The sequence below is a fragment of the Saccharothrix deserti genome, from assembly GCF_009769385.1.
GTDB lineage: Bacteria > Actinomycetota > Actinomycetes > Mycobacteriales > Pseudonocardiaceae > Actinosynnema > Actinosynnema deserti.
The window spans coordinates 1-56,204 of record NZ_VKAB01000022.1 but is presented as its reverse complement, the minus strand read 5'-3'; the positions used below and the strand labels follow the sequence as shown (position 1 = coordinate 56,204).

Here is a 56,204-nt window from a genome sequence, read left to right as displayed (position 1 = left end):
CCACGACCGGGTCGCGATCCAGCAGCACGGGGGCGCGCGGCAGCGTGAACCGCTGTCCCGGCACGCCCGCCGCCTCGCCCAGCCTCACCTCGGACTCGGTCTCGGCGTGCTCGGCGACGGTCGTGCCGCCGATCGTGAAGGCCCCCGCCTCGCGCACGGTCGGCGACTCGCGGTAGAACGGCTGGTCCGGCTCGGGTTCGGTGACGCGGCAGCGCAGCCAGCCCGCGCGGTGGCCCGCCACCGCGGACGCGGTGTGCCCGGCGGGCACGTGCAGCACCACCTCGCCGGGCCGGTTGAGCCCGCCGGTGGTGTCCTCGTCGGTGCCGCACGGCACCCAGTCCTGACCGTCCCACGCCTCCCACACCAGCGGCGGCTGCCGCGGGTCGACGCCGATGCCCTCCACCCGGCTGTCCAGCCGCAGCACGACCACGCACCGCGGCACGGCTGCGGACAGCCCGAACAGCGTGGCGTCACCGGGTGCCGGCGCGGCCTGGAAGCACGGCACGTCGCGGCCTGCCTCCAGGTCGCGGGTGCGGTCGGCGTGCTCGCCGGACGCGGTCCGCGTGACCAGGCGTTCCAGCGAGCACGGCACCACGGCCAGCTCGTCGGTGGTGGCGAACACGACCGGCTCGCCCAGCTCGGCGCGTTCGGTGGCGACCTCGGTGCCGACGGGCAGCAGCACGGTCTGCGCCTGCGGCGCGGACAGCCAGAACGTCACGTCCGCCCGGGCCGCGGCCGGCGGGAACAACGTGATGCCCAGCAGGTCGAGGAACGCCAGGTGGTTGCGGTCGGGCACCCGGTTGAGCCGGTAGACGAGCTGGTCGACCATGTGCGCGAACGTCTCGATGAGCGTGACGCCGGGGTCGGACACGTTGTGGTCCGTCCACTCCGGACAGCTCTGCTGGACGTACCGCTTGGCCTCGTCCACGAGCTGCTGGAAACGCCGGTCGTCGAGGTTCGGTGCGGACAGCGCCATCAGTCCGCGCTCCCTTCGGTGGGGATCGTGTAGAAGGGGAAGACCAGGTTGCGCTGGTCGTTGGTGGTGCGGATCGTGTAGCGCACGTCGATGTAGACCGTGCCCACGTCGACCGAGTCGAACGCGACGACCACGTCGTCCACGTCGACGCGCGGCTCCCACCGCTCCAACGCCGCCCGCACCTCGCGGACGATGTGGCCCGCCGTGGCGCCGTCCGCCGAGGCGAACACGTGCTCGTGGATGCCGCAGCCGAACTCCGGCCGCATCGGGCGCTCACCGGGCGCGGTGCCGAGCACCAGCCGGATCGCCTCGGCGATCTCCTGCTCGCGCTCCACCATGCCGATGCCGCCGGTGGGGCCGACCCGCAGCGGGAACGCCCAGCCACGACCGATGAAGTTCACCGTCAGGCTCCTATCCGGACGGTCAGCGCGCCGACGATGACGTTGGCCTGGCAAGTGGTGCGGTCACCGACGCGGGCCGCGGGCAGGCCGCCGATCAGCACCGGGGGCCCGGCCGAACCCGGTCCGGCCAGCACGACGTTCGTCGGCCCCATGGCCGCGTGGGGCGGCACTACGCACACGTGCGTGCTGCCGACGACGGCGGCCGGCCGGCCCTCGATGAACACGGAGGACACCAGGGCCGCGGCCGGTGGTGGCGGCGGACCGACGGCGCCACCGTGGGACGTCTGGTCACCGAGCCGGACGGCGGGTGGCATGTCGACCTCTCTTCACGGTCAGGGGTTCAGGGTGCGAGCGGTGGGTTGATGTGCACTTGGGCGCCCTTCAGCACGGCGCGGAGCCCGCCGTCGACCGTGGTCGACTTGACGCCCTTGACCGACACGTCGGTGCCCTTGACCGACACGGTGGCCCCGTTGACGCTCACCGAGCGGCCGTTGAGCACCAGGTCGCCGTTCATGGCGTCGACCGTGATGCCGCGGTTGGTGAGCGTGATCGAGCCGAGCGCCCGACCGCCGCCCGGACCGCGGACCTGGATGTCCACCTGGCCGGTCTTCTCGTCGAGCGTGATGTCGAGCCGCTTGTCACCGGTGGTGAGCCGCACCCCGGCGGCGGTCATGCCGTCGAGCAGGTCGAGCCGGTTGCCGCCGCGCGACACCAGCGACCTGCGGTTGACCCGGCCGCTCTTGCGGTCCACCAGCGGCACGGCGTGCGGCGTCGGCTGGTCCACCCCGTTGTAGAGGCCGCCCAGCACGTACGGCCGGTCCAGACTGCCCTGCTCGAAGCCGACGAGCACCTCGTCGTTGACCTCGGGGCTGAACACGCCGCCGCCGCGCACACCTCCCGGCTGCACCGTGCGGACCCAGTCGGTGACGTAGTTGTCGTCCAGCCACGGGAACTTCAGCCGAACCCACCCGCGCTCGCCGCCGACCTCCTTGATGTCGGTGACGATCGCGGTCGCCAGGCCCGGCATCCGGCCCGTGCGCGGTGGCGCGCCGCCGCCGTTGGTCAGGCCGGCCAGCGAGCGGTCCGGCGACGTGCTGACCGTGACGATGCTGCGGTAGCCCTCCGACGGCTCCAGCACGTGCCGCACCGACGTGGCCGTGTACCGGCCGCTGAACGCGTCACCGACGCCGCTCAGGGTGACCGGCACGCCCGCCCGCAACTTCGGCTCGCCGTCGGCGACCGCCTCGATCTCGGCGAAACCGGCGCTGGCCGCCGCCGCCATCGACCGCGCCACCACGGCCGTCTCCGCCTGCGTGGCGTACGGCATGTCCGCCACCAGCGTCCGCGCGCCCGCCCGGAACGCCTTGCCGATCACCGTCGGCGACATGCCCGGCGTCACGGTCGTGCTGACGACGGCGGGCTCCACGGCTACCAGCGCCTTCTTCGTGGCCACGTCCCAGCCGCGCACCTCGACGCCGCTCACCTGGTCGACGCTCGACAGCGAGGCGCGCACCGACCGCAGGTTGTCGCGGTGGTGCAGCACCAGCGGGCTCACGTCCGCCGACGTGCCCACGGGCGGCGCGCCGGCCGCGGGGCGGGGCTTGACCAGCTCCAACGTGCCCTGGTCGTCCACCTGCACGACCACGCCGTGCTCCTGGGCGATCAGTTGCAGGAACTCCCAGTCGGAGATCGCGGGCTGGCTGATCTGCGCGTAGGTCACCGGCGCCACGTCGACCCGGCCCACGGTCAGCCCGGCGCCCTTCGCCACCCGCCGCACCACCTGGGCCGCGGTCGTGTTGCGGAACGCCATGACCTTCCGGCCCCGGAACAGCCGGTGCGCCTTGTTCATCGCCCGGATCACGGTGAACGTGCCGGTCGAGTCCGCGTCCGCCTCCACCGCGGTCACCTCGCCCGCGAACAGCAGTTCCTGGGCGTTGCCCAGCACGCTCGACACAGATACCCGGATCGGCGTGCCGATCGTGATGACGGCGTCCGCGAGCAGGTCGAAGTTGTCGTCGTGGTAGGTCAGCACAGCGGCGTCGGGCAGGCCGACGTTCTCGTCCACCACGCAGCTCACCAGCCGCGCGTCCCACGCCTTCGTCAGCGAACCGGCCTGCACCACGGGTTGGGCGGCGAACGCCCGGCCGACGTTGCTCATCGCACCTCCTCCACCGCGGGCACCAGTAGTTCCACGCCCGGCACCAGCACCATCGGGTCGTCGATGTCGTTGGCCTCGGCGATCACCCGCCACGCCGTCGCGTCGCCGTACTCGCGCCACGCCAGCTCCGGCAGGCTGTCCCCGGCCACCACGCGGTGCGTGCGACGGGCCTCGCGCGACCCGGACGTCGGGTTCTGGCCGGGTGTGTCGGACCCGGCCTCCTCGATCGACAACGCGCACCGGGCGCGCAGCGGCTTGCCGTCCACGTCGAACAGCGAGTAGTCCACCGACAGGTTCGACAGCACGCCGTCGAACGAGGTCGTCTTCGCCGTGCCCCACTCGAACCGCACCCACGGGCTCGCGGGCTTCTTCTTCGCCAGGCTCTTCTTCGTGGGCACGCAGGCCAGGAGCAGCTGTTCGACCCGGTTCTCCACCGAGTTGTCGTGCGTCGCGGTGGCGTCGAGGAACACCTCGACCGACAGCGTGCGCGGCCCGCTGCCGACGAACTCCGGCACCGCCGTCTGACCCGCCATCCGCGACGGCTTCCGCCGCCACTCGGTGTTCTTGGTCAGGCTGAGCGAGTTCGGGTTGAACTGGAACTTGACGCTGGCGAGCCGACCGCCCGGTTTCGCGCCCACCTTCGCGGGCGGCTCCATGATCACCAGCTGGGCGCGCGTGAGGCTCGCGCCTGCCTTGCCTGCCACGACGTGCTCCTCTCAGGACGCCTGGATGCCCTCGTGGGCGAACTCGATCGTCTCCACGGCGGCCTGCGAGGTGGCCGGGTCGAACGACGGGCCCTGCCACCGGACCGGGACGATGCCCTGCACCTGCCAGCTCGCGATCGTCGTCCCGTCCGGGGTGAGCGCGACGATCTCGCCGTCCTTGCGCTCGACCCGGTTGACGACGTCGTTGAGCCACTTGACGACCTTCGCCGTGTCGCTCGTGACCGGCCGCGTCATCGTGATGTTCGACCACGTGATGCGGGACGGCAGCTGCCACGTGAAGCCGTTGTTGCCGCCCTCGGCGAACTGCTCGACCTCCATCTGCGCGCCCATGCCCTCACAGGTGTGGAACGCGCCGAGGTCGTCGCCGGCGATGGCGAGCCGGAAGAAGACGCTGGTGGCGAAGATGGTGTCGGACATCGGACTCTTCCTGGTTCGGCTGGTGTTTCCCTGGTCAGCGGCGGCGGTCGTGGAGCCGTCCGGCCCGCTCCCGCCCGTGCCGCACCTCGGCTCGGAGCAACCTGCTGACGGGGTCGATCAGCGAGCGGGCGAGCTGGTCGAGGTCGGCGCGGGACGGCGCGTGGTGCGGCTTCTCGTCGTCGGTCTCGTGCTCGGTGTTCGTGGTGGGTTTCGTGGTCTTGGTGGTCTTCGCGGGGGATGGCGGCCTGCTGACGAGTTGCGGTTCGCTCGGTTTGGCGGGCGTCCGCTGCACGGTCGGCAGGCGTGGTTTCGCCGGTGTGGTGGGGATGGGCGGTGACGCGACCACGACCGGTGGGTACGCGGGTGCGACCGGCGGGCCGGCGGTGCTGGTGGTGTCCGGCGCCCTGTGGGTGGTCGGCCACGGACGCGGTGGTGCTGGGCGGACCGGGGATCGTTGACGGGCGCGCTGGACTTGGGGTTCGGGGGTCCAGCGCACGGGGACCACCTTGCGTTCCGGCTCCGTCCGCACCGGGGGTGCTGACGTTTCGATCGCGCTGCGGAGGACCAGGGGGCGGTCGGCGATCAGTGGTGCGGTGCGGATGGGGGTGGGTTTCGCGGTGGAGCGCTGGACGTTCCGGTGGGAGGTGGTCGAGGGTCGGGTTGGTGCCAACCTGGCGACGGGAACCACGTCGCGGCGGGGTGATGGTCCTCGGTGGCTGTCGTCCGGCCGCCGGCCCTGCTGGGGTGAGGCCGCCGGGGTGACCGGTGCGGCGTCGGGCTGGGGTCGGACCACCGGCGGGGTGTCCGTGGTGGCGGTCTGGACGGGTGTGGGGAACCTCGGTCCGGTGGGATCGAGGGCCGCCGTGGGTGGGATCTCCGGGATCGGCGCGCCGATCCCGATCACCGGGCGGACCGTCGGCGTCTCGTTCCGTGCCGTCTTGCGCTGCACCACCGGGATCGGGGACGGGTCGGCTTGCCGGTGGGTGGCCGCCGGGGTCTGGGGGAGCGGGTTGCCCTGCGCCCTCTGGACGACTGGCGGCGTCGGTGGCGGGGTGGATGGGGCGCTCGGCGTCGGCCGGACCACCGGTGCCGGAGGATTGGTGGGTGCCCGCTGCACCTCCGGTGGGGCAGCGTGCGTCGGGGTGGCCGGGTCGCTGGGATTGCTGCGGGCCCGCTGGACGACTGGCGACGCCTGCGTCGGTGTGGCGGGGCCGTTGGCCGTTGGCCGGACCACGGGCGTCGGGGTGCTGGGACTGTCGGGCTTCCGCTGGACTACTGGCTGGGGCGCCTGTGCCGGGGCGGCCGGGGTGCTGTGCGTCGGCTGGGTGGCGGGATTGCCGCGCGGCTTCCGGGTTTCCGACGACGGGGTGGTGTGCGCCTTCTCGGCCGGGGGTGCCGGGGTGGCGGTGTCGGCCTGAGCCCGCTGGACGGCCGGCGGCACCTGTGCCGGGTTGGCAGGGGCGTGGTGCGATGGCTGCACCACTGCCGGCGGGGTCGAGGGATTTCCGGGTGCCCGCCGGACCACTGGTGCCGGAGTGTCGGGGTTGGTGGGTTTCCGCTGGACCGCTGGAGAAGCCGCTTGGGTCGGGACGGCGGGATCGTCGTGAGGCTTCCGGGTCGCTGGTGGCGGGGTCCGCCGCGCCGAGGTGACCGGATCGGTGCCGCCACGCGTGACCGTGGGGGTGGGCGAGTCGGTCTTCGTCCACTGGGCCCGTTGCACAACCGGTCCGGCGGCCAGAGGCGCGTTGTCCGAAGCCACCACCGCACTGGGCGGTAGCTCGGTCAACGGCTCGCCCAGCAACGGCGCGTCGGTCCGCGCTCCCGGCTTCGCCGACCGCTGCACGGTCGGAGCGGCACCACCCACCGACGTGCTGCCCGCTGGTGTGCTGCCCGCTGGTGTGGCGGATGGCTTGGGGCCACCGGCCACACCCCGCGCCACCGGCACGGGGCGTGGCGGCGCGATGTGACGCCGGGCGACGGTCAGCGGTCTTCCGAGCGGACGCAGGGCCACCGGACCGACCGAGGACCGCTCCGACGACCCCGAGGACTCGGACGGCCCCGGCTGCTCCGCCGTCCCCGACGGTTCGGGTTGCCCAGTCGATTCCGATGGTTTTGGCGCCTTCGGTGGCTGCGGCAGCCGTGACGGCTGTGACCGCTGTGACGGCTTCACCGAGGTCGGTGGCTTGAGCGGTTGTGACGGCTCCGGCGTGGCATCCGGTCCCGTCGTGTTCCCGTACCGGAGCGCGACGGTGAGCGAATCGCCGCCGTGCGCCTCGCCCGGGAACCCGGTGGGACGGGCCAGACCGTGGATCACACCGCCGGGTGCGTTCGCGGTCACGGAGTGGCCCAGGGTCGTGCCGAACGTGTGGTCCTGCCACGACGCGAGGCCGTTGCGGAAGCGCACGCCGTCGCTGACCGGCATCGCCGCGCGCTGGATCACGCCCTCCATCGGCGGTGCCGCGCGCCAGTCGCCGCTCGGGGCGGGGCGGGGCGCGGTCGTCGTCGGTGGTGCCGGTGGTGCCGGTGGTGCCGGCTTGTTTCGGCGGAAACGGGACCAGAAACCCATGGGTCACCCCCCTTCGTTCACCCTCGTGTTGATGCGCGCGATCTCCCGCACCCAGCGCAGGCGCTCGTGGTGCTCCATGTCGAGGATCTCCTCGCGCGGCCAGTGGAAGTGGTAGGCCACGTACGCGACCTCTTCGTGCAGCCGGTCGGCCGCGTACGTCACGATTCCCCCAGGCGACCACCCGCCAGGTCCACCTCGAACGCGCCGCCGCACGACGGGCACGTCACGCCGGCCCTGGTGTGGCCCTCGCTGTTGATCCGCCGGTAGAAGTCCTGGAGGAACGCGATGTCGGTGGCGAACATGCGTTCCACGACGCCGACGTTCACCTCCTCGACGTCCCCCAGCTCGGTGATCACGGTGCTGAGCAGCAGCACGCTGAGGTAGCCGGGGTTCTCCTTGACCCGCAGGTCGATCTGCGGGCGGAGTTCGTCGCGTGCCGTGGCCAGGCGCATCCGGCCGTGCCGGTGCACCACGCCGTCCGCGTCGACGTACCCGCGCGGCAGCTCGAACTCGAACTCGGTGTGGCCCGCGGACTCGCGAGGGGCCTCGGCCACCCGTTTCGTCGGCTCGGCCAGCTCGTCCAGCGAGTCGAGGCCGATCACCCGGCGGCGCATCAGTCCTCCAGGGTGATGTCTTCGAAGGTGATGGTCACCTTCTCGGTGGCCGCGCTGGACTCGCCCGCCTTGAGCGACGGGCCCTCCCACCGGCTGACCCAGCCGTTGACCAGGTTCAGCCGCCGCTCGGTCTCGCCCTTGCTGTTCATGATCTCGATGGTGATGTTCTGCCGAGCGGACTCCACGTCACCCTTGTTCAGGGTTTCCTTGAGCCACTTGGTGAACTCCTTGCTCTTGTCCATGCCCCGGGTGACGGTGATCTCGCCGCCCTTGCGCGCGCCGGGCTGCTTGCGCAGCAACGGCTTGCCCTGCGGGGTCACCTGGGAGATCTCCACCACGTCCTCTTCGACGGTCACCCCGCTGACCTCCTGGAGCGATTCGACGACGTACGCGCCGAGCTGGAGGCCGAAGATGTGGGTGGAGAGGGCGTCGCCTTCTGCCATGGCTGTTGCCGCCTTTCAGCGATCAGGTGATCGGGTCGTCGGTGGAACGGGTGGTCACTCGCTGACGAGGCTGGTGTTGTCGGAGAACTGGGACAGCCGGAAGACGACGAACTCGGCGGGCTTGACCGGCGCTACGCCGATCTCGCACACGACCTGGCCGAGGTCGATCGACTCGGGCGTGTTGTTGTCCCGGTCGCACTTGACGTAGAACGCCTCGGCCGGCGTGCGGCCGAACAGCGCCCCCTGACGCCACTGCTCGGTGAGGAACGCGGTGATGTTGCGGCGGATGCCCGCCCACAGCCGGTCGTCGTTCGGCTCGAACACCACCCACTGGGTGCCGATGAGGATCGACTCCTCCAGGAAGTTGAACAGCCGCCGCACGTTCAGGTACCGCCACGCCGGGTCGGACGACAGGGTGCGGGCGCCCCAGATCCGGATGCCGCGACCGGGGAACGCGCGCAGGCAGTTCACGCCGACCGGGTTGAGCAGGTCCTGCTCGCTCTTGCTCAGCGCCGTCTCCAGGTCCACCGCGCCGCGGATGACCTCGTTGGCGGGGGCCTTGTGCACGCCGCGCTCGGCGTCGCTGCGGCCCCACACGCCGGCGATGTGCCCGGACGGCGGCACGAGCGCGTTGCGGCCGGTGGCCGGGTCGAACACCTTGATCCACGGGTAGTACAGGGTGGCGTAGCGGGAGTCGTGGTTGGCCTCTTCCATCCGCCACGTCCGCACGCGCTGCGGCGACAGCCCGGGCGGCGCGTCGAGCACGGCGACCCGGTCACCCATCCGCTCGCAGTGCGAGATCGCCGCTTGCTGCACGGTCTTGACGCCTTCGAGGTCGATCAGACCGCGCTGGTAGGCGCTCATCAGGTCGGGCATCGCGACCATGGTGATCTCGTCGACGTTCTCCAGGCCGCCGAAACCGGTCCGGGCCTCCGGGTCGCCCACGTACTCCTGCGGGTCGACCTTCGCGGGGCCGGCGGCGACCGGGGCGGGCAGGCCGACGGACTGCTTGTCGGGGCGGGTCAGCGCGGTGCCGGGCGCCTCGGTGACGTGGATCAGCTTCGAGCGTTCCGTCACGTGCGTGACGACGTAGTTCTTGAGGTTGCGGCGGGTCGAGACGTCGTAGGTCTCCACGACCCGGTCGCCCTGCCGGACGAGCAGCCGGAAGCGGTCGTCCGGCGGGTTCTCCCCTTCGGCGTCGGTGACCTCGACGGTGACGCCCGCACCGGCCGAGGGCAGCGCGGCGATCCGCAGGCCGCCCAGCGCGGCGGGTTCGGGCGCGACCGGCTCGGTCGTCTGCGCCGCGCCGCCCACGCGGACCACGTACGCCGAGCCGCCGCCGTTGGCGAAGTAGCCGTAGACGGCGTGCGGGAGGTAGGCGCCCTCGGTGAAGCCGCCGAAGTGCTGTACGTACTGGTTCCAGTTGGCCACCAGGGTCGGCTGGTGGAAGGGACCCTGCTCGGCGAAGCCCACGAAGGCGGCCACCGCGGTGCCGACACCCTCGATCGGACGTGCACCGGTCTGGACCTCCTCCACGTACACGCCGGGGGAGAGGTACTGCGGCATGGTCGCTCCTTGTCTTTGGCGCTTCTTCCGCTCTGGCCTCACCAGCCTGCTGTGGATCACGGCCCGGGAGGCAGGGCCGGTGGGCTCGGGCGGGGGCAGAGCCTTTGCCTCAACGGGCATCGCGGCCGGCCGGTCGGTGGGCACGCCGAAGCGCCCCGGCACCAGTGGTACCGGGGTGGGTTGTCGGCGGTCGGGCTCGTGCCAGGTCCTTGGCGATGCTGAGGCCCATGCGCCGGTACAGCTCGGCCAGCACGCGTTTGTACGCCTCGTCCGGGGTGAGGGGCGGCTGGCCGGCGGTCAGGAGGCGGGGGTTGATGAAGTCCGCCCTGCCCTGTTTGGTCCTCGGCGTCGCGGGCAGCGTGAACGAGAGCGGTCCGCCGCCGCCTCGCGCCTGGGCGTCGCGGACCGGTGGGGCACCGCCGTGGTGCATGTAGGCACCACCGCCGTAGTTGCTGTCCCTGCCGAAGTTGACACCTGAGCTGAGGACGCCGACCGCCGCGCCGCCGGCCTCGGGCGGGTCGTGTGCATCTCATCCTCTCGTGCGTTGACCGGTCGACTGGTCACGGCTGCGCCGCGAGCCACGGCCCGAACTCGTTCTCCAGCACGAGCCGGCCGAGCTTGCGGTACTCCTGTCGGATCGCCGCGACGATGTCGGACATGGCCACCGGGCGGTCCGCGGCGGCGGCCAGGTAGGCGGCGGTCACGGCGCACGCGCGGATGGAACCGCCGGCGAGGTCGAACCGCTCCGCGCAGAACGCCAGGTCGAGGTCGCCGGACCGGGGGACGGCGTCGCCGAGACAGCGGTCCCACAACGCGTGGCGCTGCTCGGCGTCCGGCACCGGGAAGTCCGCGATCACGTCGATCCGCCGCGTGAACGCGTCGTCCACATTGGACCGCAGGTTGGTGGTCAGCACGGCGATGCCGTCGAACGACTCGATGCGCTGCAACAGGTAGGCCGACTCCGTGTTCGCGTGCTTGTCGTGCGAGTCCTTGACCTCGGACCGCTTGCCGAACACCGCGTCCGCCTCGTCGAACAGCAGCACACCGTGCACGCCCGCCGCCTCGGTGAAGATCCGCTCCAGGTTCTTCTCCGTCTCGCCGATGTACTTGTCCACCACCGACGACAGGTCCACCACGTACAGGTCCATGCCGATCTCGGCGGCGACCACCTCGGCCGACATCGTCTTGCCGGTGCCCGACTCGCCCGCGAACAACGCCACCACGCCACGTCCCCGGCCGCCGCCGGGCCGCATCCGCCACTGCCCGAGCACGCGTTCCCGGTGCCGCGCCCGCATGACGAGTTCGTCGAGCTGCTTGCGGGTGGGGCCGGGCAGGACGAGGTCGTCCCGGCCGACGGCGGGGCTGATGCGCCGCGCCAACTTCTCCAGCCCGGCCCCGTTCTGCGCCCGCACACCGGCCCGGACGTGCGCGAGACCCGCCGGGCGGTCCTCCAGCACGGCCAGCCGCGTCGCGACCGCCACGGCACGCGTCACCTCGTCGGTGCCCAGCCGGTACCCGGCCAGGTCGGCCAGGAGCGCGCGGTCGACTTCGGCGCCGGTGGCGTCGGTCAACGCCTCCGCCCACCGCCGCGCCCGCTCGTCGGGGCCGGGCGCGGGTACCTCCACCGACACCACCGGGCGCGCCGACCAGTGCGGGTCCCAGTGCCGCCTGCCGTGCAGGAACAACGGCACGTCGCTGACCAGCGCCGTGAGGTCGCGCACCAGGCCGACGCGTTCGGGCACCAGCGGCTCCAGCGGTCCCACCACGAGACCCGCCCCGCGCAGGCGTGCCTCACGGACCGCTGCCGCGAGCGGTGGTTCGGCGCTGCCCGCCAACGCCGCCACGTCCAGCACCACGGCGTCGTGCCCGGCGGCGGCCAGCGCGTCACCGGCCACCCGCCCTCCGTCGCCGTCACGGTCACGCAGGTGCACCAGGGACAACCCGGCGCGCAGCGCACCGCCGAGCCGTTGGGCGAGTTCCGACTCCGGCGCACGCCCCACCGGCACGACGTGGGCCGTGCCGCGGAGCGCCGCGTCCGGCTCGTCGTCGCCGAGCAGGTGCCCGATCACCCGGTCCGGCACCCGCAGCACCCGGGACAGCGCGGGCAGCCCGCCGTCCACGACCTCGACCAGCCCACCGGCCACCAGCGGCGCGGCCGGGGCGAACCGGAACCGGGCCGGGTCCGCCGCGGGCAGCCCGCACAGCTCCAGCGCCATACCGACGGTGGGCCGGCGGCGGGTGACGTCGTCGTTGAGGTAGGCGTAGAGCCGCTCGAACCGGGGGTCGACGTCCGGGGCCATCGCCACCAGCAGGAACTCGACGTCCACGGGGTCCAGGTCGAACCGCCGCGCCAGCCCGAGCAGCCGCGGGCCGGGGTCGGGGACCATCGCGGCGAGCGGCGCGAGGTCCGGTTCGGTGTCGGGCGGCGCGAGGGGCCGTCCCGGCTCGTCCAGGATGCGCCACACCGTGTCGGCGGTCAGGTAGAGGCCGCGGTGCGGGTCGTCCGGCTCGGGGTCGTGCTCGGCGCGCTGCGACACCGCCCGGCGCACCCGCCACTCGACGCCGGCGAGCCTCGCCCACAGGTACGCCAGGTCCGGCGCGTGCGCCTCGGTCGACACGGCGGTCATCGGATCGGCCCGCCGCGCCGGCGTCGGTCCTCGGGCAGCGGCCGGGTCCGGGGCGCCGAGAACCCGCCGGAACCACCGTCGGCACCGTCGTAACGCAGCCTGCGTCCACCCTCGGTGGGGCCGATCAGGACCAGGCCGTCGGCGGCCGGGTCGGCCGGGGTGACCGGGCCGACGACCGGCGCGGTGACCACGACGTTGATCGCGGGCCGCAGTTCGCCGCCGAGCGCCGACCACACGTCGGTCGCCGCCCGACCCTCCGACACCGAACCGCCCGACTCGACGCCGACGGTCAGGCCCACCTCGGCCAGCGACCCGGTCAGCCACGCCGACCGCAGCCGGTTCGCCGCCGCCAGGCACGCCAGGGCCTGCGACAGCAGCCGGTGCTCGTCCTGTGACCGGTTCGTCCACGCAGTGACCAGGTACGACAGTCGGAACCAGCGCGGCGGGCGCCGGTGGCCGACCAGCTCGTCGTCGTCCCGCACCGACACCGAGCCGGACGAACGCCGGGTCAGGTCCTCGCGGATGTCGTACAGGAACACGTTGACCGTCGGGGCGTTGCGCCGCGCCACCCACTCCGTGGTGGGCGGGTCGAACGCCAGCTCACCCCCACCGCCGGGCACGCCGCCGGCCGCGAGCAGCCTGCGCAACCCCTCGTCCACCTCGTGGATCACCGGGCACCTCCGGGTTCGTCTCGGGTCACCTGCGCCGGACCACGTCGGGCGGCCCGATCGAACCGGGCACGACGAGGAACGGCGTGGTGGCTGACTGGAAACCGGGTCCGCTCGCGGTGATCGTGCGCGGACCCGTCGCGTCCTTGGCGAGGATCAGCAGCTGGGCGGTGAACCCGCCGTCCGGGCGCGGCAGCGTGGCCGCGGCGGACGCGGTGATGCCGGGCGACCAGGACAGCCGGACCGGCACGCCGGGCGGGAAGTCGACCCCGCGCACGGACGTGACGAACCCGGGCTCGCCGATCGGCGGCACGGCCACGATCCGGGGCAGCAGCACCCGCATCGGCGCGGTGGCGACGTTGTCGGCCGGGTTCACGTCGGTGCCGGTGGTGCGCAGGGCGCCGCGCACGGTGGCCTGCAACGGCGCGTCCGGCGCCAGCACGACCTGCACCACCTGTGACGCGCCTGCGGGCAGGTCCGGCAGCGCGCAGCCGGTGTTCGCGCACCCCGGCGGCAGCGCCGCCACGGGCACTCGCGCGGGCAGCTCGAAGTCCAGCCGCAGACCGGTGGCCAGGCCACCGGAACCGTTGCGGACCGTGTACGTCACGGTCGCGCGACCGCCCACATAGGACGGATCGGGCTGCACGACGACGGTCACCGACGGCCCGGCCAGGGGCGGCGGCGCGGGAGCGGGCGGAGGTGGCGGCGGCGCGTCCGTCACCGGGTCGCGCACCGGCACGGCGGTCGTCGCCGCGTTGTCCGACGGCAGCACGTCCAGCACCGCGCCCGCGACCGACCACGTCACCTGGCGACGCCCGGCCACCAAACCGACCAGGTCGACCGTGATCACGGCGGTGTCGCCGGGGGCGAGCACGCCGAGGTCGCAGCGCAGGTCGTCCACGTCGCACGTGCCGCGATCCGGGCGCAACGCGTCCAACCGGACCCCTTCCGGCACGGCGACGGTCAGCGACGTTCCGGGCGACGCCGCCGGGCCGCGGTTGGTGACCTCGACCTCCAGCGTGGTCGTCGCGCCGGCGTCCGCGTCGGGCACGTCGTCGGGCGCCGTGACGGTGAGGTCGACCGACTGCTGCCAGGACGGTTCCTTCTGCCGTCCGGGCAGGGGCGAGGTGATCCGCCGGACCGCGCCCGTGGCGAGGGCCACGACGACCAGCTCCTCGGGCGACCGGACGTCACCCGTGCGGCGTGCGGTCAGCACGACCCGCTCGCCGTCCGGGGAGAACGCCACGTCCCGGGGCTGGAACGGGCCGTCGGGCGACCCGGTCAACGGCTCCGAGCACGTGTCGCGGCCGGCGGGCAACAACACCCGGCAGTCGCCGTCCTCCAACGACACCAGCAGAATGCCGTCGCTCTCCCGGTTGAACGCCAGCGTGCGGCCGTCCGGGCTGAACACCGAGCTGTCGTCGGTGACCTCGCAGTCGAACCCGCAGACCGCCGCGGACACGTCCCGCTGCTCGTCCAGCGCGTCCGCGCGGGCCGTCCACACGTGGTTGTCGCGGATCTCGGCGGTGGGGCCGTCGAACACGCGGCCCCTGGTGAACGCGAGGGTGCGGCCGTCCGGCGACCACGCGGGCTGGGTGTCCTCCTGGTCGGCGACCTCGGCCGGCGGCACGAGCCGTCCCGTCACCGCGCCCGTCGCGACGTCGACCACGACCACGCGGCTCGGACCGCCGTTCGGCCGGACCCCGCCGGGCGAGCGGCGGGCGAAGGCCAGCGACCGGCCGTCCGGCGACCAGGACGCGTCGAACTCCCAGTCCGACGCCTGCCGGTCCGCCACCTCCAACCGGCGCGGGTCGCCGCCGTCGGCGTCGGCCAGCCAGATCCGCTGCGCCCGCGTGTCGCCGACGTCCTCGAACCGGCTGAACGCGATCGTGCGGCCGTCGGGGGAGTAGGACTGCCGCTGCGTCCACGGGTCGAACCCGGGCCGCGGCCGGAACAGCAGGTTCGGGTCGTCCACGCTCTGCGGGTCCTCCCGCAGCACGGGCACGCCGAGGTCGCGCGGGTCCGACCCGTCCGGGCGCACGTCCTGGAGGGTGGCCGTGAACCGGGTCGGCGCGCTGGTCCGGGCCACCACGAGGTGCCCGCCGCGCGCGTCGACCAGCCACGCCGGCGAGCCGACCGTGCGGTCCTCGGCCAGCAGCAGGCCGGGCGGCGCGGTGACCGGAAGATCGGGCGACGTGTCGACCCGGTGCACCTTCTCCACGTTCGGGTCCGCCGGGCACGAGCACACCTGGTCGAAGCTGAGGAACAGCAGGCCCGCGCCGTCCGGCAGCCACGCGGGCGACCGACCGGCCCACGCGGCCTGGTCACCGCCCAGCAGGGGTGCGCCCACGTCCCCGCCGTCGAGCACGCGGAGCTGCCGTCCGTCGGCGCCGCGGTCGAGCGTGTAGGCGATGCGGTCGTCGCGCGGGTTCCACGCCGGTTCCACGGCCGCGCCGGCGGGTTCGTCGGTGATCCGGGTGACCGGACCGCCCGCGACCGCCCGCCGGTACAGCTCGCCGTCGCCGTCGCGGTCCGAGGAGAACGCGATGCGCGCGCCGTCGGGCGAGAACGTCGGCGAGGTCTCGTCGTCCGGGGTGTCGGTCAGCCGGCGCAGGCCCGTGCCGTCGGCGCTGACCAGCCACAGGTCGCGCTGCCCTCCTTCGGCGGAGTCGAACACCACGGACCGGCCGTCCGACGACAGCTCCGGGTTGCCCGCGTCACGGCCCTCGGTGAGCCGGCGCACCGACCCGTCCGCCGCGCGCAGGTACACCTGGGGCGTCGGCGCGTCGCGCATGCTCGTGAACACCACCTGGTCACCGCGTGCGGACACGTGGTCGTCGTGGTGCGCCGGTCCCGCGCCCAGCAACGGGTCACTGGCGCGCAGCTCGTCCGGCACGGGGTTCGTCACCACGCCGAGGCTGCGGTGGCCCGTGCCCGCGTACGCGATGCGGCCGGCCACCGGCGGTTCGTCCTGCCGGGCCGACGCCGACACGGGCGTGGCGGTGTCGTGCACCACCACGACCACACCGCACAGCACCAACACCGCCGCGGCCGCGGCTGGCACGGCGACCGGCCGGGATCGCAGCCATCTCAACAAGGTGTCCACCTCCGTCTGGGACTCGCCCGAATCGTCGCCGGGACCGGCGGGCCGCGACGAGGTCCCGGCGGGCACGTCGCGGGAAGAACCGGTGGCTGTTCGGGCAACCCGGGTCAGATCAGGCCGTGCCGCATCACGTAGCCGACGGCGTGCGCGCGGTTGCGCAACTGGAGCCGCGTGGTCACCTCGTGCAGGACGTTCTTCACCGTGCGCTCGGAGAACGACGTCCTCGCGGCGATCTCGGAGGTGTCGAAGCCCTCCGCCACCAGCCGCAGCATGTCGGCCTCGCGCGGGCTGAGCGTGGACAGCGTCGGCCCGTTCGGGTCGAGCACGCTGCGCTGCAACCGGTTCACGTGGTCCAGCAGTCGGCCCAGCAGGTCACCCGGCAGCACCGCTTCCCCTTTGGCCAGCGCGGAAACCGTGCTCACCAACCGGTCCTGGTCCGCGTCCGCGCGGCGCAGCACGGCGGTGACGCCGCAGTCGATGGTGGTCTGCAAAGAGTCGTGGTCGAAGCGCCCCACGACGAGCCCGGTGCGCGTGGACGTCGAGTGCCGCAACCGCCGCAGCAACCGGACCGCCTCGTCGTCCACCTGGTCCACCACCACCAACGACACCTCGGCCCGCGGCTCCTCCTCCGGCCGCAGCACCTCCACCTCCGGCCGCGGGCGCAACTGGTAGGTGATCCCCGCCCGCAGCACCGGGTCCTCGGCGTACAGCGCCACCGGAATCCTGCTCATGCCACCCCTCCCTCGAACCTGCCGTCCGCACCCTGCTGAGGCCATCGTGGGCGCTCGGAGGGCGAACGGGCAGCCGCAAGGGTGCGTCGGTGCACGGACTTGCCCGTACCGTGCCCTTTTCTCCCTGCCGCACACCGACCCGCCGTGCCTACCGTTTCGCGGGTGACCACAACGACAGAGTTCGGACTCCCCACCGTGGTTGTCACGCCCGGTCAGGAGACCAGCACGACGATGACGGTGCGCAACGACAGCGACATCGTCGAGGCGTACGAGTTCGAGGTGGTGGGCGACTGCGCCTCGTGGACCTCGGTGGAACCGGCGCGGCTGTCGCTGTTCCCCGGCACCTCGGAGGAAGTGGCCGTGGTGCTGCGCCCGCCGCGGTCGCCGTCCGTGCGGGCGGGCGAGGTGCCGCTCGCGGTGCGGGTGCTGCCCGCCGAACGACCCGAGTCCGTGGTCGTGACGGAGACCACGGTGGTGGTCGAACCCTTTGCCTCACAACGCGTTCGGCTCGTGCCGAAGCGACGTCGGGCTTGGCGCAGCGCGCGCTACCGCGTCCAGGTGCACAACGGCGGCAACACGCCCGTCTCGGTGACGCCCGCGCTGCCCGAGGCCGACGACCACCTGCGGTACACCGTCACCGACCGACCGACCTCGGTGGAGCCGGACGGGCGAGTCGACCTCGAACTGCGGGTCCGGGTCGCGAAGCTGCTGTGGTTCGGCAAGCCGGTGATCTGGCCCGTGCGGCTGGACGCCGTCGCGCTCGCGGCCGAGGAACGGCACGAGCACGAGCTGGCCGGCGAGCTGGTGCAGCTCCCGATCCTGTCCCGGTGGCTGCTGTCGGCGCTCGCGGGGCTGTTGGCGTTGCTGCTGCTGTGGTTGCTGCTGGTGCGGCCGGCGGTGCGCAGCGCGGCCCGCGAGGCCGTGGACGACCGGGCGCAGGAGATCGCGCAGGCCGACCCGGCGCCCGTGCCGAACCCGGACGCAGCCGCCGACCAGCCCGCCGTCCAGGAACCGGGGCAGCAGGGGCAGGGGCAGGGCCAGGGGCAGGGTCAGGGACAGGGGCGCGGCACGGCGGCCGGCGGTGGTGAGCAGAGTTCGGCCACCATCGAGGTCCGCACCGGGGCCGACCAGCAGGCCACCGGGACGTACGTGGTGCCGGAGGGCAAGGTCTTCCACATCACCGACATCGTGCTGGCCAACCACCAAGGCGACGAGGGCGTGCTCACCATCGCGTTCGGCGAGCGGACCATCACCACGATCGCGCTGGAGACGTTCCGCAACCAGGACTACCACTGGGTGACGCCGATCGACATCCCGGCGAACGGCACCGTCACCGCGACCGTGTCGTGCTCCAGGCCGGGCACGCCCGCCAGCGGGCGGCAGGCCGCGGCGTGCGTGCAGCTGCTCAACGTCAGCGGTGAGCTGGGCGACCTGCCCACGTGAGCCGGGGGCGCGGTTCCGCGGACCACGCCACCACGACACCGCCGGCGTCACCTCGGAGGAGGTGACGCCGGCGGCTTTCCGCGTGCTCAGAACAGGTTGGCGCGGCGGTTCCACTCGTCGAGCAGGGCGTCGATCCACGCGAGCATCAGCTCGGCGGTCGCGTCGTCCTGTCGACTCCGGTACCGGCGCAGCTCGCCGCACGCGGCCTCCAGCTCCACGTCCAGGTCCGACGTGGCGAGGTCCTCGGGACGGCTCACCGCTTCGGCGTGCCGTCGTGGGAGGCGTTGCGCGCCGCGATCCGGAACGCCTCGATGTACTTCGGCAGCTCGACCAGCGCGCGTTCCCACGTCCCGGCCGTCACCTGCTCGGCGAACACCGTGTCCACGGCGAACTGCGCCACCTCGGGGGCGATGCCGTCCACCTCCGCGTCGCGCAGCCGCCGGGACACCTCCAAGCGGTGCACCCGCGACCTGACCACTTCCAGGGTCCGGGTCAGCTCGGCGATCACCCGCTCGGCCTCGTCCGCCTCGACCACGAGCCAGCCCTTGTCGGCGAGGTCGAGGAACAGGTCGCCCGCGAACCTCTCCCGCGCGGCACCGTCCGCCACACGACCTCCGTCTCCGTCGGGTCGCACAGCCATCGCACCTCCGTACGGGCACCGGGCCGGCACCGGTCCACCCAGAACCCCTGTCCGCCCTGCACCAGGGATGTCGATTGAGCCCATCACGTGGGAGCGCGCCGGTACAGGCCGTGGGCGCAGGTCTGCCCGTCCTTACCTCGCCCGGACTCCGGTCAATGCCCCGGGCGGGCTCGGCACTAGGCCGATCGGGTGACGCTGGTTGAACCGCGAACCACTCGGACGTGCTGTCCGTGGGCTCCTGCGCGAGTTGCGGCCGAGCAGCGCGGGCACCGGCTGTACCTGCCGAAGCACTGTCCACGGCACCCGAGAGAACTGATTAGGAACCTACGTCCTAGTGGCGTGTCCGCCGGGTCGTGATCGTGTTTTGCCTGGTGTGGCGCGGATCCAGTCGATGGTCTCGGCCTGCGCCGGGCCCACAGGCAGAACGTCCATGCCGCAGAAAGCGCGTGTCCGCATTCGAGCAATGCGCTTGCTCGGCGGAGTCGCTTCGGGAGAGGCTGCCCGGGTGACTCATGCCGCTGCCGGCGACTTGTCCTTTCGCCGGCCCACCGAGGCGGACCACGCGCGCGTGCTGGCCGTGCTGGAGCCGTGGTGGGGTGGTTTCAAGGGCGCGGACGGCGCGCGGGAGCGGGCGCTGCTGGTGCCGCGCCTGTACTTCCAGCACTTCACCACCACCAGCTGCCTGGCCGAGCACCCCGACGGGACCCTCGCCGCCTTCCTGGTCGGATTCCTCTCGCAGACCGAGCCGGCGATCGCGTACATCCACTTCGTGGGGGTGGACCCGGCTTTGCACGGGCAGGGTGTGGGGCGATCACTGTACGAATGGTTCTTCGAGCGGGCCCAGGCCCTGGGCGCGCGGTGGATCAAGTGTGTCACCAGCCCCGGCAACACGTCCTCGCGCGCCTTCCACGACCGTCTCGGCTTCACCGCCTCCCCCGTACTGCCCGACTACGACGGCCCCGGCCTGGACCGGGTCGCGTTCACCCTCAGGCTCGTCGACGACCAGGGCTGACAGCCGGCGGCACACCGCCAACCCATGTTCGCGCGGAACGTACAGGGCTGCGGGCTTGTTCGCGCCCTCGGCAGCCGACGCTCCGTAACCGACGCGTCATGCTTTGTTGTCGAACCGTTCCTTGTTCGTGTCAGATTGTTCACGATTCACGGTTCGTGTCCAGAGTGGCACAGTGCGTGAACCGGTGGGTATGGTGGCGAGGTGCCTATCGCTGCCACTGGGGGCGTGCGACCGCGCGGCGGTTCGACGGTCGTCCTCACGGCCGTTCTCGCCCTGCTCGGTGTGTTGCTGTGCCATGGGCACGTCGACAGCGAGGCACGCACGTCGTTCGAGGCGGTAGGTGCCCGGACGTCCCAACCGCACTTCGACACCGCGGTCGTCCACGATCACCACGGAGACAACGACCTGGCGGCCGAAGGCGCCGCATGGGACTCGCACGACGTCCCGGACGGATCGGGCACCCCGACCGAACACGACGACCCGATCTGCGGGCCTTCGGGGACAGGGCTGCCGGCTGTGCAGGCTGAAGCAGGCCGCTCCCCGGAGCCACCCGTCGTGCAGGCGACCGCACCTCTGCCGCAGGACGCCGCCGGCGCCTCTCGGCGTCCAGCGGCAGAGATCTCCGCGGTGTGCCCTCCCGCCGGCGCCCGGTTGCTGGTGATGGTCGGCGTGTCGCGGCAGTGACAGGCCGCCGAGGCGTCCACCACCACCGTCGCCGTGCCGGAGGCACCGCACCCGCGTGAACACACCGCGGGCGGACCTCGGCAACGGGCTGGTCCCTGGCGCGCTCGGCTCGGGCTGTTGACCGCTGTCTTTTTCGTGACCCATTGAAGAGGTCTTCTTCCGATGTCTGTTTCTTCTCCAGTCGTTGCCGCACGCCCTGATGCGGGCGTTACCGAGAAGCCCGTGCCGTCCTCGGCGCGTCTGGTGCTCACCTCCGCCGCAGCGCCGTGCCACACCCCGGCCGGGGTGGTGGGCAACACCCCGGTGCTGTGGATCGACCAGCCGTTCACCTCGGACGGCCGCGGTTTCTGGGCCAAGCTCGAAGGCCACAACCCCGGCGGCATCAAGGACAGGCCCGCGCTGCACATGCTCGAACGCGCCCGCGATCGTGGCGAGTTGGCCGCCGGAGCCCCGATTGTCGAGTCGACCAGCGGGACACTGGGCCTGGGGTTGGCGTTGGCCGGCATCGTGCATGGGCACCCCGTCACGCTGGTCACCGACCCCGGCATGGAACCGATGATGGTGCACATGCTGCGCGCCTACGGCGCCACTGTGGACACCGTCGCCGAGCCCGATCCGATCGGCGGGTGGCAGGAAGCGCGGCGACGCCGCGTGCGGGAACTGCTCGACGCCGAACCCGGCGCCTGGTGCCCCGATCAGTACCACAACCCCGACAACGTCACCGCCTACGAACCGCTCGCGATGGAGCTCGTCGCCCAATTGGGCCGGGTGGACGTGCTGGTGACCAGCGTGGGCACCGGCGGCCACTCCGCCGGGATCAGCCGTGTGCTGCGCCGCTACAACCCGCAGTTGCGGCTCGTCGGCGTCGACACGGCGGGCTCGACGATCTTCGGTCAGCCCGCGGGGCCGCGGCTGATGCGCGGCCTGGGCAGCAGCATCTACCCCCGCAACGTGGACTACGCCGCGTTCGACGAGGTGCACTGGGTCACCGCGCCGGAGGCGGTGTGGACGTGCCGTGAGCTGGCGACCGGCCACTACGCCAGCGGCGGGTGGAGCGTGGGCGCGGTCGGCCTGGTGGCGGGGTGGCTGGCCCGCACGCTGTCGCCGGAGACCCGCATCGCGGCGATCTTCCCCGACGGACCGCAGCGCTACTTCGACACCGTCTACAACGACACCTTCTGCCACACCCACAACCTGCTCGACCACGCTCCCGCCGAGCACCCCGACCAGATCGCGCACCCCGGCGAGCGGATCGTGGACCGCTGGACCCGGTGCACCACGGTCACCGACCCGGTGACCGACCCGCGCCTGGCGCACCTGGGGGCGCGGCGATGACCGGGACGTGGCGGCAGCTGCGCTCCCTGCCCGGCAGCGTGCAACTGCTCGTGGTCAACCAGTTCGGCATCAACCTCGGCTTCTACATGCTCATGCCCTACCTGGCCAACCACCTGTCCAACGGGCTCGGGATGGCGGCGTGGACCGTCGGGCTGGTCCTGGGCGTGCGCACGTTGAGCCAGCAGGGCCTGTTCCTGCTGGGCGGAGCACTGGCGGACCGGCTCGGCTACAAACCCATGATCATCGCGGGGTGCGCCCTGCGGACCGTGGGATTCGCCCTGCTGGGCGTGGTGGACACCCTGCCGGCGCTGCTGGTCGCATCCGTGGCGACCGGCCTGGCCGGAGCGCTGTTCAACCCCTCGGTCCGCGCCTACGTCGCGGCGGACGCCGGGCCGAAGCGGGTCGAGGCGTTCGCGGTGTTCAACGTCTTCTACCAGGCCGGGATCCTGGTGGGCCCGTTGGTCGGACTGGCGTTGATCACCCTCGACTTCCGGGTGGTGTGCCTCACCGCCGCGGCGATCTTCTCCCTGCTGACCCTGTTGCAACTCCGCTCACTGCCCCCACGCCGACAGGAGCACGACGCCGAGCGCCCGACCGGTGCGGCAGGAGTGCTCGCGGACTGGCGGACGGTGGTGGGCAACCGGGCGTTCCTGCTGTTCTCCCTGGCGATGATCAGCTCCTACGTGCTGTCGTCGCAGATCTACCTCGCCCTGCCCCTGCAAGCCGCGCACGTGCTCGGCTCGGCGGCGGGCGACACCGGGAGCAGCGCCTTGTTCGCCGTGTCGGCGGTCGTGGCGATCGTCGGTCAGGTGCGGCTCACCGCGTGGGCCCGCGCCCGCTGGAGTTCCGGCCGGTCGGTCACCACCGGGTTGGCGCTGATGGCAGCGGCGTTCCTGCCGCTGGTGCTGACCGCACACGTGTCTCCCACGCCACCGGCCGGCGTGGGTGCGGCGATTCTGGCTCTCGCACCGGCGTTGGTGTCCACGGTGTTGCTCACCCTGGGCACCGCCATCGCCTACCCCTTCGAGATGGACACGATCGTCACCCTCTCCGACGGGCGTCTGGTCGCCACGCACTACGGCTTCTACAACACCCTGTCGGGAATCGGAATCACCCTGGGCAACCTGGCTACCGGATGGATCTGGGGCGTGGGCATGACCAGTGGATGGCCTGTCCTGGTGTGGATCGCCTTGACCGCCACGGGCGCGGTGGGCACCGGTGCGCTCGCGTTGCTGCTGCGAGCCGGGCACCTGCCGTCCACGGTCTCACCGGCCGTCGCGCAATCCACGGCTCCCCCAGCCGCCACGAGTGGCGCCACCGGAAGGACGAAGTGATGAGCACTCAGCCCCAGCAGGCACCCACCGCCGCGACGGTGACGGCACGCGACGTGCACGAAGCCGCAACGCGTTTGGCCGGGATCGCGGTGCGAACGCCCGTCTTGCGCGCGGCGCCGTTGGACGAGCACACCGGTGGCCAGGTGCTCCTCAAATGCGAGAACATGCAGCGCACCGGGTCGTTCAAATTCCGCGGCGCCTGCAACGCCGTGGCCCGGCTCAGCGCTGAGCAACTGGAGCGCGGCGTCATCGCGTTCTCCTCGGGCAACCACGCCCTGGCCGTGGCCTCGGCCGCGGCGGAGGCCGGCAGCACCGCGATGCTGGTGATGCCCGCCGACGCCCCGCCGGCCAAGTTCGCCGCCGTGCGAGGACTGGGCGCCGAGGTGGTGACCTTCGACCGCTACACCGAAGACCGCTTCGCCCTGACCGCCCGGCTCGCCACCGAGCACGGCCTCACCCCGATCCCGCCGTACGACCACCACGACGTGATCGCAGGCGCGGGCACCAGCACCGCGGAGTTCCTGGACCAGGCAGGACAACTCGACGTGCTGGTGATCCCGTTGGGCGGAGGAGGCCAGCTGGCCGGCGCCGGCGTGGTGACCGCGGCAGCCGACCAAGGCACCCGCCTGATCGGCGTCGAGACCGCGGTGGGGGACAAGAACCGCCGATCACTGCGGGCAGGGGAACGAGTGCGGATACCGGTGCCGCGCACCATCGCCGACGGCGTCACCGGCGAGATCCCCGGTGAGCTCACCTTCCCCCTCATCCGCCGCCACGTGCACGAGGTGCTCGTAGTGCACGACGACGAGATCCGCGCAGCGATGGCGCTGCTGTTCGGGGAGATGAAGTTGGTGGTCGAGCCGTCCGGCGCGCTGGCGGCGGCGGCCGTGCTGGCCGGACGGGTCCACGCCCCGGGAGGCCGCGTCGGGGTGGTGCTCTCCGGAGGCAACGTCGACCTGCCACGCCTGCACGGACTACTGCACCCCGAGCCCGACGTGGTCAGTTCGTAGGCGCGGGGGTCGGTGGCACGGGCTGAGTCCTGTGTCACCGACCCCCGGTTCGTTCACAATGGCGCCGTCGCGTAGTCCAACCGTCCGGGCTGGAGCACCCCGAGGTCGACCCGCGTCTCGCCGCCGACCGGCAGGGTCTTCTGCGTCGCCGTCGACGCTGCAGGGGAGGGCTCCGAAAGCACAGACGATCACATAGTCCACATTGGGCGCTGATCTGATTTCACGATGCTGGCCGCGCGCACGTCCCCCGGCAGCAGCGCGGCGATCGCGTCGTCCTTCGACAACGCCGACAGCACGTCGGCCGTCGGCTGCACCCCCGACGCGGGCGCGTCCACCGGGCCGCCGCACTCGGAGACCACCAGCGCGAGCAAGGTGGTCAGCATCAACAGGGATCTCGTACGCATGAACTACCTCAGGTCCTTTTCGAAGCGAAGACGGCAGGGGCGTACCGGGTCATCTCCTCGCGGGCGCGTTCGCCGTAGCGGGACACGTACTCGTAGGCCAGCTCCTCTTTCAACGGCGCGGTGGCCGGGTCCTCCCAACGGACCCGGCGGGCCACCAGGGTGTCCGCCGTCATCCCCGCACCGCTGTCATCCGTCCACCGCGATCTCGCGGCGCGGCTCCACGACCTTCGCGGCACGTTCCCGGTCGCGCTTGGCGACTTCCTGGATGCGCGGCACGTCGGTCCGCCCCGCGTCCTTCGCGGCCTGCTTCACGGACTCGATCTGCGCGGCCGTGCCCGCCAGCGGCTCGCCCCACAGGCAGAAGATGTCCGCCTCCGCGCCACCCGCCTTGTACGCGGCGGGGGAGGAGCCGCCGAACGACACACCCGGCCGGGGCTGCTGCACGGGGAACACATCGCTCACGAAGTCGGCGAACTTGTGCCAAGGAAGTCGCCTACGGCCACTACCGCGAACTGTTCACCGGGCACCCGTCCCGCGTGCGGCAGTCGTGGGAGACGTTCTCGGCGCGGTTCGCCGAACTGGACTGGCACAGCGACGACATGCGCGCCCTGGAACGCGAAGCCGTGCCCGCGTCCACGGACCGCATCGACTTCGAACGGCTGGACCGTCCCATCGACGGCTTGAGGTTCCCGTCGTCGGACGGTTTCCAGGAATTCCTGCGCTCCCACATCACCGGCGACGTGGCCCGCCGTTCGGACGCGACCCACAGCGCCGACCTGGGCGCCTTCCTCGCGCTGCTGGGCGTCTACGGCCAGCTCTCGATCGTGTCCGCGTCCGGCCGCCTGCGCGGCGACACCGGCTGGTGGCACGGCTTCTGCAGCTCGATCGCGAGCGGCCCGCCCCCGGACCGTTTGGAAGAACTCGTGGCCTTGGCACGCGCCGGCGTGGTCCGTTTCCTGGGGGCCGACACGTGGGTCCGTGCTGACGAGGGCGTTTTCCTGGCCGGCAGTCCCAGCGTCCCGTCGCACGTGGTCCGCGCGACAGGCCTGATCGAGGCTCGGCTCCCCGTCCACGCACTGGCCCACACCGCCGACCCACTGCTCCGGTCGCTGTCGGCGGCCGGGGAAGTGCGCGACGTCAACGGCATGGTCCTGGTCGACCCGTCCGACAGCCGAATCGTCGACGCGACCGGTACACCGCACGCTCGGCGTTTCGCCGTGGGGCCCTATACGACGAACAAGGCCTACGCGGCTTTCGCGCGTCCCAACACGAACGCGCCGAACTTCCGGCAGAGCGACGAGGTGGCGCGTGCGATCCTGCGCTTCCTCGCCGCCGCGGCGGCAGATGGGGCGGACGACGAGTCAGTAGCCTGACCCATCCAGGCGGGTGCGGCGTCTGTGGTCGCCGTTACCCGAGGGAACGTCCGCTCACCTTCAGGCAACGGTGTCAGGCCACGGATGTGTACCGGCCCTGGAAGCGGACCAGGGGTGGGTTGCCGGTGTTGTGCTGGATTTCCAGCGGTTCGCCCACCAGGGCCACGTGGCCGCCCACCATGATTCGGCGGGTCGTGCGGCAGCGCAGGCGGAGAGGGGTGTCCAAGAGGTGGGGACGTCGTCGGTGTCGGATAGCGGCGGGTGCGTGCTCGCGGACGTGAACGAGCTGACGGTCACGCCCACCGGGCCCTCCGGACCGGTCGCGGTGACGATGCCGACCCCTTGCGGGAAGTCGCGGAGTGCGGTGCGCAGGTCTGTCATCGGGTCGCCCCACCGGGGTCGTGAACCACCCTGCCTCGGCCAGCCGGTCGCCGAGTGTGCCGATCCGGACCGCGCTCGGCGTCCGCGGTGATCACCACCACGCCCGCCGGGTGGCGGCGGAACGCTCGGCGGAGGGCGCTTCCCGGCAGCGTGGCGGTCATCAGTCGACCTTGACGGTGTGCTCGTTGGTGAAGGGCTTGCCCGCCACCAGCTCCGACTCGCGACCGTCCGGCCCGACGGGGGTGTCGTCGATCAGCGTGATCCGGTGCAGCCACCGCTCGACGTCCACCGGCACGTGCGGCCGGCCCAGCGTCGCGCGCGGGACCCGCGTGTGGACCTCGCACAGCAGCCCGAGTTCGGCGTACTGCCTCGTCACAGCAGCGGCGCTCAGCCCGGTCAGTCGCGCGATGGTGCTGCGCGCGACCGGGCCGTTGTCCAGCACGGTGGCGGCGGTGGTGGCCCGGCGGCGTGGTTCGTGTGTCACTGTTCCTCCCCTGGTCGGGGTGCCGTTGTCCCTGTGTGGACCGGTCAGTCGGGCAGCGCACAGATCGCGCTCGCCTGCCGACGGAAGTCGACGTGGCGGCGCGTGCTGAGCACGGATGCCTGGGACATGCGTCGATGCCGGCACCCGGCCCGCGGTCCGGCCAAGGGGGCTCGGGATGTGGGAAGACCGTGCCGGGGGTGGCGCGGCGGGCGTGCGATCCGGCTCGGGGCGCACGGTCAGGGCCTGTTCTGGTCGGGTGTGCGGTAGCGGGCCATTTTCGTGCGGGCGCCGCAGGTTTCCATGGAACACCACCGGCGGTTGGCGGCTCGGCTCTCGTCCACGAAGAGCAGCCAGCAGTCGTCTCGGCCGCACTCGCGGATGCGGGACGCCAGCGGGCCGGTGACGAGGGCCGCGCCGTCCCGGGCGAGGGCGCTGAACATGTCCCGGACGTCGGTCTCCGGCGGGTGCAGCGTCAGTTGTCCGGCCTGCCGTTCCAGGCGGCCTCCGGGTGCCGGGCGGGTGGCCCAGCGGTTCACCACATCCAGGTCCGCGTCCGGCGCGGTGAACAAGCCGTAGAGGGCTTCGCGCAGTTCCCGCGCTTGGACGAGGTCCCGGGCCGAGACCTTCGGCGGGCCGGCGGCCATGCCCGCCTCGCGGAACCACCGGGCCAGGTCGCCCGGGTCGCGCAGCCGCTCGAACGCCTGACCGCCGCGTTTGCCCAGGGTCGCGGTGAAGTTCACCGACAACCTGCCGCCGTGCCAGCGGAATGCGAGTTCGGCCGTGCCCACCATGTGGTCAGACTACTCAGTTACCGGTTTAAGCGGTAACGTCCGGGTCATGGGACTCAAGATCGCAATCGTCGGCACCGGTGGCGTCGGCGGGTACTTCGGTGGTCGCCTCGCCGCGGCCGGGCACGACGTCAGCTTCGTCGCGCGCGGCGAGCACCTCGCGGCGCTGCGGCGGGACGGCCTGGTCGTGCGGAGCGTGGCCGGGGACTTCACGGTCGCTCCCGTGCGGGCCACCGACGACACCGCGGAGATCGGCGAAGTCGACTTCGTCCTGCTCGGGGTCAAGACGTGGCAGCTCCAGCCCGCGGTCACCGCGCTGAAGCCGTTGATCGGCGACGAGACCGCGGTCGTCACGACGCAGAACGGCGTCGACGCTCCGCGCCAGGTCGCGGACGTCATCGGCCGGGACGCGGTGCTGCCGGGCGCCGCGGAAGTCATCGCGTTCCTCGACGGGCCGGGACGTGTGCGCCAGATCGGCGGCGGGAAGCTCACGTTCGCCGAGTGGGACAACCGGCCGACCGCGCGGGTGGCGAGACTGCGTGACGCCCTCGAGGAGTCGGGTTTGACCGCCGTGGTGGCGACGGACGTCTGGGTGGCGCTCTGGATGAAGTTCATCGCACTGGCGTCGTTCGGCGCGATCGGCACGGTGACCGATGCCCCCTACGGCGTGCTGCGGTCTCGCGCGGGCACGCGGCAGCTGATCGCGGACAGCATGACCGAGATCCTGCGGGTGGGGCGGGCGAAGGGCGTCAACCTCGCCGACGACGTCGTGGCGGAGCGAATCGCGTTCCTGGACCGGATGCCGGAGGACGGGACCACGTCACTGCAACGCGATATCGGGTCCGGCAGGCCGTCGGAACTGGAGGCGTGGATCGGCGCCGTCGTGCGGCTCGGCGCGGAGACCGGCACACCGACACCGATCAACAGCCTGCTGTACGAACTGGCGAGCGCACGGGCACAGGCCTTGTCCCGAGCCTCCACACGTCCGGAGTGATGCGGGACGTCAACGGTGCAGGCAGATCGGTCAGCTGCTCGCACTCCGCCGTGGCCCGCACCCTCCAGCGAGGGCCGTACGGCCGCACCTCGGCCCGTTGCCTGCCCACGCGTGGCGTAGTCGCTCCCGTGCGCGCGGTCGATGACGCCGAGGGTGGCGCCGTCGAGCAGTTCCAGCAGGCTCGGCCCACTACAACCACCGCCGACCCCACCGAGCCCGACAGCTCACGCCACCACGACCGGACCACCCGATCCCGCAGTCGAGCCACACGTCGGGCCGGCACCGACAGCAGCGGGCGGACGAGTCCGCGGGCCAAGGCATCACGCCAGTCGGAGCAGGAGTCACGGCCCACCGCTGCCGGCCACCAGCCCATCACCAACGGACCGGTCTGGCCGTGCTCACAGTCAGAGCAGCTTGTCCAGAGTGATCGGCAGTTCGTGGACGCGCTTGCCGGTGGCGTGGTGGACGGCGTTCGCGATCGCGCCGGCCACGCCCGTGACGCCGATCTCGCCGAGGCCGCGCAGCCCGAGCGGCATGGTGGGGTCGGGCTCGTCCAGGTAGTGGACGTCGATCGGCGGGATGTCGGCGTGCACGGGGACGTGGTACTCGGCCAGGCTCGGGTTCATGATCCGCCCGGTGCGCGGATCCACCAGGGTCTCCTCCGAGAGCGCCGTGCCGAGTCCCCGGCGGCCTCGGCACGGCCCTGGACCTGCCGCTTCAGCCGCGCCGTCTCAGCTCTGCTGCGCGGTGTCCACCAGCGCGAGGGCGTTCTCGATGCCCTGGTCGAGGACCGCGTCGGCGAGTGGCCGGTCGGATAGGGCGCGGGAGAGTTGCAGTGTGCCGACCAATCCGGCGTAGATGCTGAGCGTTGTCAGGCGTACCGACTCCGGGTCTTGCGGTGCCAGTCGGGCGGCGATGTCGTCGATGACGGCCAGAACCCCGTCGGTGTACGCCTGTCTGGCGGCGTCCGTGCAACGGCCGATCTCGTCCAGCAGGGCGGCGGACGGGCAACCGTGCCCGGGGTTGTCGCGGTGCTCGACCGAGAGGTACCCGCGCACGACCTGCTCGACTCCCGCACGGCCCGGTCCCGGCTCGCGCAGGCTCTCGCACTGTCCGCGCAGTTCGTCGGCGATCACGGCCGTGACCAGGTCGTCTTTCGACTCGAAGTGGGTGTAGAAGGCGCCGTTGGTCAGCCCCGCGTCCGACATCAGCGTCGAGATCCCCGAGCCGTCGATGCCGTCCCGCTTGAACCGGCGCCCGGCCGTCTCGACTATCCGCCGCCTCGTCACCTGCTTGTGCTCCACCGCGTACCGCACCGGACACTCCTCACCCACCGGATCCCGGCCTCACACCACCTTGACGACGACCTTGCCTTTCGCACGTCCGCTTTCGACGTAAGCCATGGCCTCTTTGGTCGATTCGAACGGGAAGACGCGGTCGACCACCGGGCGGACGATCCCGGAATCGATCAGCGAGGTGATCTCGCCCAGTTGATCCCCGCTCGCCCTCATGAAGAGGAACGAATAGCCCACCTGGCGGCGTTTCGCCTCCCGTCGGACCCGGTAGCTGAGGACGCTCGTGGCCGGCCGCAGGATCCACGGCGAGCCGAGGTCCTTCGCGAAAGCCGGGTCGGGCGGACCGGAGATCGAGATGAGCTTTCCGCCGGGCTTGAGCACTCGCAGCGACTTCTTCAGCGTCTTCTCGTCCTGACTGTGCAGGACCACGTCGTAGTCGTGCAGGACGTCTTCGAAGTCCTCGTTCCGGTAGTCGATCACGACATCGGCGCCGAGGCTCTTCACCAGATCGACGTTCCTCGTGCTGGTGGTCGTGGCCACCGTCGCACCGACGTGCTTCGCCAACTGGATCGCGAACGTGCCCACCCCGCCGGAGCCGGCCTGGACGAAGACCTTCTGCCCCTTCTCCAGGTTCGCGATCTCGATCAACGCCTGCCAGGCGGTCAAGCCGACCAGCGGAACGGAGGCCGCTTCCTCCATGGAGACCGTCTCAGGCTTGAGCGCCAGGTCTCGTTCGTTCATCGAGATGAATTCGGCGAACGTGCCGATCCGATTCTGGTCCGGTCGCGCGTAGACCTCGTCACCGGGCTTGAACCGCCGCACCCGGGACCCGACGCGGACCACGACACCGGCCACGTCGTTGCCCAGGACGATCGGCAGGCTGAACGGCAGGATGAGTTTGAACGCCCCGTCCCTGATCCTGGAGTCCAAGAGGTTGACCCCGGCGGCGTGCACCTGGACCAGCACGTCGTCCGGCCGCACCTCCGGCTCCGGCATCTCGCCGGATCGCACCTTGTCGTCACTGCCGTAGCGGTCGAGGACGAACGCCTTCATGATGATTGCATCTCTCTGATTGTCGCTGAATTCGAACGGCCTCAGGCGCCGCTTCCGTCAGGGGAGCTGTGGGTAGATCGCCGGGATGCCCCCGGCCAGTGCGGCCTGCGCTTGGCGGGAGGTGTCGTCGGCGAGGATTTCGTAGGCGCCGGCGGCGATGCCGTCGATGGCGATGCGGGCGATGTCGGTGGGGTCGGATTTGTGCGCGGTGACGCCTGCGGTCATGTCGGTGTCCATGTAGCCGACGTGCAGTCCGGCCACCCGGATGTCCTGGTCGGCGAGTTGGACGCGCAGGGCGTTGGTGAGCGACCACTGGGCGGATTTGGCGGCGCAGTAGGCGCCGATTTCCGGGAAGCTGATCCAGGACAGGCCGGACAGGATGTTCAGGATCGCGCCGCCGCCGTTGGCCGTGATCTGCGGTGCGAAGGCCCGGACCATCGACAGTGTGCCGAAGTAGTGGGTGTCGATCTCCAGGCGGATGTCGTCCAGGTCGCCGGTGAGCAGGTCGGCGTGGGTGCCCGAGCCGGCGTTGTTGATCAGGGCGGTCACGTCGCCGGTGGCCTGTGCGGCGGCTGCGACGGAGGCGGGGTCGGTGATGTCGAGTGCGATCGGCTTGGCGCCCGGCAGGTCGACCTGGTCGGGGTTGCGGGCGCCGGCGTAGACGGTGGCGCCGCGGGCGAGCAGTTCGGCGGCGAGCGCCCGGCCGAACCCGCGGTTGGCTCCGGTGACGAGGGCGGTGACGGCGGAGATGTCCATGGAAGCTCCTTCTGGAGTGGGAAAAAGGGGGTGGTCGAATCAGTGGGAAAAGGGGGTGGTCGAATCGACCGCGCGTTACGGCAAGGAGCACAAGGAGGCGACGCGGCAACGGATCGTCGAGACGGCCGGCCGCCGGTTCGAGCAGGACGGCATCGACGGCTCCGGTGTCGCCACGCTGATGTCGGACGCGGGGCTGACCAACGGCGCGTTCTACGCCCACTTCGCGTCCAAGGACGACCTCGTCGCCACCGTCGTCGCGGATCAGCTACGCACCCAGGCCGCGAGGTACAGCACGTTGACGCCGGGCCTCGCGGGGCTGGAGGAGTTCGTCCGCGAGTACCTGTCGCCTGAACACCGGCCCGCGCCATGTCGGACCCGAAGCTCTCCGACGAGATCCTCGAGCAGGGCATCCGGAACGCCCTCGCGTTCATGGCCTGAGCGACACGCGTAGCGCTCAGCGCCGTGGCGGACCGGACAACCGCCTGCTTCGGTTCTACCGCTTGAGGAATTCGAGGGCTTTCTCCACGAACTGGCCGTGGAACTGGAAGATGCCGCCGTGGCCGGCGTCGGGGTAGATGACCAGTTCGCTGTTCGGCAGGCGGTTGGACAGGTCGACCGTGTTCTTCGTGGGCACCATCCTGTCGTTGTCGCCGTTGGCGACGAGCACGGGCTGGCGGATGACGGAGAGGTCCTGCGGCTGCGCCAGTCCCCACTGGTGGATGGCCTTGAGCTGCGTGAAGTAGGCCTTGAGCGAGATCGCCTTGTCCCGGTTCCCGGTGCGTTCCTTCAGACGTGCCAGGAACTCCTTGCCCGCCCGACGCCCGTTGGCGGTCCTGGTGAAGAAGAGGAACTGCTTCGGGTCCTGGAGCGTGAACAGTCCCCGGACGGTGTCGAGGTGCGAGAGCAGGGTGACGTTCTCGATGCCCTCGCCACCGGCGGGCCCGGTGCCGGCGATGATCATCTTGCGGACGAGTTCCGGTTCGTCCTGGGCGATCACCTGGGCGATCATGCCGCCCATGGAGAAACCGAGCAGGTCGACCCGGGTCAGACCCATCGCCCGGATGAACGTGACGGCGTCCTTGGCCATCGCCTGGATGGTCTTCGGGGTCGAGCCGGTGGATGCGCCGACGCCCCGGTTGTCGAACGTGATGACGCGGTGTTCCGCGGCGATGCCGTCGACCACCCGCGGGTCCCAGTTGTCCAGCACCGCGGCCAGGTGGTGCAGGAAGACCACCGGGACGCCGGCCTTCGGGCCGAGTTCACGGTAGGCGTAGACCACGCCACCGGCGGTGACGGTACGGGTCGGCGCGTCCTTGTACGACGTCACCACGTCGGTTCGGGGCTGTCGTTGGTCGTTCACGGTCATGTCCTCAATGGGCCACCGTGGCGGCCCGGTCGTCGTCGCGTTGTCAACGATTGAATTATGACCATAATGCTAACCGGAGCGCAAGTGCCACACCCAAGCAGTGGTGACCCGGCCGAGCTACCGGCGGCCGCGCCACACCTGGGCCCGCGCCCTCGGGTTCGAGCGCGGCGATGTGCTCGCCCGTCTCGTCGAAGACGAAGCCGAAGCCGGCGCGGAGGCCGCTGACCGGCACGGGGAGCGTCCCCGGCGAACGCCCCGTCGTGGTGTCCCACGGCTCCAGACCGCTTCGGGTCTCCAGCACGACCCTGGCCGACGTGGTCGGGCCCGGGACGCGGGTGGAGTTGCCCGCTTTCCCCGACCGGGATCGGGACGTCCACCTTGCTGTGCGCCGCAGACGGTCGGAGGATCCGTTCGTCCATCTTGGACTGCGCTTTGCCTTCTGCGGAAGGATGTCCACTCGGAGTGCCAGGATCCGCGGACGTCGCGGTTGTGGCAGTGGGAGGTCGCGGAGCGTCTGGTAACGGGGTCACGGTGTGATCGTCGCGGAGTATTTCGAGGCCGGGTGCACCCGGCTCAAGGGCTGGGCGGATCGGCCGCGGGCCGCCCGGTCGTTGGCCGCGCTCGCCGATCCGGATCGCGGGTTCGACGCGATCGTGGTGGGGGAGTGCGAGCGGGGGTTCTGCGGTGACCAGTTCGTGCGGATGGCGTCGTTGTTCGAGTGGCACGGTGTGCAGGTGTGGCTGCCGGAGGCCGGCGGGCGGGTCGATCTGGCACGTCCGGCGTTCCGCCCCGTGCCCGTGGACATCACCGACCGTGCATCCGTCGCCACCGCACTCGGCTCGCCCGAGGGCCTGCGCGTCGTCTGGAGTCCGACACCTGGTACGCGTTCGACGCCCTTCTGAACGGGCCGGCCCGGGGCGAACACCACGCGTCCTACGGTGATCGGATGCAGAAACTGGGCGTTGACTTCCGGGATCTGCTCGCTGCAGGATGTGGCGCAACGCACTGGACACCGGCGCGAAACAAGGCTCGGACGGCCTTCAGTCGCCCTTACGGCCTCGACTTCCGTGCTGCTGCCCGATCTGCCGGGCAGCGCATGGCGTGCCGGTACCGCTCCGCAGAGGAGAACCCCCTGGACACCGGATGACGTCGTACGAGTGAAGCCCTGGTTGTTAACGCTAACAACGCAAGGTGGTGCGGTCGGTTCCGGTCGGCGGTCGCTTGTTGTCCCCTCGCCCCTCCGTCTTTCCTGTCGGTCTTCTGATTCGGATGTGAGCGTGAACATCGAGGCTGCGAGGCAAGGTGCCGGTGGAGCACTTCTCCATGGCGAGCAGGGGAAACGGCACGTTCAACGTCGTCGGCATCCACAGTGGACTGTGCCTCGACGTGTTCAACTCCGCCACCACCAACGGCACGAAGTTGGTGCAGTGGACCTGCGGTAGCGGCGCCAACCGGCAGTGGTTGCGCCGCAACGCATAACACCCGGCCGTGCTCGGTTCGGTCCTGCGGCAGCCGGTACGAGCCCATCCGGGGTCAAGCCCCTGGCACGCAAGACGGAAACGCTGTTTCCATCCAATGTTTCGAACCGGTGTCTACCCACCCGCCGGACATCACGCTAGTTTGGCGGGGAAAATCATCATACGTAGGATGATTCCTAGCCAAGGACAGAATCGTGGACATCACCAGACGACAGCTCGGCCGGCTCGCCGCGGTCGGCACCGGGGCGCTCGTGCTGCCGGGCCTGCTGCCACCAAGCACGGCGGCGGCAGCCCCACCTCCGGCTGGGACGTGGGGCGACCAGGGCGACGGCACCTACGTCAACCCCATCATCCCGGCCGACCTCAGCGACTGGGACTGCATCCGGGTCGGCGCCGACTACTACGGCATCACCAGCACGTTCGGGTACTCGCCCGGCATGGCCGTCCTGCACTCGAAGGACCTGGTCAACTGGCGGACGCTCGGCGGCGCGGTCGACGATGTCACCCGCATCGGACCGGAGCTGAACTGGGACCGGATGAACCGCTACGGCCGTGGCGTGTGGGCCGGGTCCATCCGCCACCACGCGGGGCGGTACTGGGTGTACTTCAACACGCCCGACGAAGGCTTCTTCATGACGTCGGCCCCGTCGCCGACCGGGCCGTGGGAGCCGTTGCACGCGCTGTGGCGGACCTCCGGCTGGAACGACGTGTGCCCGTTCTGGGACGACGACGGCCAGGGCTACCTGGTCACCACGAACTACGCAGACGCCTACAAGGTGCACCTGTTCAAGCTGTCCACGGACGGGAAGTCGCTGGTCGGCCCGTCCACGGTCATCCACCAGTCACGGGGCAGCGAGGCCAACAAACTGTACAAGATCGACGGTACCTACTACCACCTCTTCAGCGAGGTGAAGTCCGAGGGCCGGGTGCTCATGATGAACCGCGGCAGCAGCCTCTACGGCCCGTTCGAGACCCGGCAGCTGCAGCACGTCAACCCCTCGGTGGACCGCGAGCCCAACCAGGGCGGGCTGGTGCAGGCCCCGGACGGCGCATGGCACTTTGTGACCCATCACGGCCAAGGCCACTGGGAGGGGCGCGTGCTGTCCCTGCTGCCGGTGACCTGGGTGGACGGCTGGCCGGTCCTGGGCTCGGTGGGCGCGGGCGGCATCGGCAACATGGTGTGGACTGGCAGTGTGCCCGCCGGCGGCACGCCCGGTCTGCCGGTCGACGCGCTGCCCCCCGTGGTGACCGGCGACCTGTTCACCGACACCCGCCTCAAGCCGCAGTGGGAGTGGCACTACCAGCCGCGCGCGGACCGGTGGTCGTTGACCGAACGCCCCGGCTTCCTGCGGTTGAAGGCGTTCGCACCGCTGGTGGCCGACAACCTGACCAAGGCCGGGAACACACTCACCCAACGGGTGCTGCGCACGGCGGGCGGCGCGACGGTGACAGTCCGCCTCGAACTGGCGGGCCTCGCCGACGGCCAGCACGCCGGGCTGTGCCACTACGCGGCGACCTACGCCGGGTTGGGTGTCCGGCGCTCCGGGAGCACCACCACGATCGCGCACAACGTCGGCGGCAGCCTGACCTACGGTCCGGTGATCACGCAGGACGCCGTGTGGCTGCGCACCTCGTGGGATGTCAACGGGGTCAGCCGGTTCTCCTACAGCCTCGACGGGAGCTCGTTCACCTCGTCCGGTGGCACCTACCAGCTCACCTGGGGCGGTTACCGCGGTGACCGGGTCGGCATCTACACCTACAACCCGAACGGCACCGGCCACGTCGACGTGGACTCGGTGCAGTACACCATCGCACCCACCAGGGCCTACAAGTGCGTCAGCGTGCGCAGCGGCAAGGTCGCCGACGTCTCCGGTGGGTCGGGCGCAGACGGCGCCGCCGTGATCCAGTGGCCCGACACCGGCAAAGCGAACCAGCACTGGGCCTTCCAGTCCACAGCGGACGGCTACCACACCATCACGTGCGTCGGCAGCGGCAAGGTGCTCGATGTGGCAGGGGCCTCGTTGGCGGACGGCGCGCGGGTCGTGCAGGCGACCGCCGACGGCCGGGCGAGTCAGCAGTGGCAGTTGCGCCCGCAGACCGGTGGCGTGTTCCTCGTGGTCAACCGCCACAGCGGCAAGGTGCTCGACGTCAGCGGAGGCAGCACTGCCGACGGTGTCGCGCTGATCCAGTACCGTGACACCGGCGGCTCCAACCAGCGATGGACCTTCCACCGCGTCACCGGCTAGGGACCCTTGTGGGGGCCTTGCACGGTCGAGCAAGGACACCCCCATCGCCGCGTTGCACGGCACCAGACCACGCGACGTGTGTTGCACCCCTGACCTGCGGGGTCAAGACGAAGGGGCGGGCTGCCAATACCGGCAGCCCGCCCCTCGATCACGACTTCCGTCAGTCGGGCCAACGGCACGCTGCGGTCGGAGTGGACGACCGTCCCGCCCGCCGTAGCCCGCCGTGTCGAGCGCCGTGACGATGGCGCTCCCGATCGCGCCCGTGCCGCCGGAGGGAGGTGTGTCGCCGAGCGAGCTCTAGTCGTGTCCTCCGACTGAGGGGCGACGGATCCGCGAGATGCCGTTGTCGCTGCTGCTCTCGGTCGGCGTGAGCGCGGACGAGCCCAGGAGCGCCAGCTTTTCGGCGTCTGCGGAGCCGGCTTCGGCGTGGTAGATGACGAGAGTGATGCCGTCCGTTCCGCTGATCGCGAGCCTCTCCCGGTGCAGTCGCATCTCTCCCACCTGCGGGTGGTCGAACGGGACCGAAGTACCGCGTTGGGTGCTCACGTCGTGGCGGTTCCACAGCGTGCGGAAGCGCGGGCTCGCGAGGGAGAGTTCTCCGATGAGCTCGATGAAGCGCTGGTCGTCGGTGTCGGTGCCCACGGACCGGCGGAGGCTGGCGACGTAGCACTTCGTGGTCCCGTCCCAGTCCAGGTGGAGGGTTTGCTCTGCCGGGTCGAGGAACACGTCGAGCAGTTGGTTGCCCCCGACCGACAGGCGCGGCGACAGCGCGGTCGCCGTGGCGTTGGCGGCGAGGATGTCGAAGTAGCGCCCCTCGACGAACGCGGGATGCGGCAGGGCCGACAGGAGCTTGGCGGTACTGGCCGGCGCCGTCTCCCTCCGCGGCCTGCGTCGAGTTCGTCGGGGGTCGTCCGCGACGAGGCTCAGCAGGTAGGTCATGTGCTCGTCGTCGAGCTGGAGGACGCGTGCGATGGACCGGAGGACCTGCACGGACGGGTTGCGGTCGCGTCCCCGCTCGAGGCGCAGGTAGTAGTCGACGCTGATGCCGGCGAGCATGGCAACCTCTTCGCGCCTCAAGCCGGACACCCGCCGCCTGCCGACATCGGCGAGGCCCGCCTGCTCGGCCGTGACGAGCTCGCGGCGTGCGCGGAGGTACTCGCCCAGGTGGTTCGGCTTGTCGGTCACACGAGCACCGTAACTCGCCCTGTACCCAGGTTTGGGAGGTCCTGTCACTACCTGGGTCGGCAGGGGCACTGGTTCGGTCCCGGCACTCGGCGTTCTCTGCGTGAGGCACCACTCGTCCCACTCCACGAGAGGAAGATCAGGCATGAGCTCGCAGGTGAATCGACAGATCATCCTGGTGGCACGGCCGCACGGGAACCCGAAGGAGAGCGACTTCGAGATCGTGGAGCGCCCCGTGCCCGTCCCCGGCGACGGACAGGTGCTCGTTCGGAACATCCTGTTCTCGCTGGACCCCTTCAACCGCATCCTGATGGGGAACGCGAACAGCGACCAGGCCCCCATCGAGTTCGGTGACACCATGTTCGGCTTCACGGTCGCCGTCGTCGAGCAGAGCAACAACCCCGCTTTCGCTGTCGGCGACCACGTCGCCGGCGTCTTCGGGACCACCGGTTGGCAGGACTACGCCGTGTCCGACGGGTCGGACCTCCGGGTGGTCGATCCGGACGCGGCGCCGCTGGAGGCGAACCTCGGCGTGCTCGGCGTGACGGGTCTCACGGCGTGGATCGGCTTGACCAAGATCCTCGACCCGAAGCCGGGCGGAACGCTCGTCGTCACCGCCGCGGCGGGTGCCGTCGGCTCGGCCGCGGCTCAGATCGGAAAGCTGCGGGGATATCGGGTCGTGGGGATCGCCGGCGGCCCCGAGAAGGCCCGCCACCTGCTCGAGGATCTCGGCTTGGACGCCGCCGTCGACCACAAGGCGCCCGACTTCGCCGAGCAGCTCGCCCGCGCCGTGCCCGATGGCATCGACACCGTCTACGAGAACGTGGGGGCTGCCCTGTTCCCCGCGCTGGTGCCGCACCTGAACCGGAGCGCGCAGATCGCCGTGGGCGGCGTCATGTCGCAGATCACGCGGACCGGTGCCTTCGAGGGACCGGACAACCTGCCGGACCTGCTGAGGGCGACCGTGTACAAGACCCTCACCATTCGCGGCTTCAACGTGACCGAGTTCTACGACTGCTACCCCGAGTTCCTCGCGGATCTCGCTCCAGCCGTCGCGGAGCAGAAGCTGCACTGCAGTACGCACATCATCGACGGGGGGCTCGAGATGATCCCCGTCGCGTTCCCGGAGATGTTCACGGGCCGCGTCGCCGGCAAGATGATCGCGAAGATCAACTGACCGCGCGAGGTCGACCCCGGGCTCGGTGGTGGACTAAAACGATGTCCTGCCCACCACCGAGTCCCCGCGTCACCGCAGGGAGCAGGCCCGGATGACGGTCTCGGTCACCGCGTTGCCGGTCATGTCGGCCGCCGTGGCGCGGAGCGAGACGAAGCCGCCCGCCACGCCACCCGCCGGCACGGTCACCCGGTCACCCGACAGATCGGCCCGCTGCCACGTCCGGCCGTCGTCGAACGACACCTCGACCGTCCGCACCTTCGCCCGCACGACCGGCGCGTCCGGCTGGTGCGCGGCGGTGACCGTGCCGGTGAGCGCCTCGGCCGCGGCGGCCCGGTTGTGGTCGTCCAGCGGCAGCGTGAACCGGACGTCCAGCAGCGGCAGGGCACGGCGCGTGGCGTCGCCCCGGCCGATCCGGAACGTCCACTCGGCGCCGGTCCGCGTGGAGAGCGCCGGGACCATCGCGGTCTCGGCGACCGGGCGCGTGGCGTCCACGACGAGCCGGTACGTGCCGGGAGTGGCGGTGAACGTGCCCGTGCCCGGCACGTCGCTGCGCCCGACCTCCCGGGCACCCCGGTACAGCGTCGTGGTGCCGAGGTTGGTGGTGTCGTACTGCGCGACGTTGCCGGGGTCGCTGTCGGCGAACATCGGGATGGCGAACCGGACGTCGTCCCGCACCCGGTACGCCCACGGCAGGGGCTTCCCGTCCTGCGAGTCGACCGGTGGGGTGGTCAGCTCGGGTCCGAACGGCGCGCTGAACACGCGGGACGTCCGCCGCTCGCCGGGCTTCAACTCCACCGGGATGGTCGTCTCGAACCCGAAGTCGCCGGTGTCGGTGAACCCGGAGGCGGCGGCCATGCTGATCGCGGTGCCTTCCGTGGCGTGGTCGGAACGGCGCTGCGGCCAGATCGTCTCCACCTCGGCCGACGCGGTCAGGCCGCCGAACGTCCAGAACCCGTAGTGGAACCGGTACTGGCCGGGCTTCGCGGTGTCGACCAGCAGGCGGTCGACCGTGCCCAGGGCAGCGCGCCGGTATCGGAACTCGTGGCCTTCCGGCACGTGCCCGGTGACGCGGTCGGCCAGGAAGTAGGCGTCCGGACTCCCTGCCCGCGACAGCATCGACACCTCGACCGGGCGCCGGTGCAGCAGCGCCTGCAACGCCTGCACCTCGTCGCGCGCCCACAGGGCGGCCATCGGCAGCGCGGGCGGTTGCGGCAGGCCGGTGTAGGACAGCACGGCCTTGGCGCCCTTGTCCTTCGCCAGCTCGATGCCGCGCGTCAGCTCGTCGATGTCGAGCGGGGGCTCGTTGTCCCAGTCCGGCGGGGCGATGAGCACCAGCGCACCGGTCAGGTCGCCCGCCTTCTCGATCGTCTCCGGATCTGCGAGACCGATGTCGACGACGCGACCGGTGATGACGCCCTCGAAGCCGAGCGGGCCCGCGGTCCCGACGGAGGTGAACTCGAACCCGCCGTCGCCCACCACGGTCACCGCCACGTGCGGCGGCGTGAAGTAGCTGAACTGGACCAGGTCCAGGCCGCGCATCCGCGGGCTGCCGATGGTGTAGAGGTCGGTGTTCTCGTCCGGCGTGCCGCTGAACGCGACCAGGGAGCCGTCGATGGGGCCGTCCTCGTCGGGGTCGGACACGATCGCGGTGACACCGCCGTACCCGGCGCGGGCGTCGGGGTCGTCGATGGTGGCGACGATCCGCCTGCCCCGCTTGGCGTCCACGACCACCTCGGTCGCGCCGGCCACGGCGGCCGGCTGGGCGAACATCGTGGTCGCCCCGGAGGAGTCCTGCGTGATACCGGTGATCCGGTAGTCGCCCGCCGGCACGGTGAACCGGGCGGGTTCCCCGTCCCACACCATCGCGTCGGACGACCGGCCGGTGCGTTCGTCGGTGACGATGACGACGCTGCGCACCGGCTCGCCGTCCTGCCCGGTGACGTCCACGGTCAGCTCGTGCGGGTCGCCCAGCAGGTTCGCCGTCAACGGCGTGGTCAGCACGATGTCCCTGCCGCGCGCCACGACCGCTCCTGTCACCTCGCCCCGTGTCCCGGCGTCGCCGTTCACACCGACGACGACGGTGGTCCGGGAGCGAGCCGGCACCGTGACGGCGCGGTCCAGGACGATCCGGTCGGGTTGGTCGACCTCGGCGGTCAACTCCAGCGCCACGTCCCGGTCGCCGTCGTTGACGTAGGTGATCCCGTGGTCGGCGCGCCGTGCGCCCCACACCTCGCCGAACCCGGCGACGCCTTCGACGCGCACCTGCTGGGTGGTGGCCCTGGCGACGTCGAGCCGCCCCGCGCCCTGCGCGTGCGTGTCCACGTCCGCGAGCCGGTGTGCGCTGCCGACGAGCGCGCCCTTGATCTGCTCACCGGTCCAGTCCGGGTGCTGCCCGGCCAGGATCGCCGCCGCGCCCGCGACGTGCGGCGCGGCCATCGACGTGCCGGACAGGCGCGCGTGCCGCTCGTCCACCGCGAACGGGGCGAGCGTGCCGGCGGCGCGGGCGGCCACGATGTCGGAGCCCGGCGCCGAGATCTCGGGCTTGAGCCCGAAGTCGCCGATCCGCGGGCCCCGGCTGGAGAAGTTGCTGAGCTGGTCGGACTTGGTGACGCTGCCGACGGTGAGCGCGCGGTCGGCGGTCCCGGGGCTGCCGACGGTGCTCCGCCCGCCCGCGTTGCCCGCCGAGACGACGAACAGCACGCCGGTGGTCTCGGAGAGCCTGTTCACGGTCTGCGACAACAGGTCCGTGCCGTCGCCGGCGCCGCCGCCGAGGCTCATGTTGACGACCTTGGCCCCGTTGTCGACGGCCCACTGCATGCCCGCGAGCACCCAGTCCTCCCGTCCGCCATAGGAGCCGAGGACCTTGCCGACGAGCAGCCGCGCGCCCGGTGCGACACCGGTGTGCTTGTCGCCGACGCCCGCGATGCTGCTCGCGACGTGCGTGCCGTGGCCGTCGGTGTCGACGCGGGCCTCGCCCTCGTCGGTGAAGTTCGCCTCGGCGTCGACCTTGCCGGCCAACTCGGGGTGCATCGCGTCGTAGCCGGTGTCGAGGACGGCGACCTTCACGCCGTCGCCGCGCAGCCCGGCCCGCCACGCCTGCGGTGCGCCGACCTGCGGCACGCTTCGGTCGAGCGCCGCACGGACCCGGCCGTTGAGCCACACCTTGCCGGTCGCCGCGACGCTCGTGCCGGTGAGGTCACGCCACACCGACGCGGCCTCGGTCTTGGGGATGTCGCGCTTGGTCAGCCCCAGCCGTGCGAGTGGCTCGGCCTGCGCCGCGGCAATGGCGGCCCCGCCGATCATGGTGGGCACCACGGGCTCGTGCTCGTCGTCGTAGTCCTGCTCGACGAGGCCCGTGACGTCGAACAGCCGCCGGTCGAGGCGGTCCTGGCGCAGCAGCGGCAACGCGTCCAGCGGGATCACGTGGTCGTGGCCTTCGACCCGGAACTGTCAGGAGCGGACGTGCTCACGCCCCTGGGCCATGCGCACGCCCGCGACCCGGCCGTCGCGCACGACGACCCGGTCCCCGGTGATCAGCGTGACCGTCGTGGTCTCGCCCACTGGCACCGGGTCCTCCGGTGCCACCCGCGCCGAGGCGGGCACGGCGGCCATCGCCGCGAGAAGCACGGCGATGGCCGCCGTGCCGGTGATTCGGTGCAAGATTCGCGCCTTTCGCCGTGGCCGTCCCCTCATGTCCGGCCCACGTCGTGATCACGCCGGGAGAGCACCTTCCGTTGCAACCGCAACAGGAATCACACATTCACCGTTGCCGGCCGCGGTGATCGTGAACGACGTCTCCAGCTCGAAGTCGAGATCGCCGCGATGCGGTGCTACGAAGGAGTAACCGCTTCGTCGGTCACCGCGCACGAGCCGACGGTGCTGCATCAGCCACCCCGGGGTCCGCTCGACCACCCAACGGCGTGGCAACACGTGAAACCCTGTGGCGGCAATACGTTTGACGACTTCGACGCGGATGCCGAGCCTGACGCCGTGGCGGACGACCTCGTCTTTGCAGCCGCCGTCCACCCAGGCCGACGACACCTCCGGGTGCGTGACGGCCAGGTGGTCCGGAACGTCTCGACCGGCGGTCGAGTCTTGGACCGACGCGGCGGTGGCGACCACGGCGAGCAGCAGCACGAGTACGTCGGTGGCGATGTGCCGTTGCGGCCCTTGATCTTCTTGGCCGCGTCAATGCCCTGACTGGATTCGTTCACGTTGCAGGAGGTTTTCACGCTCTGCGAGTCCACGATCGCGGCCGTGGGAGCCGTTTTACGCCCAGCGGCGGTACGGACCTTGCCGCGCAACAGGTTGTGCAGTGCGGCAGGTCTGGAGCCTGCGTTCCAGGACGGTGATCTGGTGGCGCAGCACCAGGATCTCCACGTCCTCGTCCCGGTCGCTCATGGGCAGCAGGCGCAGTAGCGCGAATGCGTTGGTCACGCCCGGGTAAGCCAGTCGGAGCAGCACGGCTGGGCATCATGCCGCGTCAGCCGACGGTGCTGCGGACCGCGACCACACCCATGAGCACTTCGAGCCCTTGTCCTGCTTATGCCTTCAACCTGCATGGATAGAGTTATCGGCAGGCACAGAGCCCTTTCCGACCTCTGGTCGTGGGGACGGGAGCGGTGGCCGGGTGGAAGTTCGGTGGACATCGCAGCGTGCGTTGACGCAGGATGGCGGCCGTGTCGGAGCCCAGCAGCATCCACGTAGCCGACTACGACCCCGACTGGCCGCGGCAGGCCGCTACCGCGATTGATGCTCTCCGGGCAGCGGCACCCGGGCTGTTCGTGGAGATCGAGCACATCGGCTCCACCGCTGTCCCGGGACTGGCGGCCAAGCCCGTCATCGACCTGATGGCCGCCGTCCACGACCTCACGCACGCTCGACCCCACCAGGCGGCGCTCGCCGGCCTCGGCTTCCACCCGCACGACAACGGTATGACTGACCGGCTGCTGTACGTCCGCGCAGACAGTGGCGTCCGAAGCCATGTCCTGCACATGGTGAGCCTGGAGAGTTGGCCTACCCGGAACCAGCGGATCTTCCGTGACTACCTGCGCGCCCATCCAGAGGACGCGGCCCGATACGCGCAGCTCAAGCGGGTGATCATCGTCGTCGGCACGACATCGGGTGAGTATGCGCGAGCGAAGACGACGCTGGTGCAGGAGCTCACCGACCGCGCTCGCGCACAACTCGGCCTGCCATCGGAACCCGTGTGGGAGAAGCGGTGAACTCCTGCAGCCTCAGGCTGAGGGTGCCAGGTGGAGGGTCAGGACGGCTGTGCGTGCCATCGTCGCCTTGTGCCGCTCGGCCGCGTCGAGCCCTGATCGGGTATGGATAGACGACTAACGGCCGCGCGCCTCCGCGCGTTACGCGGACGTCGGTCAGTTCTGACCGCACTTGCCGATCAAGCGCGTGATCAATGTCGATGAGGTACTGGCTGCGGTGTCCGGGCCACAGACCTTGAATGGCTGGGGTCTGCGATGGCCTATGGCGGTGGGGTGGCCGGGGGCAGGCCGGTCTGAGCGAGGAAGCCGGGTATCAGGTCAGGCCGGTACTGGATGCGCTTGAGTCTGGTGCGGGTGGCGGCGGCCAGGTGGTCGACGGAGGTCACCGATCGCGACGACATGCTGCTTGGACTTCACGACCGACGTGCCGAGACCCCGGCGGACCGAGGCAGTGCTCGATCCGTCAGCGGTCGGTGGCGTGCACGAGGCCGTCGGGCAGTGGGACGCGGTCGGCCGCGCAGTCGCACGTGATAAACCCGGCGACGTCGGTGGTCATCTCCGCGATAATGGTCGGCGTGGATGAGGTCGAGGTCGTCGTCGCCCATCACGAGTGCGCGACCCTGCGCGTCGGCGACGTGTTCCTGAAGATCGACGCTGATCAGACCCGCACCGACGTCGAGGTCGAGGCGATGGCCATGGCGCCGATCCCGACTCCGGAGGTCCTGTGGCGGAAGCCGCCCGTGCTCGCGCTCGCCGCCCTCCCAGGGACGGCCCTGGGCCGCCTCGGCGAGCCGTCGACCGCGTCGTCGGCGGCGTGGGCCGCGGCGGGTGCCGCCGCACGGATGCTGCACGACGCGCCGCTGCCGCCATGGCCCGGTCGCAGCCCCGACGAGATCGCATCGCACCTCGACGGCGAATGCGAGTGGCTCGTCACGAATGGCGTCCTCCCCGCCGACCTGGTCACGCGCAACCGCCGGGTTGCCGAGGCTGCGCTCCGGCCGTGGACACCGGTGTTCACGCACGGCGACCTGCAGATCAGCCACGTGTTCGTCGACGGTGACGAGATCACCGGCGTGATCGACTGGACCGAGGCGGCCCGGGGCGATGCCCTGTACGACCTCGCCACCTTGACGCTCGGACACGAGGAGCACCTCGGCGACGTCGTCGCCGGCTACGGCACCGACGTCGACCTCGACGTGATCCGCGCGTGGTGGTCGTTGCGAAGCCTGCTGGCGGTCCGCTGGCTGGTCGAGCACGGCTTCGACCCGTCCTCGCCAGGCTGCGAGGTCGACGTGCTGAGATCCCGGCTGTGAGGCTGCACGAGCCCGACGGCTAGGAGTGCCGTTCTGCCGTACTTCGAGCCCTTGTCCTGCTGACGCCTTCAACCTGCGTGGCTGGGGTTGTCGGCGGGCACAGCGCCGGTGCCGGCGTCCCTGCCGTCGCCTCCCGCGCGCACCAGGCACATGACCGCGCGCAGCAGGTCGTTGGCCTCCGTGGTCCGGTTGCCGGAGGCGATGAGGACGTAGGCGGCGAGCACGGCGGCGGACAGGGTCTCCACCCGTTCCCGGAGGTTGCCGGCCGGGATCTCGCCTGCCCGCGCGGCACGTTCCACGGCGACGGTCAACGCCCGGCCCAGCGTCCGCAGGTAGCGCTGGGTGCGTTCCTCGACCGCGGCCGGGGCGTCGCGGAACTCGACGATCGTGTTCATCGCCAGGCAGCCGCGCCCGCCACCGTGTTCGGCCACATCGGCGATGCGCGCGAAGTACACCTCGATGTCGGCGAGCCCGGCGGTCCCGTGCTCCAGGGGACCCAGCATCACCGCGTCCACGGTGTCGAGGTAGCGGTCCAGCACGGTGAGGAAGAGTTCCAGCTTCGAGCCGTAGGCGTTGTACACACTGGACGCGGACAGCTTGGTCGCCGCCGAGAGCTCGATGAGCGACGCGCGGTCGTATCCCTTGCGCCAGAACAGGTCCATGGCCGCGGCCAGCACCTGTTCCTCGTCGAACCCCCTGGGCCGCCCGCGTTGGTTCGAACTTCGTGTATCGGTCATTTCGCCGCCTGGCCGATTAGTGTATCGTCTGTTCCAGATTAGCGCGCGTCTGGTCAGCGGGTGGGGGTACCGGATAGTGACGGGTCGGGCAGCACGCGCCGTCGGCAAGTTCGTCCGGCGCTTCCGGTTGGTGTCGTTACTGGCCTGGATCGCGTTCGCCGCCGGGGTCAACGTCGCTGTGCCGCAGCTGGAAACGGTGATCGCCGGCAGCACCACCCCCGTCGTCCCCGAGTCGGCGCCGTCCTTCCAGGCGCTGCTCACCATGGACAAAGCGTTCGGTGGTGCGGGCGCCAAGTCGGTCGCGTTCGTCGTGCTCGTCAACGAGAACGGGCTGTCCCAGGCTGATCAGGACTACTACGGGAACCTCGTCGGCACGCTGCGCGCCGACCACACCCACGTTGCCGGTGTCCAGGACTTCGTCAGCGTTCCGGAGCTGAAGACCGCGCTGGCCAGCGAGGACGGCAAGGCGATCTACATCCCGGTCGGTCTGCGCGGCGCGGCGGGCTCGGCCGCCGCGGCCGAGGACATCGGCTTCCTGCGCACGTCGGCCGCCGTCGGCAGGCCTGCCGACCTCGTCGTCAGCGTCACCGGCGCCACCGCGACGATCAGCGACCTGTTCGTCGCGGTCGAGGCGAACATCGCCCCGATCACCCTGATCACGGTCGTGCTCATCGCGGTGATCCTGCTTGTCATCTACCGGTCGGCGATCACCGCCGCGATCGCCCTGGCGACGATCGGCGTCGCGCTGGCGGTCGCCCGCGGCGTCAGCGCGTTTTTCGGGCTGCACGTCTTCGACGTGTCGACGGTGACCGCGTCCTTCCTCACCGCGGTGGTACTCGGCGCGGGCACGGACTACGGCGTCTTCCTGATCAGCCGGTACCACGAGTTGCGCCGGAACGGGGTCGCGCCGCAGGAGGCGGTGCGCACCGCCGCGGCCAAGGTGAAGCACGTCATCATCGCCTCCGCGCTCACGGTCGCGGGTGCCAGCGCCTGCATGGCCTTCGCCGAGGTGGGCGTTCTCCGCACCACCGGCCCCGCCATCGCGGTGAGCGTGTTGATCACCTCGGTCACCGCGCTGACCCTGACCCCGGCGCTGCTCGGCATCGCCGCCCGGTTCGGGTGGGCCGAGCCGCCGCGCACGCGCACCGGCCGGTTTTGGCCCGTGGTCGGCACGACGGTCGTCCGCAGGCCCGGCGTGGTACTGCTGACGGGGCTCCTCGTGCTCGGCGGGCTGGCCGCGTTATACCCGTTCCAGCGGACCAACTTCGACGAACGCGCGATGCAGCCGGCCACGACCGAGAGCAACGTGGGGTACCGGGCGCTGGCCGACCACTTCCCGGCCAACGAGGTGCTGCCCGGTTACCTGATCCTCGCCGCCGACCACGACCTGCGTAATCCGCGTGATCTCGCGGCGCTGGAGCACGCGGCGGCGAGCGTGGCCAAGGTGCCCGGCGTGGCCACCGTGCGCGGGGTGACCCGGCCGTTCGGCACACCGCTGGACGCCGCGTCGCTCGGCCGGCAGGTCGGGGAGGTCGGTCAGCAGCTGGCCGACGCGGGCAAGCAGGTCGAGGCGAGCAAGGAAGGCGCCGGAAAGCTGTCCGGTGGGGCGGCACAGGTCGCCGAGGGCGCGGATCGGCTGGCAGACGGCGCGCGCAAGGGCCTGACGGGCCTCGACGAGATCATCAACGGGCTGCAGGCCGGCGGCAAGGGGCTGGCGGACCTGGAATCCGGTGCGGCGCAAGGACATGATGGCGCCACCAAGCTCGCAGGCGGCGCCCAGCAGCTCGCCACGGCGCTGAGGACGGCTCACGACCAGACCGCGGTCGCCGTGGAAGGACTGCGGATGGCGTCCGAGGCACTGGCCGGTGATGTGCTGTGCGGGCTGGATCCCATCTGTGCCCAGGTTCGCCAGGGCATCGACGAGATCTACCGCGCCGAGCGCGACCAGCTGCTGCCGGGGCTGCTCAAGGCCGCGGAGGGAGCCGACGCGCTGGCCAAGGGCGGTACCGATCTGGCGAGCGGCCTGCTGCAGATCCAGAACGGGATCGTCGCCGCGCACACCGGTGTCGACCAGCTCGCCACCGCGCAACAACGGCTCAAGGACGGGCTCGGTCAGCTCGCCGACGGCGCCGACAAGGTCGCCGACGGAGCCAACCGGGTGAGCGACGGCTCGAAGGAGGCGGGGCAGTCCGCCCAGCAGTTCACCGAAGGGCTCGAACGCGCTGCCAGCTTCCTGCTGACGACGAGCAAGGAGGCGGGCGACCCGGCCATCGGCGGCTTCTACCTGCCCGCGGGCGCGATCGACGATCCGCGGCTCGCCCTCGCCCGCAACTACTACCTCTCCGCGGACGGCCGGACGGCGCGGCTCATGGTCCTGGACAGCACGGACCCGTTCGGCGCGGAGTCCGCCGAACGCGTCGACGTCCTCAAGGACACGGTCGCGATGGCGTTGCGCGGCACGTCCATGGAGAACAGCCAGGTGCTCGCCACCGGTCCGGCCGCCGTCAACGCGGACGCCGACCGGCTCATCGAGCAGGACTTCGCGCTGGTCGCGCTGATCGCGCTCGCCTGTGTGCTGCTCATCCTGGTGTTGTTGCTGCGCAGCATCGTCGCGCCGCTGTACGTCCTGCTCTCGGTCGTGCTCTCCTACGCCGCGGCCATCGGCTTGAGCGTGCTGGTCTGGCAGGAACTCATCGGCGTCGATCTCGAGTGGACGGTGCCGGTGATCACGTTCGTGGTACTCGTCGCAGTGGGAGCGGACTACAACATCCTGCTGATGACCCGCATCAGCGAGGAGGCCGCGAACGGCGACCGGGAGGGCATCCGCCGGGCGGTCGTGCTCACCGGCGGGGTGATCACCTCTGCGGGGGTGATCTTCGCGGCGAGCTTCCTCGCGATGCTCAGCGCCGACGTGGTGTCGCTCGCCCAGGCGGGCTTCACGATCGCGGCCGGACTGTTGCTGGACACGTTCGTGGTGCGGACGTTGGTGGTGCCGTCGATCGCGACGTTGCTCGGGCGGCACAGCTGGTGGCCGTCCAAGGCAGGCCGGGGTGAGCCGACGGCGCACGACGACGCCGTGGTGCCGTCCGCGACCTGAGAAGTCGTTGCGCGCCACCGATCACGCGCTTGATCAGCGAGTAGGTCCGAACCGACCGGCGCGCGGGAACGTGAAGATCTTTTGGGTTGACTGGGCCATCCGGGTGAAGCCGAACGGCATATGGTTGACGGGTCCGTACGGCCGTCACTATGTTGATTTTTCACGTTCAATACAGGGGTGCGACAAATTTAGCGGTCGAGTTGAAAGGTGCCGGCTCTGGGGAGGTGCGGGGGCACCTGAGGACTGCCGTCCCGTTCTTGGTGTTCTGACGTAAAAGGCGGAACCGTGGCTATCCGCGCGTATTTTCTTGAGCATCGCTCGGATTAACTCTCTCTCATCAAGTGGGAGGCCGCTGGTGTCGCCGTGACGTTGCGTTGCTGATTCGTTCGGCAGGTGCAGGTCTCGTGATGTGGGGGTGTGGTGTTAAGCTACCCGTCGCTCGTTGACGGCCAGGATGTCGACCACGAAAAATGGTTATACGTTATTAGGGCCGGCGCGTTGCTCCGTGATGAAATCGGCGCCCTCAAGCTCAAACGAAATCTGGACAGAGGTGTTCTTCGGGACACCGATGATCAGCGAGTGGCGGGCCGGGTCGGCTTCAGCACGACCGAGCACGTCGTGGCCGCCGCGGCGGCCGCCCGGCGGGCACAGCCGGACTGGGGCGCCGCCGGTGTCGACGACCGCATCGCGTTCGCCAGGGCGGTCGGTGAGCGGGTTCGCGCACATGCCGCGCAGTTCACGGAGGTGCTGGTCGCCGAAGGCCATCCGAAACGGTTGGCCGTCTGGGAGGTCGCCAGCTCGCTGGAGATGACCTCCCAGGAGAACTTGGACCGGGTCCGGCGGCAGCTCTGCGAGGTCGGCCGGGTCGGGCAACGCGAGACCCGGCTGGTGCGCAAACCGGATGGAGTGGTGGCCGTCCACCCGCCGCACAATGCGGCGACCGCCAATTCCATGCTGGCCATGGGCGCCCTCATGGCGGGCAATTCGGTGGTGATCAAGGCACCGCGGAGTGCACCATTGGGCACGGCGTGGTTCTGGCGTGAGATGGTGCGCCCCGTATTGTCCGAAATGGGTGCTCCCGCCGGGGTGTTGAACGTGATCTGCGCGTCCCCGGGTGAGGTGCTGGACCACTGGCTGAACAGTGATGACGTCGATGATCTGATGTTCTTCGGCGAGTCCGAGCGCGGGATCGCCATCGGGAACGAATGGACCGCGCGCGGGAAGAAGGCCATCCTCGAACTGGCCGGCAACGACGGTGTGCTGGTGTGGCGCGATGCCGAGGTGAGCCACGCGGTCACCGCGCTCACCGAATGTTTTTACGGCTCGTCGCAGATCTGCATGGTGCCGAAATATGCCATTGTGCACGCCGATGTCGCGCCGGCACTGCTGCGCGAGTTGACCGAGGCCGTGGCGGCGATCCGGCCGGGGTACCCGGAGGACGAGGAATCCCTGTTGTCCCCGGTGCTCAAGCAGGCGGACTACGACGTCGTGCTCAAGGATGCGCTCAGCGCGGGCGCCGAGTTGGTCCACGGTGGACGGCGGCTGGAGATCGACGGCCGGGCCGACGAGATGGGACCGTTCATCGAGCCCACGTTGCTGCGGATCGACGGCCTTGCCGCGGCCGAGACCCTGGACGTCGTGCGGCGCGAGACCTTCTTCCCGTTGCTGCCGATCGTGGTGGTCGAGCCGTCCCGCCAGCGGGACGATCGCCTGTTGCGGGACTGCGTGGACTTCATGAACCGCAACAAGTACGGGCTTCGGAACTCGGTGTGGAGCCGCGACGAGCACGTCATCGACACGGTGTGCCGCAGGCTGAACAACGGCGGCATCCTCAAGATCAACGACAGTCACATCGGGCAGGTCGCCGGGCTGCCGACGCACGGCGGGACCGGTCTCACCGGTGGCCCGTTCGGCGAGGCGCACTACCCGGTGCTGCGGACCAGCCACCTGCAGGCGATCAGCATCGCCACCGCGGTCGAGCCGAGAACAGCGGTGTTCTCGAGCGTCACCGGCCGGGCCTGACCGCCGGCCGTTCCTTCCATTCCTTCCAGTTCCGGGCCCGAGAGGTCCGGCGATGGCAGCTGCCTCCACACCGACACACGGGACGTGCGGATGAACTTCATGGAGAAGTACCTGGCCACGTTGAACGCCAAGCTGCCTGGGCTGGCGGACGACCTGGCGGAGATCGGGCAGGAGGAACTTGAGACCGACAGCACGCGCGGCCTGAGCAGCTTCCGGGCTCGCGGCGGCCCCGGTCTGCTGGTGCCGCAACGGCACGGCGGACCGGGCGCGACGGCACTGGAGGCCGTGCACTGCGTCCGCGCGCTCGGCGCCCTCGCCCCGTCCTTGTCCGTGGCGACCACGATGCACAACTTCTCCGTCGCCGCGCTGGTGGCCGTCGAGGAGAACTTCGACGGCTTCGAGTGGATGATCCTGGACGCGATCGCGAATGACCGCCTGCTCATCTCCTCCGCGTTCGCGGAAGGGCTGTCCGGGCAGGGATTCCTCACGCCGACGATGACGGCCCAGAAGAAGGGGACGGGCTGGATCGTCAACGGTTCCAAGAAGCCGTGCAGCCTCTCGAAGTCAATGGATCTGATGTCGGCCAGCGTCACGCTGATGGACGGTGACGAGCGCGTCGGGATCGGTGTGATCGTCATTCCCGCGACGGTGGACGGCATCACGACCAAGCCGTTCTGGGACGCGCCCGTGCTGCGCGGCGCGGAAAGCGAGGAAGTGATCCTGACCGACGTCGAGGTGCCCGACGAACTGGTGATGAAGCCTGAGGAGAGCGCCACGGTGTCCCTGGAGGCCCTGGAGGCCAAAGGGCTGATCTGGTTCACGCTGTTGATCTCCGCGGCCTATGTCGGCATGGCGAGTGCGCTGGTGGAGCGGTTGCTGCAGACGCGGAAGGGCTCGGCCGAACGCCGGGTGACCGCGGCGTCGGAGCTGGAGGCCGCCACGTTGGCCCTGGAGCGCGTGGCCACCGTCGTGGACGGCACCGACACCGCGCCGGAATCGTTGCCACAGGCTTTGATCGCGAGGTACGCCGCGCAGAGCGCGATTCGACGCTCGGTCGAGACGGCCGTCGAATGCCTCGGCGGGATGCAGTACATCAAGAACCCGATGGTGAGCTACCTGACGTCCGCGGTCCACGCGCTGGCTTTCCACCCGCCGTCCCGCATGTCGGTGGTCGAGGAACTCGAGAAGTCCTTCATGGGTCAGCAGATGTCGATCACGTAGACGCCTTCGGGGGGAAGAGGTCCGGCATGCAGAACGACACCCTTGATCACCAGGAAAAGATTCGGACGATCTACGCCAAGAACCTGGGCAGCCGGCTCGCGGCGATGTCCCGGATGCTCGGCGGCCACATCGAGCGGGACTCGCACGGCGCGGTGCTGACCACCGAGGACGGCCGGGAGTTCGTCAACTGCGCCGGATACGGCGTGTTCCTGCTCGGCGCGACCCACCCGGACGTCGTCGCCGCGGTGGTGGAGCAGGTGCAGCGGCATCCGGTGTCCGCCCGGCTGTTCATCGACACCGTGAGCCCGCGGGCCGCGGAGGCGCTGGTCGGCATCGCGCCCGAGGGCATGGAGAAGGTGTACTTCGCCGGGTCCGGTGCGGAAGCCGTGGAGACGGCGCTGAAGTTGGCCAGGGTCAACGGATACCGGCGGATCATCACCACGGTCAGCGGCTATCACGGCCGGACCCTCGGCGCGCTGAGCGTGAGCGCGCGTCCCGTCTACCAGGAGCCGTTCCGGCCGCTGATGCCCGACGTGGCCGAGGTCCCGTTCGGTGACGCCGGGGCACTGGACCGGGCGCTCGACGGCGCGCCGCCGTCCTGCTTCATCGTCGAACCGGTGCAGGGCGAGGGCGGCGTGATCATTCCCGAGCCGGGCTACCTGGCCGAGGTGTCGCGGATCTGCGCCGAGCGCGACTGCTTCCTCATCGTCGACGAGATCCTCACCGGGATGGGCCGGGTCGGCCGGATGTGGGGGATCAGCGGCCAGGACGTCCGGCCCGACGTGATGCTCGTCGGGAAGACGCTGTCCGGCGGGGTGATCCCGGTCTCCGCGGTGCTGGCGACGAACAAGGCGTACGCGCCGTTCGAGAAAGATCCGCTGCTGCACCAGTCCACGTTCAGCGGCTCCCCGGTCGCCACGGCGGCCGCGCTGGCCGCGATCGAGGTGATCCGGCGGGACGACATCGCCGGCCGCGCCGACCGGATCGGCCGCAGGTTGTTGGCCGGCTTCCGGGAGGCGGCCGGTGCCGCGCCCGAGGGTGTGGTCAAGGAGATCCGCGGTGCGGGCCTGCTGATCGGCATCGAGTTCACCGACGGTGGCTACGCCGGGGAGATGATGCTCGCGCTCATCGAGCACGGCGTGCTGGCCAATCATTCCAACAACAATCCGACGGTCATCCGTCTCACGCCGCCCGCGGTCATCGAGGAATCCGAGATCAAGAAAGTCGAGGAAGCCGTGCGCCGCGGATTCGAATCGCTCGGTGTCTACTGATCGGCCTGCGAAGGGGGAACCATGCAGACTGTGACAATCGAGAGCGTCGTGACCGGGTGGCGTCCGGTGGACGTGTACGAACGCCTCAAGGACTCGGACGTGTACGTCAAATTCGCGCCCGAACAGGTCAAGTCGGTCGTCACCGAACCGGTCGACGAGCCCGATGAGGCGATCACCCACTGGGAGATCTACTTTCGCAACGGCCTGCTCTGCTGGTCGGAACGGGATTACTACGACGACGAGAAGTGCACGGTCCGGTTCGAGCAGATCGCCGGCGACTTCGACGTGTTCGAAGGCGACTGGGTGGTCTCGGCCCGTGGCCCGGAACCGGACGCCGAGGTGCTGCTCACCTTCACGGCGCACTTCGACTTCGGTGTGCCCAGCCTGGAGGCGATCATCGAGCCGGTGGCGATCAGGGTGCTTCGCCAGGCCATGGGACGCATCATCGGGAAATTGTTCGGCGGAGTCATCCTCGACTAGCTCCTACCTGAAAGAGCGGCATGGACACCGTTAACCACTTCTTCACGCGCGCGACCGCGCTGCACGCGAGGAGCGAGTACGCCCTCGGGTTCGTCGTGTGCATGTGGCTGATGATCAGTCACTGGTCCGAGCTGGATGTGCTGCAGGCGATCCTGCTGTTCGCCTACATCGACCTCATCGGCACCGTGCCGGGTCTCTGGGCGTACATCCGCAGTCCGAACGGGCAGATATCGAAGGTCTACTACCACGTCTACAACTTCCTGCACAGCTTTGTGACGCAGGGTGTCGTCATGATCGCCTACGTCGGGTTGTTCGGCTGGCAGTGGTGCCTGCTCGGTATTCCGACGCACTTGTTCATCGACCGTTTCTTGTTCAACAACTATCCCAAGCCGCTGGGTGTGGCATTCGATCCGGTCAAACATCCGGTGTTCGCGAAGTTCGAGCGCGAGTACGCCGAGTTCGACTCCGGCAGCGTGGACTGGAAAGCCGTCAAGAAGAACGAGAACTCGCTCACCGGACGACGCTGACACTGGATGGGGACAGCCGCATGACAACGACCGAGGAACGTCTTGTTACGGCGCTGCGCAACTCGCTGGCGGAGAACCAGTCGCTGCGCTCGCGGCTGTCCGAGGCTGAGGGCCGGGCCACCGAGCCGATCGCGATCGTGGGTATGGGCTGCCGCTATCCGGGAGGCGTGACCTCGCCCGGTGAATTGTGGGACGTGGTGGCCGGTGGCCGCGACGTCGTCTCGGAATGGCCCGACGACCGTGGCTGGAACGTGGCCGAGTTGTACGACCCCGAGATCGGTGTCGAGGGGAAGTCGTACGTGCGGGAGGGCGGTTTCGTCTACGACTCGGCGGATTTCGACGCGGGGTTCTTCGGGATCAGCCCGCGGGAGGCGGCGGCGATGGATCCGCAGCAGCGGTTGCTGCTGGAGGTGTCCTGGGCGGCGCTGGAGCACGCCGGCTTCGACCCCCACTCGTTGAAGGGCTCGGACACCGGCGCGTACGTCGGCGTGGCCGGCGCCGACTACGGGGCGCGGCTGAGCGCCCAGGTGCCTCCTGGGCTGTGGGGCAACATGACCGAGGGCAACTCGATCAGCGTGGCGTCCGGCCGGGTGGCGTACGTGCTGGGGCTGGAGGGTCCTGCGGTGTCGGTGGACACGGCGTGTTCGTCGTCGTTGGTGGCGTTGCACCTGGCGGTACAGGGGTTGCGCACGGGGGAGTGCTCGCTCGCGCTGGCCGGCGGGGTCACCGTCATGGGCTCGCCGGTGATGTTCCTGGATTTTTCGCAGTTGCGGGGTTTGGCGCCGGATGGGCGGTGCAAGGCGTTCTCGGATCGGGCTGATGGTTTTGGTCCGGCTGAGGGTGTGGGTGTGGTGGTGCTGGAGCGGTTGTCGGATGCGCTTCGG

The 56,204-nt window shown here is 70.7% G+C and carries 59 protein-coding genes and 3 pseudogenes (1 of these 62 running past the window's edge); 24 read left to right on the top strand and 38 right to left on the bottom strand.

The window, feature by feature from the left end:
- The 7 genes in view from FM051_RS30875 to FM051_RS30845 are tightly spaced (at most 34 nt apart) and all read right to left on the bottom strand, a layout consistent with a single transcriptional unit that may run on beyond the window.
- Positions 1–976, bottom strand: the 5' portion of a protein-coding gene (locus tag FM051_RS30875; RefSeq protein WP_158849530.1) for a putative baseplate assembly protein. It extends 956 nt beyond the left edge of the window; only the first 976 of its 1,932 coding nucleotides appear in the window; the start codon lies at positions 974–976; its stop codon lies beyond the left edge, outside the window.
- Positions 976–1,383, bottom strand: a complete 408-nt coding sequence (locus FM051_RS30870) for a GPW/gp25 family protein (RefSeq protein WP_158849703.1) — start codon at positions 1,381–1,383, stop codon at positions 976–978. The genes FM051_RS30875 and FM051_RS30870 overlap by 1 nt, the downstream gene beginning before the upstream one ends.
- Positions 1,380–1,691 (bottom strand): PAAR domain-containing protein, encoded by a 312-nt coding sequence (locus FM051_RS30865; protein WP_158849528.1) that lies wholly within the window; start codon positions 1,689–1,691, stop codon positions 1,380–1,382. The genes FM051_RS30870 and FM051_RS30865 overlap by 4 nt, the downstream gene beginning before the upstream one ends.
- A gap of 26 nt (positions 1,692–1,717) precedes the next feature.
- Entirely contained in the window at positions 1,718–3,535 is a 1,818-nt protein-coding gene (locus FM051_RS30860) for a VgrG-related protein (protein WP_158849526.1), read from the bottom strand.
- Positions 3,532–4,239, bottom strand: a complete 708-nt coding sequence (locus tag FM051_RS30855; RefSeq protein WP_202919100.1) for a CIS tube protein — start codon at positions 4,237–4,239, stop codon at positions 3,532–3,534. The genes FM051_RS30860 and FM051_RS30855 overlap by 4 nt, the downstream gene beginning before the upstream one ends.
- Positions 4,240–4,251: 12 nt before the next feature.
- Positions 4,252–4,677, bottom strand: a complete 426-nt coding sequence (locus tag FM051_RS30850; RefSeq protein ID WP_158849524.1) for a phage tail protein — start codon at positions 4,675–4,677, stop codon at positions 4,252–4,254.
- Positions 4,678–4,711: 34 nt separating this feature from the next.
- Positions 4,712–5,173, bottom strand: coding sequence for a hypothetical protein (locus FM051_RS30845; RefSeq protein WP_158849522.1), 462 nt, complete (start codon positions 5,171–5,173; stop codon positions 4,712–4,714).
- A 103-nt stretch (positions 5,174–5,276) separates the two neighbouring features.
- Between FM051_RS30845 and FM051_RS30840 the strand changes: the two genes are divergently transcribed.
- Together FM051_RS30840 and FM051_RS30835 are read left to right on the top strand one after the other, a co-directional pair.
- Positions 5,277–6,095, top strand: a complete 819-nt coding sequence (locus FM051_RS30840) for a hypothetical protein (protein WP_158849520.1) — start codon at positions 5,277–5,279, stop codon at positions 6,093–6,095.
- A gap of 240 nt (positions 6,096–6,335) precedes the next feature.
- A complete protein-coding gene (locus FM051_RS30835) occupies positions 6,336–6,644 on the top strand; it encodes a hypothetical protein (RefSeq protein WP_158849518.1) in 309 nt (102 codons plus the stop codon).
- 602 nt (positions 6,645–7,246) lie between these two features.
- Here the strand turns inward: FM051_RS30835 and FM051_RS50795 are convergent.
- From FM051_RS50795 to FM051_RS30795, 9 genes are all read right to left on the bottom strand, one after another.
- A complete protein-coding gene (locus FM051_RS50795; protein WP_202919099.1) occupies positions 7,247–7,405 on the bottom strand; it encodes a DUF6760 family protein in 159 nt (52 codons plus the stop codon).
- Positions 7,402–7,857, bottom strand: a complete 456-nt coding sequence (locus FM051_RS30830; protein WP_158849516.1) for a hypothetical protein — start codon at positions 7,855–7,857, stop codon at positions 7,402–7,404. The genes FM051_RS50795 and FM051_RS30830 overlap by 4 nt, the downstream gene beginning before the upstream one ends.
- Positions 7,857–8,300, bottom strand: a complete 444-nt coding sequence (locus tag FM051_RS30825) for a phage tail protein (RefSeq protein ID WP_158849515.1) — start codon at positions 8,298–8,300, stop codon at positions 7,857–7,859. The genes FM051_RS30830 and FM051_RS30825 overlap by 1 nt, the downstream gene beginning before the upstream one ends.
- A gap of 54 nt (positions 8,301–8,354) precedes the next feature.
- A complete protein-coding gene (locus FM051_RS30820; RefSeq protein ID WP_158849514.1) occupies positions 8,355–9,866 on the bottom strand; it encodes a phage tail sheath family protein in 1,512 nt (503 codons plus the stop codon).
- Positions 9,867–9,975: 109 nt separating this feature from the next.
- The gene (locus tag FM051_RS30815; protein WP_158849513.1) at positions 9,976–10,296 is read right to left on the bottom strand and encodes a hypothetical protein; all 321 of its coding nucleotides are present in this window, start codon (positions 10,294–10,296) and stop codon (positions 9,976–9,978) included.
- Positions 10,297–10,426: 130 nt separating this feature from the next.
- Entirely contained in the window at positions 10,427–12,493 is a 2,067-nt protein-coding gene (locus FM051_RS30810) for an ATP-binding protein (RefSeq protein ID WP_158849512.1), read from the bottom strand.
- Positions 12,490–13,164: a Pvc16 family protein gene (locus FM051_RS30805; protein WP_158849511.1), complete on the bottom strand. Its 675-nt coding sequence runs from the start codon at positions 13,162–13,164 to the stop codon at positions 12,490–12,492. Before FM051_RS30805 ends, FM051_RS30810 begins: the two co-directional genes overlap by 4 nt.
- Before the next feature lie 25 nt (positions 13,165–13,189).
- Complete coding sequence (locus FM051_RS30800) at positions 13,190–16,258, bottom strand: hypothetical protein (RefSeq protein WP_238412769.1); 3,069 nt, start codon at positions 16,256–16,258, stop codon at positions 13,190–13,192.
- A 113-nt stretch (positions 16,259–16,371) separates the two neighbouring features.
- Positions 16,372–16,995: a helix-turn-helix transcriptional regulator gene (locus FM051_RS30795; RefSeq protein ID WP_202919098.1), complete on the bottom strand. Its 624-nt coding sequence runs from the start codon at positions 16,993–16,995 to the stop codon at positions 16,372–16,374.
- 162 nt (positions 16,996–17,157) lie between these two features.
- On the opposite strand from FM051_RS30795, the gene FM051_RS30790 reads away from it, so the two are divergent.
- Positions 17,158–18,438: a COG1470 family protein gene (locus tag FM051_RS30790; protein WP_158849509.1), complete on the top strand. Its 1,281-nt coding sequence runs from the start codon at positions 17,158–17,160 to the stop codon at positions 18,436–18,438.
- An 86-nt stretch (positions 18,439–18,524) separates the two neighbouring features.
- Here FM051_RS30790 and FM051_RS30785 read toward each other — a convergent pair whose 3' ends face one another.
- Entirely contained in the window at positions 18,525–18,695 is a 171-nt protein-coding gene (locus tag FM051_RS30785; protein WP_158849507.1) for a hypothetical protein, read from the bottom strand.
- The gene (locus FM051_RS30780) at positions 18,692–19,045 is read right to left on the bottom strand and encodes a hypothetical protein (RefSeq protein ID WP_238412768.1); all 354 of its coding nucleotides are present in this window, start codon (positions 19,043–19,045) and stop codon (positions 18,692–18,694) included. The genes FM051_RS30785 and FM051_RS30780 overlap by 4 nt, the downstream gene beginning before the upstream one ends.
- Positions 19,046–19,583: 538 nt before the next feature.
- On the opposite strand from FM051_RS30780, the gene FM051_RS30775 reads away from it, so the two are divergent.
- The 5 genes from FM051_RS30775 (at position 19,584) to FM051_RS30755 (ending at position 24,453) form a co-directional block, all read left to right on the top strand.
- Positions 19,584–20,090 (top strand): GNAT family N-acetyltransferase, encoded by a 507-nt coding sequence (locus FM051_RS30775; protein ID WP_238412767.1) that lies wholly within the window; start codon positions 19,584–19,586, stop codon positions 20,088–20,090.
- Between the two features lie 201 nt (positions 20,091–20,291).
- Complete coding sequence (locus FM051_RS30770; protein WP_158849496.1) at positions 20,292–20,774, top strand: hypothetical protein; 483 nt, start codon at positions 20,292–20,294, stop codon at positions 20,772–20,774.
- 222 nt (positions 20,775–20,996) lie between these two features.
- Positions 20,997–22,109: a PLP-dependent cysteine synthase family protein gene (locus tag FM051_RS30765; protein ID WP_420803637.1), complete on the top strand. Its 1,113-nt coding sequence runs from the start codon at positions 20,997–20,999 to the stop codon at positions 22,107–22,109.
- Entirely contained in the window at positions 22,106–23,443 is a 1,338-nt protein-coding gene (locus tag FM051_RS30760) for an MDR family MFS transporter (protein WP_158849493.1), read from the top strand. Before FM051_RS30765 ends, FM051_RS30760 begins: the two co-directional genes overlap by 4 nt.
- Complete coding sequence (locus FM051_RS30755; RefSeq protein ID WP_158849491.1) at positions 23,443–24,453, top strand: pyridoxal-phosphate dependent enzyme; 1,011 nt, start codon at positions 23,443–23,445, stop codon at positions 24,451–24,453. The genes FM051_RS30760 and FM051_RS30755 overlap by 1 nt, the downstream gene beginning before the upstream one ends.
- Positions 24,454–24,641: 188 nt before the next feature.
- On the opposite strand, the gene FM051_RS30750 is transcribed toward FM051_RS30755, so the two are convergent.
- The 3 genes from FM051_RS30750 to FM051_RS30740 are packed head-to-tail and all read right to left on the bottom strand — an operon-like array spanning position 24,642 to position 25,319.
- Positions 24,642–24,857 carry a hypothetical protein gene (locus FM051_RS30750; RefSeq protein ID WP_158849489.1) on the bottom strand — a complete coding sequence of 72 codons (216 nt, stop codon included), beginning with the start codon at positions 24,855–24,857 and terminating at the stop codon, positions 24,642–24,644.
- A gap of 8 nt (positions 24,858–24,865) precedes the next feature.
- Positions 24,866–25,030, bottom strand: a complete 165-nt coding sequence (locus FM051_RS30745) for a hypothetical protein (RefSeq protein WP_202919097.1) — start codon at positions 25,028–25,030, stop codon at positions 24,866–24,868.
- A 13-nt stretch (positions 25,031–25,043) separates the two neighbouring features.
- The gene (locus FM051_RS30740; RefSeq protein WP_420803636.1) at positions 25,044–25,319 is read right to left on the bottom strand and encodes an LLM class flavin-dependent oxidoreductase; all 276 of its coding nucleotides are present in this window, start codon (positions 25,317–25,319) and stop codon (positions 25,044–25,046) included.
- A 74-nt stretch (positions 25,320–25,393) separates the two neighbouring features.
- On the opposite strand from FM051_RS30740, the gene FM051_RS30735 reads away from it, so the two are divergent.
- The gene (locus tag FM051_RS30735; RefSeq protein ID WP_202919096.1) at positions 25,394–26,230 is read left to right on the top strand and encodes a hypothetical protein; all 837 of its coding nucleotides are present in this window, start codon (positions 25,394–25,396) and stop codon (positions 26,228–26,230) included.
- 73 nt (positions 26,231–26,303) lie between these two features.
- Here FM051_RS30735 and FM051_RS52135 read toward each other — a convergent pair whose 3' ends face one another.
- From FM051_RS52135 to FM051_RS30720, 4 genes and pseudogenes are all read right to left on the bottom strand, one after another.
- A complete protein-coding gene (locus tag FM051_RS52135) occupies positions 26,304–26,456 on the bottom strand; it encodes a PNPOx family protein (RefSeq protein ID WP_238412766.1) in 153 nt (50 codons plus the stop codon).
- 74 nt (positions 26,457–26,530) lie between these two features.
- Positions 26,531–26,611: pseudogene (locus FM051_RS52130) on the bottom strand (flavin reductase family protein); the annotation flags it as partial.
- Between the two features lie 160 nt (positions 26,612–26,771).
- Positions 26,772–27,095, bottom strand: coding sequence for a hypothetical protein (locus FM051_RS50790; protein WP_202919095.1), 324 nt, complete (start codon positions 27,093–27,095; stop codon positions 26,772–26,774).
- A gap of 236 nt (positions 27,096–27,331) precedes the next feature.
- On the bottom strand, positions 27,332–27,886 hold the full coding sequence (locus FM051_RS30720) for a CGNR zinc finger domain-containing protein (RefSeq protein ID WP_158849487.1): 555 nt from the start codon (positions 27,884–27,886) through the stop codon (positions 27,332–27,334).
- 46 nt (positions 27,887–27,932) lie between these two features.
- Here FM051_RS30720 and FM051_RS30715 point away from each other — a divergent pair, with 46 nt between their 5' ends.
- A complete protein-coding gene (locus FM051_RS30715; RefSeq protein WP_158849485.1) occupies positions 27,933–28,877 on the top strand; it encodes a 2-dehydropantoate 2-reductase in 945 nt (314 codons plus the stop codon).
- Positions 28,878–29,281: 404 nt separating this feature from the next.
- On the opposite strand, the gene FM051_RS30710 is transcribed toward FM051_RS30715, so the two are convergent.
- From FM051_RS30710 to FM051_RS30695, 4 genes are all read right to left on the bottom strand, one after another.
- A complete protein-coding gene (locus FM051_RS30710; protein ID WP_238412765.1) occupies positions 29,282–29,527 on the bottom strand; it encodes a hypothetical protein in 246 nt (81 codons plus the stop codon).
- An 81-nt stretch (positions 29,528–29,608) separates the two neighbouring features.
- The gene (locus FM051_RS30705; RefSeq protein ID WP_158849483.1) at positions 29,609–30,193 is read right to left on the bottom strand and encodes a TetR/AcrR family transcriptional regulator; all 585 of its coding nucleotides are present in this window, start codon (positions 30,191–30,193) and stop codon (positions 29,609–29,611) included.
- Between the two features lie 30 nt (positions 30,194–30,223).
- Complete coding sequence (locus FM051_RS30700) at positions 30,224–31,225, bottom strand: NADP-dependent oxidoreductase (protein WP_158849481.1); 1,002 nt, start codon at positions 31,223–31,225, stop codon at positions 30,224–30,226.
- 57 nt (positions 31,226–31,282) lie between these two features.
- Positions 31,283–31,981, bottom strand: a complete 699-nt coding sequence (locus FM051_RS30695) for an SDR family oxidoreductase (protein WP_158849479.1) — start codon at positions 31,979–31,981, stop codon at positions 31,283–31,285.
- A gap of 55 nt (positions 31,982–32,036) precedes the next feature.
- On the opposite strand from FM051_RS30695, the gene FM051_RS30690 reads away from it, so the two are divergent.
- The gene (locus FM051_RS30690; RefSeq protein ID WP_238412764.1) at positions 32,037–32,432 is read left to right on the top strand and encodes a TetR/AcrR family transcriptional regulator; all 396 of its coding nucleotides are present in this window, start codon (positions 32,037–32,039) and stop codon (positions 32,430–32,432) included.
- Between the two features lie 42 nt (positions 32,433–32,474).
- On the opposite strand, the gene FM051_RS30685 is transcribed toward FM051_RS30690, so the two are convergent.
- Positions 32,475–33,341 (bottom strand): alpha/beta fold hydrolase, encoded by an 867-nt coding sequence (locus FM051_RS30685; RefSeq protein WP_238412763.1) that lies wholly within the window; start codon positions 33,339–33,341, stop codon positions 32,475–32,477.
- 539 nt (positions 33,342–33,880) lie between these two features.
- Here FM051_RS30685 and FM051_RS30680 point away from each other — a divergent pair.
- The 3 genes from FM051_RS30680 (at position 33,881) to FM051_RS30670 (ending at position 37,071) form a co-directional block, all read left to right on the top strand.
- Positions 33,881–34,249: a hypothetical protein gene (locus FM051_RS30680; RefSeq protein ID WP_158849475.1), complete on the top strand. Its 369-nt coding sequence runs from the start codon at positions 33,881–33,883 to the stop codon at positions 34,247–34,249.
- Between the two features lie 421 nt (positions 34,250–34,670).
- On the top strand, positions 34,671–34,826 hold the full coding sequence (locus tag FM051_RS30675) for an RICIN domain-containing protein (protein ID WP_158849473.1): 156 nt from the start codon (positions 34,671–34,673) through the stop codon (positions 34,824–34,826).
- A 193-nt stretch (positions 34,827–35,019) separates the two neighbouring features.
- On the top strand, positions 35,020–37,071 hold the full coding sequence (locus FM051_RS30670; protein ID WP_158849471.1) for a family 43 glycosylhydrolase: 2,052 nt from the start codon (positions 35,020–35,022) through the stop codon (positions 37,069–37,071).
- A gap of 297 nt (positions 37,072–37,368) precedes the next feature.
- Here FM051_RS30670 and FM051_RS30665 read toward each other — a convergent pair whose 3' ends face one another.
- Positions 37,369–38,256: a helix-turn-helix domain-containing protein gene (locus tag FM051_RS30665; protein ID WP_158849469.1), complete on the bottom strand. Its 888-nt coding sequence runs from the start codon at positions 38,254–38,256 to the stop codon at positions 37,369–37,371.
- A 142-nt stretch (positions 38,257–38,398) separates the two neighbouring features.
- On the opposite strand from FM051_RS30665, the gene FM051_RS30660 reads away from it, so the two are divergent.
- A complete protein-coding gene (locus tag FM051_RS30660; RefSeq protein WP_158849467.1) occupies positions 38,399–39,430 on the top strand; it encodes an NADP-dependent oxidoreductase in 1,032 nt (343 codons plus the stop codon).
- 69 nt (positions 39,431–39,499) lie between these two features.
- On the opposite strand, the gene FM051_RS30655 is transcribed toward FM051_RS30660, so the two are convergent.
- The 5 genes and pseudogenes from FM051_RS30655 to FM051_RS52125 all read right to left on the bottom strand — a co-directional run bounded on the left by FM051_RS30655 (position 39,500) and on the right by FM051_RS52125 (position 43,894).
- Entirely contained in the window at positions 39,500–42,853 is a 3,354-nt protein-coding gene (locus FM051_RS30655) for a S8 family peptidase (protein WP_158849465.1), read from the bottom strand.
- Between the two features lie 27 nt (positions 42,854–42,880).
- Positions 42,881–43,090, bottom strand: coding sequence for a hypothetical protein (locus FM051_RS30650; protein WP_158849463.1), 210 nt, complete (start codon positions 43,088–43,090; stop codon positions 42,881–42,883).
- Between the two features lie 201 nt (positions 43,091–43,291).
- Positions 43,292–43,552 (bottom strand): annotated as a pseudogene (locus FM051_RS54060) (IS5/IS1182 family transposase); the annotation flags it as partial.
- A pseudogene (locus FM051_RS54055) lies at positions 43,540–43,713 on the bottom strand (IS5/IS1182 family transposase); the annotation flags it as partial. The pseudogenes FM051_RS54060 and FM051_RS54055, both read right to left, overlap by 13 nt.
- Entirely contained in the window at positions 43,700–43,894 is a 195-nt protein-coding gene (locus FM051_RS52125; protein ID WP_158849459.1) for a hypothetical protein, read from the bottom strand. The pseudogene FM051_RS54055 and the gene FM051_RS52125, both read right to left, overlap by 14 nt.
- Positions 43,895–44,109: 215 nt before the next feature.
- Between FM051_RS52125 and FM051_RS30635 the strand changes: the two genes are divergently transcribed.
- Positions 44,110–44,655, top strand: a complete 546-nt coding sequence (locus FM051_RS30635) for a GrpB family protein (RefSeq protein ID WP_202919094.1) — start codon at positions 44,110–44,112, stop codon at positions 44,653–44,655.
- Positions 44,656–44,912: 257 nt separating this feature from the next.
- Here the strand turns inward: FM051_RS30635 and FM051_RS53315 are convergent, their stop codons facing one another.
- Positions 44,913–45,038 carry a hypothetical protein gene (locus tag FM051_RS53315; protein WP_274383765.1) on the bottom strand — a complete coding sequence of 42 codons (126 nt, stop codon included), beginning with the start codon at positions 45,036–45,038 and terminating at the stop codon, positions 44,913–44,915.
- Between the two features lie 180 nt (positions 45,039–45,218).
- Here FM051_RS53315 and FM051_RS30630 point away from each other — a divergent pair, with 180 nt between their 5' ends.
- Positions 45,219–45,965, top strand: coding sequence for a phosphotransferase family protein (locus FM051_RS30630; RefSeq protein WP_202919093.1), 747 nt, complete (start codon positions 45,219–45,221; stop codon positions 45,963–45,965).
- Positions 45,966–46,033: 68 nt separating this feature from the next.
- Here FM051_RS30630 and FM051_RS30625 read toward each other — a convergent pair whose 3' ends face one another.
- Positions 46,034–46,702, bottom strand: a complete 669-nt coding sequence (locus FM051_RS30625) for a TetR/AcrR family transcriptional regulator (protein ID WP_158849453.1) — start codon at positions 46,700–46,702, stop codon at positions 46,034–46,036.
- Positions 46,703–46,778: 76 nt separating this feature from the next.
- On the opposite strand from FM051_RS30625, the gene FM051_RS30620 reads away from it, so the two are divergent.
- The 7 genes from FM051_RS30620 to FM051_RS30590 all read left to right on the top strand — a co-directional run.
- The gene (locus tag FM051_RS30620) at positions 46,779–49,799 is read left to right on the top strand and encodes an MMPL family transporter (RefSeq protein ID WP_238412762.1); all 3,021 of its coding nucleotides are present in this window, start codon (positions 46,779–46,781) and stop codon (positions 49,797–49,799) included.
- Positions 49,800–50,219: 420 nt separating this feature from the next.
- On the top strand, positions 50,220–51,821 hold the full coding sequence (locus FM051_RS30615; RefSeq protein WP_158849451.1) for an aldehyde dehydrogenase family protein: 1,602 nt from the start codon (positions 50,220–50,222) through the stop codon (positions 51,819–51,821).
- A gap of 90 nt (positions 51,822–51,911) precedes the next feature.
- Positions 51,912–53,042, top strand: coding sequence for an acyl-CoA dehydrogenase family protein (locus FM051_RS30610; protein ID WP_158849449.1), 1,131 nt, complete (start codon positions 51,912–51,914; stop codon positions 53,040–53,042).
- A gap of 26 nt (positions 53,043–53,068) precedes the next feature.
- Positions 53,069–54,313: an aspartate aminotransferase family protein gene (locus FM051_RS30605; RefSeq protein WP_158849447.1), complete on the top strand. Its 1,245-nt coding sequence runs from the start codon at positions 53,069–53,071 to the stop codon at positions 54,311–54,313.
- A 21-nt stretch (positions 54,314–54,334) separates the two neighbouring features.
- The gene (locus FM051_RS30600) at positions 54,335–54,793 is read left to right on the top strand and encodes a type II toxin-antitoxin system RatA family toxin (RefSeq protein WP_158849445.1); all 459 of its coding nucleotides are present in this window, start codon (positions 54,335–54,337) and stop codon (positions 54,791–54,793) included.
- A gap of 101 nt (positions 54,794–54,894) precedes the next feature.
- Entirely contained in the window at positions 54,895–55,320 is a 426-nt protein-coding gene (locus FM051_RS30595; RefSeq protein ID WP_158849443.1) for a hypothetical protein, read from the top strand.
- 20 nt (positions 55,321–55,340) lie between these two features.
- Positions 55,341–56,204 (top strand): beta-ketoacyl synthase N-terminal-like domain-containing protein (locus FM051_RS30590; protein ID WP_162470759.1); only part of this gene is annotated, 864 nt, incomplete at its 3' end.

Excerpts from the sequence above, each read along its gene's own strand:
- FM051_RS30865 (WP_158849528.1), bottom strand. The coding sequence starts at position 1,691 with ATGCCACCCGCCGTCCGGCTCGGTGACCAGACGTCCCACGGTGGCGCC.
- FM051_RS30860 (WP_158849526.1), bottom strand. The coding sequence starts at position 3,535 with ATGAGCAACGTCGGCCGGGCGTTCGCCGCCCAACCCGTGGTGCAGGCC.
- FM051_RS30850 (WP_158849524.1), bottom strand. The coding sequence starts at position 4,677 with ATGTCCGACACCATCTTCGCCACCAGCGTCTTCTTCCGGCTCGCCATC.
- FM051_RS30840 (WP_158849520.1), top strand. The coding sequence starts at position 5,277 with ATGGGGGTGGGTTTCGCGGTGGAGCGCTGGACGTTCCGGTGGGAGGTG.
- FM051_RS30830 (WP_158849516.1), bottom strand. The coding sequence starts at position 7,857 with ATGCGCCGCCGGGTGATCGGCCTCGACTCGCTGGACGAGCTGGCCGAG.
- FM051_RS30825 (WP_158849515.1), bottom strand. The coding sequence starts at position 8,300 with ATGGCAGAAGGCGACGCCCTCTCCACCCACATCTTCGGCCTCCAGCTC.
- FM051_RS30820 (WP_158849514.1), bottom strand. The coding sequence starts at position 9,866 with ATGCCGCAGTACCTCTCCCCCGGCGTGTACGTGGAGGAGGTCCAGACC.
- FM051_RS30815 (WP_158849513.1), bottom strand. The coding sequence starts at position 10,296 with ATGCACCACGGCGGTGCCCCACCGGTCCGCGACGCCCAGGCGCGAGGC.
- FM051_RS30810 (WP_158849512.1), bottom strand. The coding sequence starts at position 12,493 with ATGACCGCCGTGTCGACCGAGGCGCACGCGCCGGACCTGGCGTACCTG.
- FM051_RS30795 (WP_202919098.1), bottom strand. The coding sequence starts at position 16,995 with ATGAGCAGGATTCCGGTGGCGCTGTACGCCGAGGACCCGGTGCTGCGG.
- FM051_RS30760 (WP_158849493.1), top strand. The coding sequence starts at position 22,106 with ATGACCGGGACGTGGCGGCAGCTGCGCTCCCTGCCCGGCAGCGTGCAA.
- FM051_RS30755 (WP_158849491.1), top strand. The coding sequence starts at position 23,443 with ATGAGCACTCAGCCCCAGCAGGCACCCACCGCCGCGACGGTGACGGCA.
- FM051_RS30750 (WP_158849489.1), bottom strand. The coding sequence starts at position 24,857 with ATGCGTACGAGATCCCTGTTGATGCTGACCACCTTGCTCGCGCTGGTG.
- FM051_RS30745 (WP_202919097.1), bottom strand. The coding sequence starts at position 25,030 with ATGACGGCGGACACCCTGGTGGCCCGCCGGGTCCGTTGGGAGGACCCG.
- FM051_RS30720 (WP_158849487.1), bottom strand. The coding sequence starts at position 27,886 with ATGGTGGGCACGGCCGAACTCGCATTCCGCTGGCACGGCGGCAGGTTG.
- FM051_RS30715 (WP_158849485.1), top strand. The coding sequence starts at position 27,933 with ATGGGACTCAAGATCGCAATCGTCGGCACCGGTGGCGTCGGCGGGTAC.
- FM051_RS30700 (WP_158849481.1), bottom strand. The coding sequence starts at position 31,225 with ATGAAGGCGTTCGTCCTCGACCGCTACGGCAGTGACGACAAGGTGCGA.
- FM051_RS30695 (WP_158849479.1), bottom strand. The coding sequence starts at position 31,981 with ATGGACATCTCCGCCGTCACCGCCCTCGTCACCGGAGCCAACCGCGGG.
- FM051_RS30675 (WP_158849473.1), top strand. The coding sequence starts at position 34,671 with ATGGCGAGCAGGGGAAACGGCACGTTCAACGTCGTCGGCATCCACAGT.
- FM051_RS30660 (WP_158849467.1), top strand. The coding sequence starts at position 38,399 with ATGAGCTCGCAGGTGAATCGACAGATCATCCTGGTGGCACGGCCGCAC.
- FM051_RS30630 (WP_202919093.1), top strand. The coding sequence starts at position 45,219 with ATGGTCGGCGTGGATGAGGTCGAGGTCGTCGTCGCCCATCACGAGTGC.
- FM051_RS30625 (WP_158849453.1), bottom strand. The coding sequence starts at position 46,702 with ATGACCGATACACGAAGTTCGAACCAACGCGGGCGGCCCAGGGGGTTC.
- FM051_RS30610 (WP_158849449.1), top strand. The coding sequence starts at position 51,912 with ATGAACTTCATGGAGAAGTACCTGGCCACGTTGAACGCCAAGCTGCCT.
- FM051_RS30605 (WP_158849447.1), top strand. The coding sequence starts at position 53,069 with ATGCAGAACGACACCCTTGATCACCAGGAAAAGATTCGGACGATCTAC.
- FM051_RS30600 (WP_158849445.1), top strand. The coding sequence starts at position 54,335 with ATGCAGACTGTGACAATCGAGAGCGTCGTGACCGGGTGGCGTCCGGTG.
- FM051_RS30595 (WP_158849443.1), top strand. The coding sequence starts at position 54,895 with ATGTGGCTGATGATCAGTCACTGGTCCGAGCTGGATGTGCTGCAGGCG.